This is a genomic window from Nocardia rhizosphaerihabitans (assembly GCF_014646295.1).
Lineage (GTDB): Bacteria > Actinomycetota > Actinomycetes > Mycobacteriales > Mycobacteriaceae > Nocardia > Nocardia rhizosphaerihabitans.
The window spans coordinates 1365037-1414920 of sequence record NZ_BMNE01000001.1 but is presented as its reverse complement, the minus strand read 5'-3'; the positions used below and the strand labels follow the sequence as shown (position 1 = coordinate 1414920).

The 49884-nt window shown below is 66.9% G+C and carries 47 protein-coding genes and 3 pseudogenes; 38 read left to right on the top strand and 12 right to left on the bottom strand.

Annotated elements, in window-relative coordinates; all coding sequences use genetic code 11:
* Window positions 1–204: 204 nt before the first annotated feature.
* Window positions 205–2079, bottom strand: coding sequence for a TetR/AcrR family transcriptional regulator (locus IEY60_RS06390; RefSeq protein WP_189024698.1), 1875 nt, complete (start codon window positions 2077–2079; stop codon window positions 205–207).
* Window positions 2080–2312: 233 nt separating this feature from the next.
* Here IEY60_RS06390 and purN point away from each other — a divergent pair, with 233 nt between their 5' ends.
* Entirely contained in the window at window positions 2313–2927 is a 615-nt protein-coding gene (purN, locus tag IEY60_RS06385) for a phosphoribosylglycinamide formyltransferase (protein WP_229739585.1), read from the top strand.
* Between the two features lie 67 nt (window positions 2928–2994).
* Here the strand turns inward: purN and IEY60_RS06380 are convergent, their stop codons facing one another.
* A complete protein-coding gene (locus IEY60_RS06380; protein WP_229739584.1) occupies window positions 2995–3198 on the bottom strand; it encodes a hypothetical protein in 204 nt (67 codons plus the stop codon).
* A 155-nt stretch (window positions 3199–3353) separates the two neighbouring features.
* Here IEY60_RS06380 and ligD point away from each other — a divergent pair, with 155 nt between their 5' ends.
* Window positions 3354–4304 carry a non-homologous end-joining DNA ligase gene (gene ligD / locus IEY60_RS06375; RefSeq protein WP_189025036.1) on the top strand — a complete coding sequence of 317 codons (951 nt, stop codon included), beginning with the start codon at window positions 3354–3356 and terminating at the stop codon, window positions 4302–4304.
* A gap of 153 nt (window positions 4305–4457) precedes the next feature.
* On the opposite strand, the gene IEY60_RS06370 is transcribed toward ligD, so the two are convergent.
* Window positions 4458–4886: a DUF6223 family protein gene (locus IEY60_RS06370; RefSeq protein ID WP_189024696.1), complete on the bottom strand. Its 429-nt coding sequence runs from the start codon at window positions 4884–4886 to the stop codon at window positions 4458–4460.
* Between the two features lie 215 nt (window positions 4887–5101).
* Here IEY60_RS06370 and IEY60_RS06365 point away from each other — a divergent pair, with 215 nt between their 5' ends.
* From IEY60_RS06365 to IEY60_RS06305, 13 genes are all read left to right on the top strand, one after another.
* The gene (locus tag IEY60_RS06365; RefSeq protein ID WP_189024695.1) at window positions 5102–6202 is read left to right on the top strand and encodes a sensor histidine kinase; all 1101 of its coding nucleotides are present in this window, start codon (window positions 5102–5104) and stop codon (window positions 6200–6202) included.
* On the top strand, window positions 6199–6861 hold the full coding sequence (locus IEY60_RS06360) for a response regulator (protein WP_189024694.1): 663 nt from the start codon (window positions 6199–6201) through the stop codon (window positions 6859–6861). Before IEY60_RS06365 ends, IEY60_RS06360 begins: the two co-directional genes overlap by 4 nt.
* 121 nt (window positions 6862–6982) lie before the next feature.
* A complete protein-coding gene (locus IEY60_RS06355) occupies window positions 6983–7747 on the top strand; it encodes a helix-turn-helix domain-containing protein (RefSeq protein WP_189024693.1) in 765 nt (254 codons plus the stop codon).
* Window positions 7748–8122: 375 nt separating this feature from the next.
* On the top strand, window positions 8123–9118 hold the full coding sequence (locus tag IEY60_RS06350) for a Rieske 2Fe-2S domain-containing protein (protein WP_268241457.1): 996 nt from the start codon (window positions 8123–8125) through the stop codon (window positions 9116–9118).
* A 29-nt stretch (window positions 9119–9147) separates the two neighbouring features.
* A complete protein-coding gene (locus tag IEY60_RS06345) occupies window positions 9148–10020 on the top strand; it encodes an acyl-CoA thioesterase domain-containing protein (RefSeq protein WP_189024689.1) in 873 nt (290 codons plus the stop codon).
* Window positions 9944–10678, top strand: a complete 735-nt coding sequence (locus tag IEY60_RS06340; protein WP_189024687.1) for a maleylpyruvate isomerase family mycothiol-dependent enzyme — start codon at window positions 9944–9946, stop codon at window positions 10676–10678. The genes IEY60_RS06345 and IEY60_RS06340 overlap by 77 nt, the downstream gene beginning before the upstream one ends.
* Window positions 10679–10688: 10 nt before the next feature.
* Entirely contained in the window at window positions 10689–11843 is a 1155-nt protein-coding gene (locus tag IEY60_RS06335) for a cytochrome P450 (protein ID WP_189024685.1), read from the top strand.
* 67 nt (window positions 11844–11910) lie between these two features.
* Entirely contained in the window at window positions 11911–13056 is a 1146-nt protein-coding gene (locus IEY60_RS06330) for a cytochrome P450 (protein WP_189024683.1), read from the top strand.
* Entirely contained in the window at window positions 13053–13823 is a 771-nt protein-coding gene (locus IEY60_RS06325; RefSeq protein ID WP_229739582.1) for an SDR family NAD(P)-dependent oxidoreductase, read from the top strand. The genes IEY60_RS06330 and IEY60_RS06325 overlap by 4 nt, the downstream gene beginning before the upstream one ends.
* Before the next feature lie 45 nt (window positions 13824–13868).
* Window positions 13869–15470 carry a DHA2 family efflux MFS transporter permease subunit gene (locus tag IEY60_RS06320; RefSeq protein ID WP_189024679.1) on the top strand — a complete coding sequence of 534 codons (1602 nt, stop codon included), beginning with the start codon at window positions 13869–13871 and terminating at the stop codon, window positions 15468–15470.
* 2 nt (window positions 15471–15472) lie between these two features.
* A complete protein-coding gene (locus IEY60_RS06315; protein ID WP_189024677.1) occupies window positions 15473–16393 on the top strand; it encodes a hypothetical protein in 921 nt (306 codons plus the stop codon).
* A gap of 299 nt (window positions 16394–16692) precedes the next feature.
* Entirely contained in the window at window positions 16693–18315 is a 1623-nt protein-coding gene (locus tag IEY60_RS06310) for an acyl-CoA synthetase (protein WP_189024675.1), read from the top strand.
* Window positions 18316–18370: 55 nt separating this feature from the next.
* Window positions 18371–19342, top strand: coding sequence for an LLM class flavin-dependent oxidoreductase (locus IEY60_RS06305; protein ID WP_189024673.1), 972 nt, complete (start codon window positions 18371–18373; stop codon window positions 19340–19342).
* Window positions 19343–19377: 35 nt separating this feature from the next.
* Here the strand turns inward: IEY60_RS06305 and IEY60_RS06300 are convergent, their stop codons facing one another.
* From IEY60_RS06300 to IEY60_RS06285, 4 genes are all read right to left on the bottom strand, one after another.
* Entirely contained in the window at window positions 19378–20703 is a 1326-nt protein-coding gene (locus tag IEY60_RS06300) for an ATP-binding protein (protein WP_229739581.1), read from the bottom strand.
* Between the two features lie 293 nt (window positions 20704–20996).
* A complete protein-coding gene (locus tag IEY60_RS06295) occupies window positions 20997–21500 on the bottom strand; it encodes a RodZ family helix-turn-helix domain-containing protein (protein ID WP_189024671.1) in 504 nt (167 codons plus the stop codon).
* Window positions 21501–21975: 475 nt separating this feature from the next.
* Window positions 21976–23481, bottom strand: a complete 1506-nt coding sequence (locus IEY60_RS06290; protein WP_229739580.1) for an alpha/beta fold hydrolase — start codon at window positions 23479–23481, stop codon at window positions 21976–21978.
* Window positions 23482–23548: 67 nt separating this feature from the next.
* Window positions 23549–24736 carry a serine hydrolase domain-containing protein gene (locus IEY60_RS06285; protein WP_229739579.1) on the bottom strand — a complete coding sequence of 396 codons (1188 nt, stop codon included), beginning with the start codon at window positions 24734–24736 and terminating at the stop codon, window positions 23549–23551.
* 425 nt (window positions 24737–25161) lie between these two features.
* On the opposite strand from IEY60_RS06285, the pseudogene IEY60_RS06280 reads away from it, so the two are divergent.
* From IEY60_RS06280 to IEY60_RS36360, 12 genes and pseudogenes are all read left to right on the top strand, one after another.
* Window positions 25162–26684: pseudogene (locus tag IEY60_RS06280) on the top strand (PucR family transcriptional regulator).
* Between the two features lie 134 nt (window positions 26685–26818).
* The gene (locus IEY60_RS06275; protein WP_189024669.1) at window positions 26819–27577 is read left to right on the top strand and encodes a CBS domain-containing protein; all 759 of its coding nucleotides are present in this window, start codon (window positions 26819–26821) and stop codon (window positions 27575–27577) included.
* Window positions 27471–27971: a TraR/DksA family transcriptional regulator gene (locus IEY60_RS36455; protein WP_373291671.1), complete on the top strand. Its 501-nt coding sequence runs from the start codon at window positions 27471–27473 to the stop codon at window positions 27969–27971. The genes IEY60_RS06275 and IEY60_RS36455 overlap by 107 nt, the downstream gene beginning before the upstream one ends.
* Complete coding sequence (locus IEY60_RS06270) at window positions 27916–28062, top strand: hypothetical protein (RefSeq protein ID WP_189024660.1); 147 nt, start codon at window positions 27916–27918, stop codon at window positions 28060–28062. The genes IEY60_RS36455 and IEY60_RS06270 overlap by 56 nt, the downstream gene beginning before the upstream one ends.
* Window positions 28063–28275: 213 nt before the next feature.
* Window positions 28276–28494, top strand: a complete 219-nt coding sequence (locus IEY60_RS06265) for a hemerythrin domain-containing protein (RefSeq protein WP_229739578.1) — start codon at window positions 28276–28278, stop codon at window positions 28492–28494.
* A gap of 148 nt (window positions 28495–28642) precedes the next feature.
* On the top strand, window positions 28643–29077 hold the full coding sequence (locus IEY60_RS06260; protein WP_189024649.1) for an Hsp20/alpha crystallin family protein: 435 nt from the start codon (window positions 28643–28645) through the stop codon (window positions 29075–29077).
* A 250-nt stretch (window positions 29078–29327) separates the two neighbouring features.
* Window positions 29328–29927: a GNAT family N-acetyltransferase gene (locus IEY60_RS06255; RefSeq protein WP_189024647.1), complete on the top strand. Its 600-nt coding sequence runs from the start codon at window positions 29328–29330 to the stop codon at window positions 29925–29927.
* A gap of 9 nt (window positions 29928–29936) precedes the next feature.
* Window positions 29937–31775 (top strand): AMP-dependent synthetase/ligase, encoded by a 1839-nt coding sequence (locus IEY60_RS06250; RefSeq protein ID WP_189024645.1) that lies wholly within the window; start codon window positions 29937–29939, stop codon window positions 31773–31775.
* A 106-nt stretch (window positions 31776–31881) separates the two neighbouring features.
* Window positions 31882–32736, top strand: coding sequence for an AMP-binding protein (locus IEY60_RS36185; protein ID WP_268241453.1), 855 nt, complete (start codon window positions 31882–31884; stop codon window positions 32734–32736).
* Complete coding sequence (locus tag IEY60_RS06245) at window positions 32733–34241, top strand: AMP-binding protein (protein ID WP_268241452.1); 1509 nt, start codon at window positions 32733–32735, stop codon at window positions 34239–34241. The genes IEY60_RS36185 and IEY60_RS06245 overlap by 4 nt, the downstream gene beginning before the upstream one ends.
* A complete protein-coding gene (locus tag IEY60_RS35560) occupies window positions 34162–34671 on the top strand; it encodes a lysophospholipid acyltransferase family protein (protein WP_229739576.1) in 510 nt (169 codons plus the stop codon). The genes IEY60_RS06245 and IEY60_RS35560 overlap by 80 nt, the downstream gene beginning before the upstream one ends.
* 30 nt (window positions 34672–34701) lie before the next feature.
* On the top strand, window positions 34702–35037 hold the full coding sequence (locus IEY60_RS36360) for a recombinase family protein (RefSeq protein WP_189024643.1): 336 nt from the start codon (window positions 34702–34704) through the stop codon (window positions 35035–35037).
* Between the two features lie 346 nt (window positions 35038–35383).
* On the opposite strand, the pseudogene IEY60_RS36705 reads toward IEY60_RS36360, so the two are convergent.
* Both IEY60_RS36705 and IEY60_RS06235 read right to left on the bottom strand, forming a co-directional pair.
* Window positions 35384–35497: pseudogene (locus IEY60_RS36705) on the bottom strand (hypothetical protein); the annotation flags it as partial.
* Window positions 35484–35786: pseudogene (locus tag IEY60_RS06235) on the bottom strand (DUF8817 family protein); the annotation flags it as partial. The pseudogenes IEY60_RS06235 and IEY60_RS36705, both read right to left, overlap by 14 nt.
* A gap of 171 nt (window positions 35787–35957) precedes the next feature.
* Here IEY60_RS06235 and IEY60_RS06230 point away from each other — a divergent pair.
* From IEY60_RS06230 to ligA, 4 genes are all read left to right on the top strand, one after another.
* Window positions 35958–37184 carry a cysteine desulfurase family protein gene (locus IEY60_RS06230; protein ID WP_189024639.1) on the top strand — a complete coding sequence of 409 codons (1227 nt, stop codon included), beginning with the start codon at window positions 35958–35960 and terminating at the stop codon, window positions 37182–37184.
* Window positions 37184–38287 carry a tRNA 2-thiouridine(34) synthase MnmA gene (mnmA, locus tag IEY60_RS06225; protein ID WP_189024637.1) on the top strand — a complete coding sequence of 368 codons (1104 nt, stop codon included), beginning with the start codon at window positions 37184–37186 and terminating at the stop codon, window positions 38285–38287. Before IEY60_RS06230 ends, mnmA begins: the two co-directional genes overlap by 1 nt.
* 221 nt (window positions 38288–38508) lie before the next feature.
* Window positions 38509–39585: a methionine synthase gene (locus IEY60_RS06220; protein ID WP_189024635.1), complete on the top strand. Its 1077-nt coding sequence runs from the start codon at window positions 38509–38511 to the stop codon at window positions 39583–39585.
* 71 nt (window positions 39586–39656) lie between these two features.
* Window positions 39657–41771, top strand: coding sequence for an NAD-dependent DNA ligase LigA (gene ligA / locus IEY60_RS06215; RefSeq protein ID WP_229739575.1), 2115 nt, complete (start codon window positions 39657–39659; stop codon window positions 41769–41771).
* Window positions 41772–41815: 44 nt separating this feature from the next.
* On the opposite strand, the gene IEY60_RS06210 is transcribed toward ligA, so the two are convergent.
* Window positions 41816–42166: a hypothetical protein gene (locus tag IEY60_RS06210; RefSeq protein ID WP_189024633.1), complete on the bottom strand. Its 351-nt coding sequence runs from the start codon at window positions 42164–42166 to the stop codon at window positions 41816–41818.
* 124 nt (window positions 42167–42290) lie between these two features.
* A complete protein-coding gene (locus tag IEY60_RS06205) occupies window positions 42291–42929 on the bottom strand; it encodes a PadR family transcriptional regulator (RefSeq protein WP_189024631.1) in 639 nt (212 codons plus the stop codon).
* Window positions 42930–43049: 120 nt separating this feature from the next.
* Between IEY60_RS06205 and IEY60_RS06200 the strand changes: the two genes are divergently transcribed.
* From IEY60_RS06200 to IEY60_RS06180, 5 genes are all read left to right on the top strand, one after another.
* The gene (locus IEY60_RS06200; RefSeq protein WP_189024629.1) at window positions 43050–43988 is read left to right on the top strand and encodes an ATP-binding cassette domain-containing protein; all 939 of its coding nucleotides are present in this window, start codon (window positions 43050–43052) and stop codon (window positions 43986–43988) included.
* Between the two features lie 73 nt (window positions 43989–44061).
* Window positions 44062–44868: an ABC transporter permease gene (locus IEY60_RS06195; RefSeq protein WP_189024620.1), complete on the top strand. Its 807-nt coding sequence runs from the start codon at window positions 44062–44064 to the stop codon at window positions 44866–44868.
* Between the two features lie 161 nt (window positions 44869–45029).
* Complete coding sequence (locus IEY60_RS06190; RefSeq protein WP_229739574.1) at window positions 45030–46214, top strand: AAA family ATPase; 1185 nt, start codon at window positions 45030–45032, stop codon at window positions 46212–46214.
* Between the two features lie 41 nt (window positions 46215–46255).
* On the top strand, window positions 46256–46603 hold the full coding sequence (locus tag IEY60_RS06185; RefSeq protein ID WP_189024616.1) for a hypothetical protein: 348 nt from the start codon (window positions 46256–46258) through the stop codon (window positions 46601–46603).
* A gap of 73 nt (window positions 46604–46676) precedes the next feature.
* Complete coding sequence (locus IEY60_RS06180) at window positions 46677–47198, top strand: GNAT family N-acetyltransferase (protein WP_189024614.1); 522 nt, start codon at window positions 46677–46679, stop codon at window positions 47196–47198.
* A gap of 11 nt (window positions 47199–47209) precedes the next feature.
* Here IEY60_RS06180 and IEY60_RS06175 read toward each other — a convergent pair whose 3' ends face one another.
* Window positions 47210–47860 carry an ACT domain-containing protein gene (locus IEY60_RS06175; protein ID WP_189024612.1) on the bottom strand — a complete coding sequence of 217 codons (651 nt, stop codon included), beginning with the start codon at window positions 47858–47860 and terminating at the stop codon, window positions 47210–47212.
* 222 nt (window positions 47861–48082) lie between these two features.
* On the opposite strand from IEY60_RS06175, the gene gatC reads away from it, so the two are divergent.
* Both gatC and gatA read left to right on the top strand, forming a co-directional pair.
* Window positions 48083–48379, top strand: a complete 297-nt coding sequence (gatC, locus tag IEY60_RS06170; protein WP_067493225.1) for an Asp-tRNA(Asn)/Glu-tRNA(Gln) amidotransferase subunit GatC — start codon at window positions 48083–48085, stop codon at window positions 48377–48379.
* Window positions 48376–49863 (top strand): Asp-tRNA(Asn)/Glu-tRNA(Gln) amidotransferase subunit GatA, encoded by a 1488-nt coding sequence (gene gatA, locus IEY60_RS06165; RefSeq protein ID WP_189024610.1) that lies wholly within the window; start codon window positions 48376–48378, stop codon window positions 49861–49863. The genes gatC and gatA overlap by 4 nt, the downstream gene beginning before the upstream one ends.
* Window positions 49864–49884: the final 21 nt, after the last annotated feature.

The window sequence follows — 49884 nt, the reverse complement described above, 5'->3', positions numbered from 1 at the left end:
CAGGTCGCGAACGTTGCTCTTGTAGTGGCCCACCGGACCGTCACCTCTCGACTGGACCCGCCCCGTCCGGGGCGGGCGCTGAACCGGGCGCGCTACACGCCGCGGGAGCCATGATGTCGCACAGACTCACGCCGCGCAACCCCTAAGTAACTCGCCGATAAGTCCAGTTTTGGGCGTAATACGGGTGCAACCGGTTCTAAGTCATCAGTGGCTAAGGTCGGTCTCCGGGAGTTCGGCGAGGGCGATCCGCTCGCCGAGCGCGCACAGCTCACCGAGGAGATCGGGGCGCCGGGTCAGCCGCGGATTGCGGACCGCGTCGTTGACCACCGTGGTGACGGCGTGGATCAGCACCCGGGCGGTCGGCAGGCTCAGCTCGGGCCGCACCGATTGCAGCAGCCGGGCCCAGCCGATGATGCCCTCGCGGTGGATCCGCCGGTATCTGGCCGCGGCATCGGCGGGCAGATTGCGGCCCTCGCTGACCGCGGTGCCGACGAGATCCGTTCTGTCCATGGCGAACCGGACGTAGTACCGCAGCAGCAGTCGCAGCGAGTCCCGTGGGTCGCCGCCCTCGGCGAGCGCGCGCTCGGTGTACTGCTGGATCCACCGGTTGTTGCGATCGATGATCTCGTCGAGCAGATCGGACTTGCTCTCGAAATGGTGGTAGAGCGCCGGACCGCGGACGCCGACCGAGGTGCCGATGTCCTCGATGCTGACCGCGGCGAACCCGCGTTCGCTGAACAGCTGGGCGGCGGCGGCGACGAGCTGTTCGGTCCGCAGTGCGGAATCCGGGTCGGCGGGCGCGCGGTCGGACCCGGCCCCGCCGGTGCTGCCCGGGTGCGGGCCGACACCGGCGTCGATGACGGCGTTCACGGCGGCATCGAGCACCCGTGCGAAGGCGTCGTCGGGCAGCTGGGTGCGGTGGTTGGACGGGCTGGTCACCACCGACAGGACGATCCAGCCGAGCGTGTCGCGGTCCGCGGCGGCGATGTCGGGCCTGCGGGCCTGGATGGCCGCGCCGATCCGGTGGGTCAGCCGCACCGATCGCGCCAGGACACCCATCCGGTCGACCGGGGTCAGGCTGCGGAATTCGAGCTGCCACAGCCGGGCGAGCCCGCGAGTCTCGAGCGAGACCCGCACCAGCGCGGGTAGCGCGGCCTCGGCGGGCGCGCCGTCGGCGCACGCGGTGTCGACGCGGTCGAGGATCAGCTCGAGCCCCCCGCGCAGGCAGGATCCGAGCAGCTCCTGTTTGGTGCGGAAATGCCGGTACAGCGCGCCGCTGGTGATGCCGACCGCGGTGGCGATGTCGGCCATGGACGTGCGGTGGTAGCCGTGTTCGGCGAAGGCGGCGTTGGCGGCCGCCAGAATCGTGGCCCGCCGGTCGCGGGGCCTGCGGCGCACCGGCGGTTCGGCGGCGGCCGCCGGTTCCGCCGCGTTCCGGCCGCCGGTGGTGCCGAGCGCGCCGAGGAGCATGCGCAGCAGCTCGTCGGTGAGCTGGTCGACGGTGGCGTCGACCCAGCCCGCGGTCCAGTCCCGCATCAGTCCGTCGACCGCGCCGACGAAGGTGGCCGCGGTCAGCCGGAAATCCCTGGGCGCGAGTTCGCCCCGGGCGGCGAAACTGTCGAACAGCGCGCACATCAGGTCGACCCAGCGGGCCCTGCTCTGCCTGCGCTGGGCGTTCATTCGCGCACTGACCCCGGCGATCTCGACGAACGCGATCCTGGCGCAGCGTGGATCACGCGTGACGTAGGACAGGTAGGCGCGCACCATGGCGCCGGCGCGACCGGCCAGCGGCAGGTCGTCGACCCGCGCGACCTCGTCGAGGACGTGCTGTGCGACGATGCCGTCGAGGTGCAGGTGCAGCTCGCCGAGCAGGTCCTCCAGGGTGTCGTACTCCTGGTAGAACTGCCGGGTGGACAGCCCGGCGGCCTGGCACAGGTCGGCCAGGCGGGTGTGACGGTATCCGGCGCCCGCCCCGAAGGCTTCCAGCCCGGCTTCCCGGAATCGGGCCCGCCGTTCGGCCTGCCGCTCGCTCGCCGACCGGCCGCCGTACCGCCCTGTCGCCGACGCGACTCTGGCCATCGTCCTCGTCCTCCCGACCGCGACGACAGCCACTGTGGATATCGCCGTGTTCAGAGTACGGGACCGGGTCCCGCGGCAGTGCACCGACTGGTCACCGCAGGCGAGCTGCTCGCGTGGGCCGCGGCGACCGCATCGGCCGCCCGTTGGGGCGGGCGTTCGGCAAACGGTCCTTCTCCGAACACCAGTGAAATAGAGGTATGCGCGCGGGGCCTGAGCTGGAAAGCTTGCCGTTCGTGTCCAAACTCCGTGTCGGTGTCCTCGTCTCGCACAACGGCTCCAACCTGCGGGCGCTGCATCGTGCCGCCTCCCAACCCGAGGCGCCGTTCGAGGTAGTAGCCGTGATCAGCAACAACAGTGGATCGCCCGGATTGGCTTACGCGCGCGAGAACCGGATCGCCACCCGTCACCTATCGGGAAGGACCCACCCCGACCCCGAGCAACTCGACAGCGCCATCTGCGCGACGTTCGTCGGGCACTCGGTCGAGTTGATCGTCACGGCCGGCTATATGAAGAAGCTCGGCCCGCGAACCCGCGAGCAGTTCGCGCCCAGAATTCTCAACATTCACCCCGCGCTCCTGCCGCGCTTCGGCGGACCCGGCATGCATGGAAACCATGTCCACCAGGCAGTTCTGGACTCCGGCGACAGTGTCAGCGGCCCGTCGGTCCACATCGTCGAAGACGAGTACGACACCGGCGAAGTCATCGCCCAGCTCGAGGTCCCGGTCCTCGCCGACGACACCGTCGACACCCTGGCTGCACGCGTACTCACCGCAGAGCACACTCTCCTGCCCCTGGTCGTCCAGCAGATCGCCACCAGGCAGATGTCGGTGGGCCAGCGCAGGCTGTGAGCTCACACGGAAACGACGAGGACTGCGCCGACCCACCGATGTCATCCCGAAATTCATCCTGTTCGCGCTACGAGGAGGTTCGGCGTGCCGATCGGGCGTGCCTGGTGAGGAATTCCAGCTCTACGCGGAGCACGTCGGAGTGGTCCATCCCGCCCTCGTAGACGTCGTAATGCCCGCCGCGGCTGCGGTAGAGCTCGCCGCGGGGCGCTCGCGCGGCGGCCTGGGTGGCGGGTCTGGTGGGGGCCATGGTGTCGGATTCGGCGACGACCATCAGCAGGGGGCATCGGATTCGGTGGGCCGCTCGGACGGGGCGAATGAGCCCGCACCCGGCTGACCGACGGTGCCGCGCCGAGGATCCCGCGCCCGACCGGGACAACGTCGCAGCGGGCTTAGGCTGATCTTGTGGGTCTCGCGGTGCCGGCACCGATGCTGGCCAAACCCGGACGGCCACCACGGCCGCCAGGTGAATGGACCGCGGAAATGAAATGGGACGGCGTCCGAGCGCTCACCCGGTGTGGGTCCGACGGTGTCAGCTTGTGGAGCCGCAATCTACGCGAGATCACCGGCTCCTATCCCGAGGTCGTTGCCGCCCTGGCCGAGGTCACCGAGGGCCGGTCGATCCTGCTCGACGGCGAGCTCGTCGCCCCCGACGACCGTGGCGCCCCCTCGTTCTCCCGGCTGCAGCGGCGCATGCACGTCGGACGCCCCTCGCCCACGCTGATCGCCGAGATCCGCGTCGACTACATCATTTTCGACCTGCTCGGCCTCGACGACGAGATGCTCGTGGCCGACCCGTACTGGTCGCGGCGCGTGGCGCTGACCGAGCTGGGCCTCGATGACGGTGCGCGGGTGCGGGTTCCACCGAACTGGTCACTGGCCGAGGTCGACGCCGACCGACTGCTGCACCTGGCCGCCGACTCCGGGCTCGAGGGCATCGTCTGCAAGCGCGGCGACTCGATCTACGAGCCCGGCAAACGGTCCTCGGCCTGGATCAAGACAGTCCTGCGGGCCACGACCGAGGCGATCATCGTCGGCGCGGTCCCCGGCACCGGCCCCAACGCCGCCACCTTCGGCGGGCTGGTCCTGGCCGGCCACACCCCCGAGGGCCACCTGCACTGCATCGGCGGGGTCGGGACAGGGTTCACCACCGAGGCCCGGCGCAGCATCCGCGCCGCCCTCGAGGAAGTCCGCCGCGACACCAGCCCACTCGACGACCCGCCGCCGCCCGCGGTGACGCGGGCGGCGTGGTGGGTCGAGCCGGTGTTCGTCGCCGACATCGAATACCGCGAGGTCAGTGGCGACGGTCTGCTGCGGCACCCCAGCTTCCGCGGGATCCGCACCGACAAGACGCCCGACGAGGTCGGACTACCTTCCTGAACCACGGGCGAGACGCGATGCTCCACACTGTGCTCCGGGGGTCAGCGACCGGAGCGGGCGCCGAGATGTGGGGTCGCTGTCGCTGTCGGTTTGGAAGCGCCTCGTCGGATACCCGCGTACTCGGCCAGGCTATGGACCGACGTATGCCCCGTACTAATGCCCAGCGACGCGAACCCGCCGGGAGCGGGCCATAGCGAGCCCGCCCAGGATCATGGCAGTCAGCCCGAGCCCCATGGCTGCCCAGGATCCGACGATCCCGTTGCCGGTGCCGGGGCCGCCGTCGGCAGTGGCCGCGAACAGTCCACCCGCTACCGAGCTGATCAGGCCCAAGACGAGCGCCGCCCCGGCGCCCCGGCCTCCGCTGCGGGTGTCGTTTCGGTAGGAGCGGGCCAGAACCCGTCCGCCGATCACCACGGCGATCAACCCGACCAACGCCGTCAGGGTGGGCCCGAGCCGACCAGAAGTCATGCCGGTGGCGGCCGCGAGGGGGTGGACGGAGACCGTCGCGGCCGCCGGTGCGGCGAGCGTGAGACCTCCGAGCAGGGTGGCTGCCACGGCGGCGGGCAGATGACGGATGGGCATCGGTGCTCCTTTGCAGAACGACTGGACTCTGTTCATCATCTCCGTCGGGCACTGCGCGAATCATCGTGCGGGCGTTGTAATTTCGTACTGCCACTGAGGCCGTAGCCGACTACTGCGAATGTCGTAGGCAGCGGCGAACCTACTGCGGGCGCGGTAGCGGGTCGTCATCCGTGAGCAGGATTTGCCTGCAGGAAGATCGGGCTAGGGTTACGTGCATGCGCAGCGGGCGGATCGGAGACTGGGCGATCGCCGCCGGTGTCGCGGCCGTCGTGCTCGTCGCGGGGCGGTCCGCGCAGCAGCCCACCGATCTCGCTGTGATCGCCTATCCCTTGTTGATCGGCAGCGGCCTGGCGTTGGCCGCGCGGCGCAGGACGCCGATCGCGGTGCTGCTCGTGACCGGGCTGTGCGCGCTGGGTTATCAAGCTATCGGCATCGATGTCCCCGCGGTCGCGTTCGTGTTCGCGGTCTACGCCGCGGTCCGGACCGGGCACCGAACAAGCACAATCGCCGCGTCGGTGGCCATGCTCGCCGCGCTCCCGCTCGCGGCCCTGGCTTCCCTGCACGATACGGTCGCGGCGTTGACGCGGGCCCGAGGCGCACTCGAGATCGCCTGGTTGATCGCGGCCGGTGCGGCCGGTGAAGCGCTGCGACAAGCTGAGCGACGGGCCGATGAAGCCGAGCGCACCCGCGAGCAAACCGCCCGCCGCCGGGCCGACGAGGAGCGCCTGCACATCGCACGCGAGCTCCATGATTCACTCACCCACCAGATTTCGGTCATCAAGATCCAATCCGAAGCCGCTGTCCACGTGGCTCGCAAACGAGGCGAGGAGGTCCCCGACGCCCTGCTGGTGATCCGGGACGCCGGACGCGAAGCTGCCCGCGAACTTCGCGCCACCCTCGAGGCGCTCCGTGAGGACGGCACCGGCCCCAAGCACGGACTCGACCACGTTCCGGATCTCGTGGACCGCGCCCGCACAACCGGATTGGACGCCACCTTGACGATCGAGGGACGACGCCAGGATTTACCGGCGGCTGTGGACCGAACCGTCTACCGGATCGTTCAGGAGTCATTGACCAACATCTCCCGCCACGCTGGAGCCGCGACAGCATCGGTTCGAATCGACTACCGCTCCGATGTGTTGATCGTCCGGGTCGATGACGACGGCAACGCCACAGCGGCGACGGCAGCCCCGCCCGGGGTTGGGCTACTCGGTATGCACGAGCGCGTGAATGCCCTCGGCGGTCGACTGCGGGCGGCACCGCGCAGTCAGGGCGGGTTCCGCGTGCTGGCCGAACTTCCCGTGGACGGGTCGTGATTCGTGTCTTGCTGGTCGATGACCAGCCGCTCATCCGCAGCGGATTCCGCGCGCTACTTGACCTGGAGGAAGATATCGAGGTGGTCGCCGAGGCCGCCGACGGGAACGAGGGCCTCGCGCTGGCCCGGCAACACCTGCCCGATGTCGCGCTCATCGATGTTCAGATGCCTGTGGTCGATGGTATCGAGGCGACCCGCCGCATCGCCGCCGACCCCGCCCTGGCGGGGGTACACGTGGTCATCCTGACCAACTACGGCTTGGACGAGTACGTGTTCGAGGCCCTCCGTGCCGGCGCGGCCGGATTCCTCATCAAAGACATACGCCCGGAAGACTTCCTGCACTCGGTCCGCGTCGCCGCGCGCGGTGACGCCCTGCTCGCGCCGTCGATCACCCGCCGCCTGATCAATCGCTATGTCTCCCAGCCACGTAACCCCGGCATCGCCACGGGACTGAAGGAACTGACAGCCCGTGAACGCGAGGCCGTGATCCTGGTCGCGCAGGGCCTGTCCAACGATGGTGTTGCCGAGCATATGGTGATCAGCCCGCTGACCGCGAAGACCCACGTCAATCGAGCCATGGCCAAGCTCCGAGCCCGCGACCGAGCCCAACTCGTCGTCCTCGCCTACGAATCCGGCCTGATAGCTCCACAGAACCCGTAACGGTCAGTTACTACGAGGGCTAGTCGGTTGACCAACTGCTGGAACGTGTTCTAGGTTTGAGTGGTTCGAAAGGCGGCCGACCGTACAGACTGTGGGCAGCAGAATCCTCGGGGGATGTTTGATGATAGATCCGAATGGCGTGCTCGAAAACAGTTCGGATGTCGTCCAACTTCTGATGAAGTCTCGCAAACTGCTGGACTCCGCTATAGCCACGCAGATCGGGGAATTTTCCGAGCGGCACGGTGTCGTTCGTCTGTTTCCCGATGAGAAGTGGGCGGGCATCCTGCAACAGATGCTGCAGGATGTGAGGGAGGAAGCAGTGGTGGCGGTCTGTGCCCCGCTGCAGACGAAGCGGTACTACCAGCATGAAGCACTGGTGCTGCGCGATCTGCTCGAAGCCGGCAGACGGGTCCGAGTCCTCTACTCGCAGAAATACGCGAACTCGCGCGTTCCTGTTCCGGGATCGTTGTGCACGATGATCACCCCTCACACGAAGGTCACTCGAATCGAGTTTCCGAACACGATCATCGTCGACCGCCGGGTGGCGGTGCTGTGGAGCGGAGCGGATTCTTCGCGACCGGATGCGCTCATGGTCCGTGAGCCGTCTCTACTCCACGCTCTCCATCAATTCGCCACGACGACATGGGATTCGGCCACACGTCTGGACATCGGCGAGGAGCATTCCAGCCCAGAGTTCGACGCTGTGGAGGTCGCAGTTCTCGAGGCTCTCGGTATCGGCTTGAAAGATGAGGTGGCGGCACGGCGACTGTCCGTTTCGCTTCGCACGTATCGGCGCTATGTCGCGGCGATCATGGTGCAACTCGGGGTGGGCACTCGGTACCAGCTCGGGGTGCGTGCGGCCGAGCTGGGGTTTCGGTCGAATTGACCTACAGCGTCTGCGCGTTCACGCTGTGTTCGGAGGGTACCTCCCGGTATCGGGGTAGTTGGTCTTCCTGCTGGGCTGGCGACCGATGATGGGGCGCCTCCTGTGCGCCTTTCACCTCCTCGAGCAGTGCCTGCTCCCGTCGTTAATGGTTTCCGAGCTCCGGTAAATCAGAGTGACACTGTTGCTGTCCTTGTGGCGGGCCTAGTCGCCTGGAAATACCTTTGCCTTTTGCTATCTGTCGGCAACGCTGATGGCAGCAAGTTGCCATGGCGGCTTCCATGTTGGCAGGTTTTGTCCATGCCGCACTGGTGAAACGTGTTCTAGTGTTGCTGCAGCGGCTTGAAGGAGGAACCCGTGCCCGTTGTTAGATTTCCAATGCAGCCGTACCCCACGAGTTGGTATCGAGTCGCTGACTCGACTGATCTAGTGCATGGGCAGATCAGGCGCATGCACTATTTCGGGCGTGATCTCATCGCTTATCGAACCCTGGCGGGCGAGGTCCGCGTCGCGGACGCGCATTGTCCGCACCTCGGCGCCGATCTCGGTCCCGGCCGAATCGAAGGCGATGAAGTCGTCTGTCCGTTCCACGGCTGGCGATTCGACGCTACCGGCAGTTGCGTCGAGATCCCCTACGCTAAAAAGATTCCAGGGGAGGCGAAGCTTCGCAGCTATCAGGTGGCGGAGTTCGACGGCGTTGTCGCGGTGTACTACGACGAGCTGGAAAGGAACCCGGACTGGAGTGTTCCCCCGATGACCGGCGGCGAGGACGAACGGCAGTGGACCCCGTTCGCCCGCAAGGTCTGGCAGATTCGGACCCATGTTCAGGACATTGTAGAAAACGGACCGGACGTAGCTCATCAGGTTGTCGTGCACAACGCCGTGGACATTCCGGAGATGGAATATGAAATCGACGGTGTGACAATCGCGGGGACAATGATCGGTAAGTATGACTTTCCCGGGGGTCCTGCAGGTGGTGTGCGGGTAGTCGGGCATTTCAGCAACATCGGGCTCGGGATCACCAATATCCGGCTTACCGACCATCTGGATGGAGTCGAGATTTCTCGGCAGTTGCAGCTGTGCCGCACGCCGATCGACGGAATCCTGGTCGAAGCATCCATCGCCCAGCGCACCAAGAGTCTCGGTGATATCGGAATGGCTGACGCCATGAACGAAAAGATTGTCCAGGCAACCTGGGAGGACTTCGAAAAAGATATCCCGATTTGGGAGAACAAGATCTATCGCTCTTTGCCGAGTCGAACGGAATTCAACCGCGGTGAAAAACCGGCCGTGCTCTGCCAAGGCGAGGGAGCGATCGTCAAGTTCCGGAACTGGTCGCGGCAATTCTACACCGACGCCGAGTGCGGCGTCTGAGTCGGAATGATTTCGAGAGGGGAGTCGTCTTGCCATTCTTCACGCGCAATGCCGAGAGCTACGAACCGCTTTCGCACGCCGCCAGCCAGTGGTCTTCCGAAGCGATCAACGGTGCCGCTGTTGCAGGTCTCGGGGCATACGCGGCCGAAACCGCACACGGCGACGCCGGGTTCGTACCGGCCAGATTCACAATCGATCTCTTTCGGCAACCGAAGTTCCAGCCGCTGACTGTTCGGGCCGAGCGAGTCCGAGATGGGCGCACCATTCGAGTCACCGATGTCCGCATCGAGCAGGCCGAAAAGCTGGTGGCGAGAGCATCTGTGGTGCTGGTACGCCGAACTGCCGATCCGCCGGGCACGCGGTGGCAAGCGAACGAAAGTCCACAGTATCCGCCGCCGCATCTGCTGGCGTCGATCGCTCGACCCGGAATCTATTGGGGCAGTGATGGATACGCCGACAGCTGGAGCTCTTCGATGTCCGGGCATCAAAACGCGGGCCGCAAACGGTTGTGGATCGATCAGACCGATCTGCTGGCAGGGGAGCAGACATCACCGTTTGTTCGCGCGGCGACCGTCGGCGAGCTGACCAACACCCTGACCAGCTGGGGAGATAGCGGAATCGGATTCATCAATCACGACTTCACGATGGTCATGGCACGAGTGCCCAACGGTTCCGCAATCGGAATCGAAGCCGAGCTCCACATGTCCGACAGCGGCATTGCGGTGGGCGCCGCATCGATGTTCGACCGGCAAGGCCGCTTCGCGGTGTGCTCGGTCAGCTCGGTCGCCCATGCGGTGAGCAGCTTGGACGTGTCGACCACCTCGGATGACTGGGGCAACCACCGCAGCAGCGGCGCAGAAAGGATGGAGGTCATCAATGACCGAAATACAGTGGGATCGTGACGAAGTCACCTCGATCGTCGTCGGGGAGTTTCAGCGCTTCGGTGCCTTCGTCGAAGGTCTGTCGGGCGAGGACCTGGATGTCACGACGCGATGCGACGGCTGGACTGTTCGCGGCGTAATCGGCCACCTGACCGGAACAGTCGTCGATATTCTCGCCGGCACGATCGGGCACCGCCCGCCGGACGTGCAGGCCGAGGCGTACGGCTCGTGGACAGTCCCGCAGTTCACCGCGGCGCTCGAAGCAGCCACCGAAAGCCTTGAAGTGCACCTGCGATCTTTGCCGGATGCCGTATGGAACGGACCGGTGCAGGGCGTCACCGGTCAGGTTTTCGCGACAGGCGTCCTGACACTGGCGCACGAATTGTGTGTGCACACAGATGATATCGATGCGGCGCTGGGACGAAGCAGTATCGAAGATCGTCTGTGGGAGATCTCCGTTCGGTGGCTGGCCACAGAGTTCACACGTCTCGAATACGAGCCCTTCACCGTGGAGTTGCGCGGGCTGCCCCGATTCGACATCAACGGCGGCGGGCCGGTAGTGGCTACCGACCCTGCGAATTTCGTCCGAGTCGCGACCGGGCGCATGGAGTCGTCCGCGGCAGGAATCGACCTCGACCTCAACATCTACGGGCGCGACCGTAGACATATCGGAGTCTGAGGTCGTACTCGTGGAGTTGAAATTCGAAGCTGTGCACACCGTCGTTCGACGAGGTACCTCTCCGGCAGGCGATCCGGCGTGGATCGTCAGCGACTACCGCACCGTCAAGAAGCTGCTGACCGATGAACGGATCAACCGCTTCCCACACCCTGACACCGCCGATCCGGCGAGGTTCACGACCGCCGAGATCCTGCAATTCCGGCAACTCGACCCCGATACGCCACCGCCACCGGACGATCTGATCCGTCGGATGGTGGCGACGTCGTTCTCGGCACGCCGCATGCGTGCCCTGCAGCCCGAGGTGCAGGCCATCACGGGCGAGCTCATCGGCACCATGCGCACAGCCGGGCCGCCCGCCGACATCCGCACGGATCTGGCCGAGCCCCTGTCCTCTCACGTGATCAGCGAGCTACTGGGGATTCCGGCGGAGGATCGCGAGAAGGTACGCGAATGGTCCGATGCCTCAGTGGATCTGGCCGATCCGGCGGTGTCCGGCCGAGCTGATCAGGCGCTCAAGGAATACATGAACCGGCTGATCGAGGACAAGCTCGAACATCCGGCCGAGGACATCCTCACCGACCTCCTGCGATTCCAGGAGCTGGAGCCGCAGCTGTGCAGCCGTGACCTGGTGATCGGCATGGCGGCCGGACTGCGATTCGCCGGCCAGATCAACACGGTGACCTTGATCGATCGCGGCATGTACCTGTTGCTGACGAATCCGATCGATCGGGCAGCGTTGGCCGATCCGAAAGTCCTCGACCACGTGGTCGAGGAGATCCTTCGCCACCCGCATCCCGTGCAACGGCGCATCGCCGGAGTGCCGCGATATGCCCATGCCGATATCGAGGTCGGAGACGCCTACATCCGCAAGGGCGACCTGGTGATCCTGGACCTGGACGACGCGAACGAGGATCGCGAGATCTTCGACGACGCTGAATCGTTCTGCCCGGCCCGCCGGGAAAACCCGCACCTTTCCTTCGGGTATGGCCCCCACTACTGCGTGGGGGCGGCATTGGCGCGGTTGGAGCTGAAAGCAGTGTTCGGCAGCATCTTCGGCGCGCTTCCTGACCTGCGCATCGACGGTGATCTCGAATCGCTACGTCCCCGGCAGCACCAGTTGTCGGGTGGGTTGATGGAACTTCCGGTCACCTGGGGGAGGAACTGAAGTAGTGAGTAAGTGCCCGATTCATCAATTTCCGTCGCCGACGCCGCGGAGCTTGAACCTCGACCCGGTGCTCGAGGAAGTCCGCCGATCCGGCCGCATCGCCAAGCTCCAACTACCGCACGGTGTGCCCTGCTGGGTTGTTACCGGGTACGAGGACGCGCGCACGGTGTATTCCAGCAAGGCATTCACCAGGACCGGGATGGCGAACGACACGGCCCCGAGACTCACCGCAGGGCTATTGCTGCAGGGCGCGATCGGTAGCCAGGACGACGATGTGCACCTGAAGCTGCGCCGAGCGATCATGCGCGAGCTCAATGCGGAGCGAGTTTCCCGGCTGCGGATCAGCGCGGAGTCGATCATGACCGAGCTCCTCGACGCTCAGGTCGCGGGCGGGGGTGGAGACTTCGTCTCCGAAATCGCCAGGCCCTTCGCGGTCCGAGTGCTCTGCGAACTCCTCGGTGTACCTCCGTCGGACCAGGGTCAGCTGATCAACTGGGTGGGACTGCTACTCGCAGCCGACGGTGTCGATCCAGCTGCTGTCGGAGCGGCGGCGACCGAGGCGGGGCAGTACATCGTGGGGCTGATCCGACGCCGACGCGTCGAACCCGGCGACGATCTGGTGTCGGCGTTCGCCGACCGGTCCAGTGGGCTCGATACGCGCGAGGCCGCGACCATCGTGTTCGCCTTGGTCATGGGCGGTTTCGAGACCACGGCCCACATGCTGAGCAAGATGGTGCTGCGACTGCTGGTGCAGCAGGAGCTGTGGCGAACACTGCGCGCTCGCCCGGACCTTGTGCCGTCGGCGGTCGAAGAACTGCTGCGCACCATCTCGGTTGCGGGTGGTGAGGGGATTCCGTGGATGGTGCGGGAGCCGGTGACCCTGGCTGGGGTCGACATGTTGCCCGGCGACTACGTCTTGCCGGCAGTTGGTGCGGCCAACCTGGATTCGCGTGTGTTCGACGCTCCTGAAGAGGTGCAGTTGGATCGAAATGGCAAGACTCACCTGACCTTCGGCTACGCCTCTCACTTCTGCGTCGGCGCGCCGATCGCCCGCATGGAACTGGAAGTCGCCTTGTCCGCCCTCATCGCGAGCCATCCAGACATCGGGTTGGCGGTGGAACCGGCCGAGGTCCGATGGCGAAGCGGTTCGGCGGTGTGGGAATTGGAGTCGCTGCCATTGAGATTCAATGCGGTCGCGGAGTTCGCCCGGTGACGGCGGACGCGAAGGGCCGGCTCGTAGTGGTGACGGGCGCCGGTTCCGGGATAGGTCGCGCATCGACTCTGCGGCTACTCGCGGACGGTGCTTCGGTCGTGGCCACCAGCCGTTCCTCCGAGGGGCTGAAGCAAACCGCGGAGCTGGCCGCGCTGGCGGGGTTCGGGTCCGCATTGACTACCGCGGTGCTGGATGTCTCCGACGAGGCCGAGGTCGAACATGTGGTGGGCGAGGCGATTTCGTACCTCGGTGGCCTGGACGTCGTGGTCAATGCCGCAGGCATACTCCGTGGCTCACACACCCATGAGGTCACTGTGGCGGCGTGGAACGAAACGATCGCGATCAACCTGACCGGGACGTTCCTGGTCACCCGGACCGCTCTGCCCGCGCTGCTGAGTTCCGGCAACGCCGTGGTGATCAACATCGGTTCCACCGCCGCGTCCTCCGCGCATCCCTATATGGCGGCCTATGCGGCGAGTAAGGGCGGAATGCAGGCGTTCACCCGGACCCTCGCGCTCGAGTACAGCAAGCAGGGTCTGCGTGCGGTGTGCCTGCTCCCCGGCGGGATCGAGACCAAGCTCACGCTCACTCCCGACTTTCCCGCCGACGTCGATCGGGCGCTGCTGACGAAGCTGCGGCCCGCGATCGGTGGCGGCGAACTCGGCGCCCCGGAGCGTGTCGCCGAGGTCGTCGCCCTGCTCGCCTCGCCGGCCAGCACTTTCATCACCGGCACGGAGATCAGCATCGACGGTGGTGCCCACATGTGAGCGCTGACGCCAGGCACCGCCGCACACAACGAAGGAGAACGACCCGTGTCCGCGACCAACGGATCATCGGATGCTGCGCCGATCGTGCTCACACAGCCGATCGTGCTCACACAACGGCACATTCTGCTGATCTTCCTCGCTCTCGTAGCCGGGATGTTCTTGGCCAGTCTCGACCAGATGATCGTCGCCACGGCCATGCCGACGATGGTCGGAGACCTCGGCGGTGTCGCCCACATGGCGTGGACGACAACGGCCTACCTGCTGGCCACCACCGCGGCGATGCCGGTCTACGGGAAGCTCGGTGACATGTACGGGCGGCGCAATCTGTTCTTGTTCGCGCTCGCCGTCTTCACTGTCGCATCGGTGGGCGCAGCGATGTCGACACACTTTTGGGAGTTCGTGGGATTCCGCGGCCTGCAGGGCATCGGCGGTGGTGGATTGATGATTCTCGCGCAGGCGACGGTCGCGGACATCGTCCCGGCGAAGGACCGTGCGAAGTACATGGCGCCCATGGGAGCGGTCATCGCGGTCACCTCGGTCGGCGGTCCAGTACTCGGCGGCGTACTTGCCGAACATCTGAGTTGGCGATGGTGCTTCTGGATTAACGTGCCGATCGGGCTGGTCGCGTTGCTCATCGCGGTCCGCTTCCTGAAGCTTCCGACCCGACGACCACAGAGCGGGCCCGACTATCTGGGCGCGGGATTGCTGACCGTATTGACCACGCTGCTGATCCTGCTCAGCGACTGGGCCGGGAAGAAGTACGCCTGGGACTCGGCGATCATCGGGGCGATGGTGGTGGGTGTACTGGTTGTCCTCGGGCTGCTGGTGGCAACTGAACGGCGGGCAAGAGAACCGCTGTTGTCTCCCAGCCTGTTTCGGAACCGGACCTTCGTGACCACCTCCGCGCTCGCGTTGTGCATCGGGTTGGTCATGTTCGCGTCGTTGGCCTTCATGCCGACCTTCCTGCAGATGTCCACGGGGGTGTCGGCGTCGATGTCGGGACTCCTGCTCATTCCGATGACACTCGGGATGATCGTCTCGGCAGTGGGGACGATGGCGGCTGTCGCCAAGTCTGGGCGCTATCGGATCTACCCGCCGGTGGCGTTGGTGATCGTCGGCATCGACCTGCTGTGGATGACGCAGTTGACCGCGCGGACATCCATGTGGGAGGTGTCGCTCATGCTGTGCCTGATGGGCGTCGGACTCGGCCTGGTGATGCAACTCGGGGTGCTGATCGTCCAGAACGGGGTGGCGCCCACCCAGACCGGAATCGCCACCAGCGCAAACAACTACTTTCGTGAGATGGGCGGCGCGCTCGGCGTCGCGATATTCGGATCGGTCTTCACCAGCCGCCTGGCGGCAAACCTCGCCGAGGATTTTCGGCAGCACAACACGACCGGTACGGCGGAACAAGGGTCGCTGGACCCGACCGTCGTCGCCGACCTTCCTGCTGCCTTTCATGACGCCGTCATCTCGTCCTACGCGGATGCGCTCGCCCCTGTCTTCGGCTACCTGCTGCCCGCGGTCCTCGTGGCGTTCGGGTTCGCGTGGCTGATCCCGCGTCTCGAGCTCTCCGACACTGCAGGGCTGGTGGCCCGCAATGAGGCAGTGCTGCAGCCGGATACCGCTGTGAGCGGAAAGGATTGACAGTGAAGCTGGCATATCTGGTGGGCGGACAGGTCGTCCTCGACCCCGCCGTCGTCGACGCATTCTGCGCTCGATATCCGGCCGTCTACCGTGCCTTCGAGCACGCCGCGCAACGAACGGGACTGCCGCTGGCGCAACTCCTGGCCGGCAGGAGTTCCGATGACGACGAACCTCAGGAAGGCGATTCCCTCGGCGCGGTCGGTCAAGCCGCGCTGGTCATCGGCCTATCTGACAGCCTGACAGCACTTGGCGTCGGCCCGCATGCTGTCGGTGGGGTCAGCTTGGGTGCGCTGACCAGTTCCTGCCTGGCCGGGGCGATAGATCGCGGGGACTTGTTCGACATGCTGCACCATCAGCGCCTTGTCCCGCCGTTGCCGGCCACCGCTCGTAAGCAAGGGATGGCCGTCGCTGTCGTCCCCGCGCACATGGACCCGAGCCAGTTCTATGGGGAGGATCGTGATGGCGTGTACCTGGCAGTCGACCACGGGCCGGTATTCGGAGGCGAGCGGCATGTGCTGGTGGTGGGTGGCTACGTCGATGCCCTGCAGGAGTTGATCGCCACGGCGCCATCGGAGGTCGTTCGACTGATACCGGCGTACAGCGGAGCGTTCCATACTCCGTTGCAGCAGCACACGAACGAGTTCATGAAGCAGTTCGTGGCAGGAATTCCGTTCCTGGATCCGGAAGTGCCCATCTGCTCACCGGTGCGCGCCGGCGCGCTGCGAACCGCAGACGAGGTGAGGAAGCTGTTCGCGGAGAACTACGTCACGCCGATCGGCATCAAGCCGCTCGCCGACGAACTCGCTGTCCGGGGTACGGAGGTCGCTGTCGAGCTCGGACCGGGGTTTCCGCAGGGTGTGTCGATGGGTTCCATGCGCCAGATCCGCATCACCCATCCCGATGACCTGGAGAAGGCGGTATGACACGAAAAGCAGCGGGCCCGTGTTCCTCGGAGGACTCGGTGGATCGACTGCGGATCGTCGTCGACCCTGCCCATTATCACGGCTCCGAGGTGTCCTCTGCTGGCTCTACACGGGAAGCAGGCGTGCCGGCCAGGGGTTCTGGCTGGTGGCCATGGATTGTCGTCGGCCTCGAAGCGTTGGTCGACAAGTGGTAACGGTCGCGGCCACGGCTGGTCGGCAAGATGGCAGGAAGGTGACAACATCGGTCTCGTCGACCGATTCCCCTGCTCCAGAATTGAAACGTGTTCTAAGTTTTCGCCATGGCTTTCAACGTCGCTGATCTCTTCGAACACGCTGTCGACGCGGTACCCGATCGCATCGCAATCATTTGCGGGGACCGGCAGGTCACTTACCGCGAGCTCGACGCTCGCGCGAACCGCTTGGCGCACCACCTCGCCGCGCAGGGGGTCGGCGCGGGCGACCATGTCGGGGTGTACTCGCGCAACTCGATCGAAGCGCTCGAGACCATGATCGCGACCTACAAGCTGCGCGCGATCTCGGTCAGCGTCAACTTTCGCTACACCGCCGACGAAGTCCGCTACATCGTCGACAACGCCGACATGGTTGCGCTGATCCACGAGCGCCGATACTCGGACATCGTCGCCGAGGTCCTGCCGCACACGCCGAAGCTGACCGACGTGATCGTGGTCGAGGACGGCTCCGACGCCGACTACAGCCGATACAACGGTGTCGGCTACAACGAGGCGCTCGACGCGCACTCGCCGGAGCGTGATTTCGGCGAACGCAGCTCCGACGACATCTACATCCTCTACACCGGCGGTACGACGGGGTTCCCCAAGGGCGTGATGTGGCGGCACGAAGATGTCTGGCGCGCACTCGGCGGCGGCATCAACCATGTCACCGGCGAATACGTCAAGGACGAATGGGAGCTGGCCAACCAGGCAAAGCAGTCCCCGGTTGGCATCGTGATGGCACCGTTGTCGCCGCTTATCCACGGTGCGGCCCAGTGGGCTGCCTTCATCGGCCTGAATTCCGGCGGCACGATCGTCTTCATTCCGCAATTCGATGCTGACGAGGTCTGGCGACTGGTGGAGAAGCACAGGGTCAACGCCTTCACCGTCGTCGGTGATGCGATGGCCAAGCCGCTGCTGGACGCCTACCAGGCCGGCAGCTACGACACCTCATCGGTGTGGTCTATCAGCAGTCACGCCGCGCTGTTCTCGCACTCGCTCAAGCAGCAGTACGTCGAGACGTTCCCGAACGTCTTCATCACCGATGTGATCGGTTCGTCGGAGAGCGGTGGCACCGGGCTCGGCGTGGTCTCCAAAGACAGCGACCATTCACAGGGTCCGCGAGTGAAGTTCAGCGCGCACGCGGCGTTGATCGATGACGACGGCAAGCTGGTGGAACCGAAACCTGGTGCGGTCGGTCGGATGGCTCGGACCGGGCATGTGCCGATCGGCTATTACAAGGACCCGGAGAAGACCAAGACGATCTTCGTCGAGGTCGAAGGCAAGCGATATGTGGTGCCGGGCGACTACGCCCGCTATGAGGATGACGGCACCGTCACGCTGCTCGGCCGGGGATCGGAATGCATCAACACCGGCGGGGAGAAGGTGTTCCCCGAGGAGGTCGAGGGTGCGCTTCGGTCGCATCCAGACGTCTTCGACGCGTTGGTGATCGGTGTCAAGGACGAACGGTTCGGCCAAGCCGTGGCAGCGCTGGTCCAGCCTCGCTCGGGTTCGACCCTCGACCTGGCCGGATTGGATGCTCACGTTCGTACAAAGGTCGCCGGGTACAAAGCGCCGCGCACCTACTGGATCGTCGACGAGATGATGCGCCAGCCCAGCGGCAAAGCCAATTACCCGGCGGCGAAGAAATATGCCGCCGATCACGCCGATCTGGCTCGACAGGCTCGCTGACAACCTGGATGTCACTCGACCGCCCGGCCACGGGCGACACACAGAGGAGTATCGGATGACGGGTTGGGTGGTCCATCACGATATGCGGGCGCCGGAGTTCGGTACTCCTGCTCAGCAGCTGTACAGCGCGGCCCTGGAGATGAGTCAGTGGGCTGACGAGCACGGAGCGTCAGGCATTACGCTCTCCGAACACCACGGATCGCGAGATGGCTATCTGCCCGCTCCGCTGACCATGGCTGCTGCGGTCGCCGCGAGGACTACTCGGGTGAACATCACCGTGTCCGCCCTCATACTCACATTGAGGGACCCGATCGCTACGGCTGAGGAAGCTATGGTGGTGGACCTGATTTCCGGCGGCCGACTGCTTCTGATCCTCGCCGGCGGCTATGTCGCGGACGAGTGCGCCATGTTCGGAATCGATTTCGAGCGGCGGGGGGAGGTGTTCGAGGAGAAGCTGGCAGCCTTCGTCCAGGCATTGACCGGAGAAGAATTCGAGTACCAGGGGCGAAGAATCACCGTCACGCCGAGGGCTGCCAGACACCCCCGGCCGCCCGTGCTACTCGGCGGCTTCGCTCCCAAGAGGGCCGCTCGACTGGCAGATGGCTACGCGCCACCAACTGCCGACCTTTCGCTGGCTGATACCTACCGAGCTGAGTCTCGTCGCCTGGGTAAAGGCGACGGACTGCTCATCTGGCCCGGTGGCCCGAAATGGGTGTTCGTGACGGAAGATCCGGACAAGGCATGGGCTCAGATCGGGCCGAATGTCCTGCATGAGGCCAACTCCTACGGAGAGTGGGCCGCCGCTGCCGCAGGTGGCGCGCCGTACGCCGAAATAGTCGATGTCGAAGCGGTCCGCAAGATGGGTCACTACGCCGTGGTTACTCCAGAAGAATGCATCGACTTGGTGCGCAGACAAGATCCTGGGTCCAGGTTGGTGTTCAAACCGTTGGTCGCGGGTCTCGATCCCGATCTGGGTTGGGCTTCGCTGAGGCTGTTTGTCGATCGTGTCCTGCCCGCGCTGAAATAGCTCGGAGCACGGCAACGGTGGTGCTGTCGCCGCCGCTATTGGCACCGGACCATTCTTTTCAGCGTGCTGGCGCGGACCGGGTCACTGTCTCCCGCCATCCACGCGAGTGCTTCGAAGTAGTTGGCGCACCCGACCGGATCGTTGGCGAGGCGGGCAAGCCGCAGCCCCTGTCCGAGCAGGTCGCGCGCATGATCAGCTGCGCCAAGCCGCCATTGGGCAACCGCCATCGCCCATAATGCGTAGGACCGATAGACGGATTCGCCGTGCACCTGCGTGACCGCGAGAACGTCCTCGTAGCATTGGATCGCTCGGTGAGGTTCCTTGTCGAGCAACTGATACACCAATCCCAGCAATGCCAGCGACTCGATCCGCAGTGCGAGTTCGTTCTCTGCGGCACCGAACACCGGTCGGGTACGTTCCAAAGCTGCCGCCGCGGGCACGAGATCGCCGGTGAACAACCCGACGATGCCATCCATGGAGTCGACGATCGCATGCGCTATCGGGTCGGTGAGTTCGCCGGCGAGGACGCGCACCTGCTCCGCAAGAGCAGCACCTCTCTGGTGGTCCCGCTGCTGTTCCGCCATCAGGCAGTCGGCATGCAGCGCCCTGATCGTGGTGACGGTCGGCCGATTTCGGTCGCGCGACAAGAACTGGTCGAGCCAGTCCCTCGACTCGCTGAGCAGGCCTCGTGACCCCCAGAGTTGCGCCAAGGCTGTGGCGATCTGCACACAGGTTTCGGTGTCGTTCTCAGCGAGACAGAAGTCCATGGCCTCCCGAAGATTCGGCTGCTCGCAGCTGAGTCGTTCGATCCACTCGAGCTGCAGGGGGCCGATGAACTCGTTCTCGGCGGTGCGGGCGAGTTGCCGATACCAATCCCGATGTCGCCGACGCAGATTGTGGTGCTCGCCGCGGTGTCGGGCCTTCTCCCGCCCATAGTCGCGGAGAGTCTCGAGCATTCGGAAGCGAACCCCGGCGTTGTTCTCTTCGCGGATCAGAATCGACTTGTCGACGAGGGTGGTCACCATGTCCAGGAGGTCGGCGGGCTGGTCGGCGTCCCCACACCCGTACTCGGCTGCCTCCAGTTCGAAACTGCCGGTGAACACCGAAAGTCGCGCCCACGTGAGTTGTTCACCTGGGTCGCACAAGTCGTAGCTCCAGTCCACACACAACTGAAGTGTCTGCTGGCGCGACGGCGCACTGCGGCTACCGCGAGTCAACAGCGCGTAGCGGTCGGAGAGTCGTTGAAGGAGCTGCTCAGGCGACATCGCGCTCAGGCGCGCCGCCGCCAGTTCTATCGGCAGCGGTAACCCGTCCAGCTGCCGGCAGATTCGCGTCACAGCTGATCTGTTCTTCTCGGTCAATGCGAAAGTCGATACCGCCGGGATCGTCGAATCCCTCAGCCGTCAGCTCCGAGATGACGGGCGGGGTCACATCGCGCTGTGTTTCCAACGGATCGGCATCGGCCATATTCGGCTCGATTCATCCGGTCCGCACTGCGTTCGATGGATCCAGCACCATGTCCCTCTCGATGATGTGTAACCAGGATATCGCTGACCTGGTCAGCCATCGAGGTCTCGAACACGCAACATCCACCCTCCCGCTCGGACCGACGGCGAGTCGAGCGATCAAGTGCTCTCCGTCGTCGAACGCGGTGTCACTGCGGCCTGGATTCGGGCGGCTGGTCTTCGGCTCTGCGTACGCCGCTGTGATGGCCCTCCTCTACGCCCTCGTCCGTGGCTTCGGTTTCCGAGGCCTGCGATGCGGGTTGCTCGTCAGCGGGGGAGGTGGTGGCGCCCCCGGGGGTGCTGTCGGGGGCAGGTGCTTTGAACTTCGAGTCGGTCACCGGGTGGACAGCGCCCGCGGTATCGGCGCCGGTCCCTTCGCCCGCGCTGGTGCTCGTAATGCTTCCTTCGGCGCTTGTTCGGCGGCCTTCATAGGGAGGTACGGCCGGTTCTGCGTCTTCCGGAGGGCGCGTCCCGGTCGTGCCGATGTTCTCTTCCGCCGGGTTGTGGTCGCGAGTCGAGGTGACTTCTTCTTGGTCGAATGTGCCGGCCGGGCGATCGGTCGTTCCTCCGCCGGGCGTATCCGACCCGGTGTCTCGTGAACCTTTGGCTCCTCGTTCCGATTGAGGCTCTTCAGACAAATCTTTGCTGGACATAGCTCTATCGTCTCCTCTAATAGAGCGCTGGATTATCCACTCGCATTTCAAGCGTGATGCCCGATTCAACCGCAGTCAAGCCATCGCGATGACGACTAGAAGGTCCTGGCATGACAAGACTGCAGCGTGCCGACGCGCCTCGTGCGAGATCATGGCGCCGAGGGGGATGTCCACCTGCCCCCGACCGAGATCTCGGCGCCCGAGCGACTCGGCCGTCGGGACCCTCTCACCGGCCACTTCGTCGCCGATCCGGGAATACCGACGGCGGCTGCCGGGCGCTGTCTCGTACCTGACGGTCGGCGGTGTCACCGCGCTGCTCGCGCTGTGCGCGGTGTTCGCCATCGCGCTGCCGATCAGCACCTTCGTTCAGCCGGCGATCCCGGGATTCTGGCAGTTGATGCCGCCGGGGGAGGAGTTCGCCAGTTTCGGTTTCGTGGTCGACTCGTGGCCGAAGGCGTGCTTCACCCGGCTCCGGTCAGTCGACTCGACAGGTCATATCGCCGGCCGGCAGCGTGCCGTCGCGGAAGTAGGTGTTCACCGCCGAATACACGCAGGAGTTCTGATAGCGCCCGAAGATCCAGTGGATCGGCACATCCTGGAGGGTGACCATGCGGGACGCGCTCAAATCGTTGTGCAGGGCGACCGCTCCGTCGTACGCGGTCCTGGTGTCACCGGTGGATTGCACGATCATGGCGGGCACCCCGTTGCGCACCACCGTGGTCGGTTCGGTGGGCGGGGCCCAGAACGCGCACGGTGTGATGTTGTTGGTGAATCCGGCGAAGATCGGTTCGGTGGCGCGGGCGGCCTCGATGTTGCGCCGATAGAATTCCGGATCCCGCGGTGCGGCAACGTCACCGCACATGATGGCCATCTGTGCCGAATTGTCGTTCGGCCGTGCTTTCATCGCGAATCCGAGTGTGGCGTCCAAAGTTTCGTCGGGCTGGGCGGGGTTGCCCGCGGCGGCATCGGCGATGGTACGGATCTGACCGGCGAGCATCTCGTACTGGTCCGGGCTGTCCAGCCCGACGAACAGCACCACCGGCAGCCAATGTTCGTCGATCTCATACTCGCCCAACCGGATCGGCTGGTCCGCGGCCTGTTCGATCAGGTTCTGGACAGCGCCGCGAACCTGGGCCCGGCTGGTACCGAAGTGGTATTCACCGTCGCGTGTCGCGACCCAATCCGCCCACAGGTCGAGCGCGGCCTCGTTGGCCGGACCCATTGCCTGCATCATGCCGACCGTCCCGTAGGCGTCCGGGTCGGCCGCGCTGTCCAACACCATCCGGTCGCTGCGATCGGGGAACATCTGCATGTACACCGCACCGAGGTAGGTGCCGTACGAGGTGCCGAAGTAGCTGATCTTCTCCGCGCCGAGAATGCCGCGGATGACATCCATGTCCCGCGCGGTGTTGCGGGTGGTGATGTGGGGCAGTCGAGCTCCTTCGGTGGCGACGCAGCGGGCGGCCAGATCGCCGTGTATCGCAACGGATTCCGCGAAGCCTGCCGCGTCGAGGCCCGCCGAATGCAGCCCGAAGCCGATCGGCCACCGGCAATCGACGGCGGACGAGCGCCCCACGCCACGCGGATCCATGCCGATCAGGTCGTAGCGGGCCCGCACCTCGGGCGTCATCGCCTTGCCGACATCGACCATGAAGTCCAGGCCTTCGCCGCCGGGACCGCCGGAGTTGGACAGCATGACGCCGCGCTGTGGGTCGGTGCCGGTGATCCGGGAGATCGCCACTGTAAGAGTGGGCCCCTGTGGGTCGGCGTAATTCACCGGCACGGTGACGTCGGCGCACTGTGCCCCGGCCTCGTCCAATTTCGGCACCTCGCAGGCTTTCCAATCCAATTGCTGACTGGTGAACCGGTCCGGCACCGCGGTGCGCGGCTTCGCCTCGGCCTCGGGACCGGCACAGCCGATCAGTCCGGCACAGGCCATCAGGCCGGTCAAGGCGACCGTCAGCCCTTTCGCGCGTTTCACTGCTTCTCCTCGGAAGTTGTTCGGCCGCAAGCAATATGAGGGCCATGGTTACTGGTGGGCGGGGCGATCACGAGGCGCACAGGGCGGCGTCCAGCACGTCGTTGACCGCGTCGGCCTGCTCCTCGGTGGTCGGCAACTGGTTGACCGTGACGGTCACCGCGGTGCCGTCGGCCGTCACGCCGTTGCGGGTCTCGAAGCCGGGAATGCTGCCGCCGTGCCCCCACACCTGCGCGCCGCACGGCGCGGTCCGGTGGATCAGGGCGAGTCCGTAATCGGCGCCCGGCATCCGGTCGAACGGCACGGTGCGCTTCATCTCGGCCAATTGCGCAGGTGCCAACAGCTTTCCGGACAGCAGTGCGGTGAAGAACCGGTTCATGTCGGTCGCGGTGGCGACCATGTCACCCGCGGTGGCGGCCCAGGACGGGTCGAAGTCGGTGAAATCGATCGGCTCACCGTCGACCCGGTGATACCCACGGGCGTGCGGGCCGCGGATGCCGGTTTCGCGGGCAGCGGGCACATAGGTGTCGCGCAGGCCGAGCGGCGCGAGGATCCGGCGCCCGATCTCGTCGGCGGCCGGATTGCCGGTCACCCGCTCGATCAGCAGGCCGGCCAGCAGGTAATTGGTGTTCGTGTAGACCGATTTCGCCCCCGTCTCGAACTGCGGCGGCATCGTCATCGCCCGGCGGACCAGCTCGGTCATCTCGAAGTGCTGCCACCGCAGCGTTTCCTCGTCCGGGTCGAGCTGTTCGGAATGCTGGGTGGTGATGCCGTCGCCGGAGCCACGGCCGAGATAGTCCGGCACTCCGCTGGTGTGCTGCAACACTTGCCGCACCGTGATCCGGTTGCCGTCGTTGCCGTTGCCCCGCACCACACCGGGCAGGTAGCGCTCGATCGGCGCGTCCAGGTCGACCTTGCCCTCGGCGACCAGCTGCATGATCACCGTCGCCACAAAGGTCTTCGTATTGCTGCCGATCCGGACGCGGGCGTCGTCCGGGAACGGCGCGCGAGTGTTCAGGTCGCCGACCCCCACGGTGAACGTCCGATGTCCGGCGGGCCCGTCGATCACCACCTGCACACCGGGAAACCCTTGGCGCACCAGCTTTTCCATTGCGGTGGCCACCGCGGGCGATGGCGTCTTCGCGGCCTCGTCCGGTGCGCCCACCGACGCCTCACCGCACGCAGCCGCGGCGAGCACCGCGCCCACCACTACGACCGAAAGGGCCGCTTTACCGGAGTTGCGCCGAAATGGGTTCATGAGCAGTGTCTTCCTCCTGTTCGAGCCGGAAGGCATGGGTGCGTCCCCGACGATTCGAGCCTAGGAATCGGGCGTCCTCGCGCCCATGCCGCGCGCACCCGAATGCTGGGTACCGTCTGCTGGCGTGAGGTGGTAGTGCTAGCACCACCACGTCAGTTGGTCGTCACGAAATCTCGAGGATTCATCGGGTTGGACGTCTGCGACGATGACGTCAGAAGTCCAAGATCGTGGGCAGGCGTACCGTTGGATCTGTGGCAGGGCCCGGCCCGGCCCGGCCCCGCGTACTGGTGGGGTGGACCGGCTCTGGCCACCCGCGGCGTCAGCACAACTGAAGCCCACCTCCCCAGACACAGGCTGACCGCGCGAGCGGAGCCTCGCCGCCGAACACATCGCCCGTGCCTACGGTCCGAGTCAGAGGAGCGGCCATGGTGACACTGGATCGGTTGGCGAACGTCCTGGGTGGCTATGGGGTCCGTGTGCGGTTGGGTTCGGTTCCGCGATCCACCCCTTGCGCAGCGTGGTGATCCACGGCGCCGATGAGGACCCCACGGAAGTGGGTGATGTGCTGCTGGGGATCGGGGCACGCACGGTATCGGAGGCGGTGGACTGGGCCGTGTCGGCGCGGGCAGTCGTCGCGCTCGTCCGCGGGAGTGTGGAGACCGAGGACGAGCCGCAGAGCGAGGGTGTGGCGGTGATGGTGATCGGCCAGGGGGTGGCCTGGAGTGAGGTGGCAGCGGTGGTCTACGGGTTGGTGCTGGAAGGGCGCGAGACCGAGGCCGGTCGTGGCCCGACCGATCTGTTCGCCTTGGCCGACAGTCTGGCCGACGCTGTCGAGGGCGCAGTGACGATCGAGGACCGCCGGTCTCGGGTGCTGGCGTATTCCAGGCCCCAGCAGCACCTCGACCCCGCACGGGTCGAGACGATCCTGGGCCGGGAGATGCCACCGTGGTTGCGGGCTCTGTTCGATGCGCACGGTGTCTTCACGCATGTGGCGACCTCTGCGGAACCGTTGTTCGTTCCCGCGCAGGCAGAACGCGGTATGACGGGGCGGATGGTCGTGGCCGTGCGCGTGGGCAGGCAACTGCTGGGCTCGGTGTGGGTGTCGTGCCCTGCACCGTTACAGGGGGCTCGGCGCGTGGCCTTGGTCAACGGGGCGCGCACGGTGGCGCTGCACCTGTTGCGGTCGCGGGCGAGCGCGGACTTGGAGCGTCAGGTGGAATCAGACCGCGTGATCGGTTTGCTGGAGGGCGCCGCGGATGCGGCGACGGTGGCCAGCAGGCTGGGATTGGTGTCGCAGAGTTTACGGGTGATCGCGCTGCGCGCGCGGATCGCCGAGGAGCAGCACGCCGCGCTGCTGCTGGTCTTCGAGCGAGCCACAACGGGATTCGGTTGGTCACGTTCGAGCCGCAGCGCTCTGGTCGGCGACACCGTCTACACCGTGCTGCCCGCCGACCAGGCGGACACGGCACGCCGCTGGACAAGCCAGCTACAAGCCGCACTGCCAGAGCAGATTACGGTGTCGGCCGGTATCAGCGCGGTAGCCCGGGCCACGGAATTGGCGTTGGCGCGCCAAGAGGCCGAGGAATGCCTGGCGCTGCACGAGGCCCGCCCAGCGGATGCCGCGCCCCCCGCCTATGACGAGTCGTGGGACGAAATCTTGCTGCGACGCCTTCGTACCGCAAGGCATTCCGGGCGCACCCCGGCACGGGGGCCGGTGTCGGAGTTGCGGCGCCACGATCGCGCGAACTCCACCCAATACGTGGCAACGCTACGCGCCTGGTTGCAGTCCCAAGGCGACCCCGCCGAAGCGGGTGCCCTCCTGGGGGTGCACGAGAACACCATCCGTAACCGGCTGCGCAAGATGGCCGAGGTGACCATCCTCGACTTGGACGACCCCCGCAAACGCCTGGCCATGATGATCGAACTCGCCGCCACCGACAACGCCTGACACATCTGCGCTGTGCCATCGCCACAATCTCGACGCCTCGATTGTCCGATCAGCGCAACCCATCGACTCGACAACCACGCCATCCTAGAGGTGAGCAGAAATCGCAGGTAGGAGCGGGAACGGAGTTGAACGGAATGGCAGACATGCAGGTAAGCGAGGTGATGCATCGACCGATCCGCGCCGTGCGACACGACGACACAGCACGCGAGGCGGCGTTGATACTGGCCGAACTGGGCTACGCGGCGTTGCCCGTTCTGGACCAGAACGATCGCCCCATCGGGGTACTCACCAGCGGTGACCTCTTGCGGGCAGGCGGGCTCGACGACACGGTCAGCGCGGTGATGACCGCACCGGCGGTGTCGGTGCCGGGTAGCGCGGCACTGACCGAGGTTTCGAGCAGGCTGGCAACGCACGGGCTGCGCAGTCTGCCCGTCGTCGATGCCGACGGCCGCGTGGTCGGCATGTTCAGCCGCGGCGACGCGTTGCGCATCATGCTCACCCCCGACGACGCACTCGCGGCCGGTGCGCAGAATCGCCTCGATCAATACAGCGGCGCACGGCGCTGGCGTGTCACCGTCGACGAAGGCGATGCCACCATCTCCGGCCGGTTCACCGACGAATCCGAACGGCGCATCGCCATAGCGCTGACGCGCACAGTGCCCGGCATCCGCACCGCAACCATCGCGACCACACCGGCCGCTGCGGGCGGACCTGTGCGGGCCACAGGCGGAGTGGCCCATCCGCCGATCCCCTCCGCATTCCGAATTACCAGTCCTGGAGACCCGGATGAGCCTCGCACCAACAGTCTCACCAGCACACCTGAGCGACCATCTCCCCGCGCTGCGCGCCACACTGAATCAGCAACGCCGCTTCCGCCTGCAGCAGCTGGCTGAACTCGAAGCCGAAATCGGCCGCGCGCCCGTATCCACCGACGCGGCTGATATGGCCAGGCATGAGGTCACCATCAAATTGGCCGCCGCCGCGCGGCATGCCCTAGCCGACATCGATGCAGCCCGCACGCTCATCATCACAGGCCGTTATGGCCGCTGCCGCGGCTGTCACACCGAGATCCCGATCCACCTACTGCAGATCATTCCCACCACGCAATGGTGCCTGAGTTGCCGGCGGCATCATCCTCGTGCTGGGGAAGCGCGGCGCCCGGGGCCGAGATCCCCGTCGTCGGCACCCGGTAAGAGCGCCGCACTCGACAAACGCAGGGAAGGAGATGCTCATGTCCGCCCCATTGACCGCATTGACCGAAACGGGAGTGTCGATCTGGCTCGATGATCTGAGCCGAGGGCGGCTGATCGAGGGCAGTGTGGCCCGCCCGGTCGCGCCCGCTGTGGCAGGGCTTCTCGCGCGGATTCTCGGCCGCTGAACCGCTCCTCCAGGAATACAGAGAGGCGATCCACGTGTTGCCGGACACTTCCCGAAAATGCCCGTGCAAACCCGCGCGCAAGTCGTAGAAGAATCGTAGAAACCACCTGCGATGGGAACGGGTGCGGCGGGTCGAGCTGATGCCCGCGGCGGCGGGTGGTTGGTTGGATCGGTGGGCCAGCGGCTGCTGTCTGTCGAGGTCCGGGCCACGGGTATGAGCAGTGAGCACACCGAGATCGAACGTCTCGTCGACCGGATCCACCGCCACCTCGACGACTCCCCAGACGGAATCCGCGCCGACCAGATCGACGATCTGCGCGCCGTCCTCTACGGGCTCGACGCAGTCCTCACCCTGCACTTTGCCCAAGAGGACGAAGCGCTGTTCACGATGGCGCTCAACCGGGTCGACATATCGGCGATGAGCTCGCCATGAGGGCTGGTGGCGGATCGGTTCCCTCGAAGAGAGGTCCCTTCCTGGGACCGGAGTCCTCGGAGCAAGGACCGTAGGCCCTACTGCTCGGTGCGGGCGCCGCGTGGAATCAAAGAGTCCATCAACCGCTCTCTTTCGCTGGAGTCACGCTATGAGCATTCTTTCCCCTCGCCAGGCACTGCTACCGACCTGGCCTGCCCTGCCTGATTGGTCCGATCTGATGGCCCGGTTGGAGTCGCGGCCCCTCTGGACGTCGCTCGAGGGCCACATGATCCGAGTCGAGGAGCATCTCGAGAAGGGCCGGTATACGTTGCGGGCCGAGTTACCCGGGGTGGACCCGGCCAAGGACGTCGACATCAGTGTCCGGGAAGGGCAATTGACGATCAAGGCCGAACGCACTGAACGGAAGGAAGAAGGCACCCGCTCGGAATTTCACTACGGCAGTTTCTACCGGTCGGTTCCCCTGCCGGTCGGCGCGAAGGAAGGCGACATCGACGCCAGCTACACCGACGGGATCTTGACCGTGACCGTGCCGGTGACCGAATCGGAGACCCCGGAGAAGCACATCGAAATCAAGACACCCTGAATACCTCCGCCTTTGCCCTCGCCGCCTTGGCCGCCGTCGGGCTGGGCAATACCTGCCGACCCACGCGGTCGCAAGGGCGGGTGATGCAATGCCGACGGACGGCACGCAGTCACGATGAGCGCTGGTGGAACTCGCTCAGGGCCGCTCTTGTCACGTCGATGCGAGTTGCGCCCTGAAGGCTTTGCCGGCCACTGACCCATCGGCGGACGGTCGGCGGAGTACCGGCCAATTCTCACGACGAGAGGACCGCATGACCGCACACGGGCATTCCCCGACCGGGATGGCCGTCCGCGCGCTGACGTCCGACGACCGGGACGCGGTCGCGTCTCTGCACAAGCAGATGTCGGCGCACGATGCCTATCTCCGGTTCTTCAGCGCCCGCCCGAAGCATATCGACGAGTTCGCGGAACAACTGTGCCGGCACGACTCCACCCATCTCGCGCTCGGCGCGTTCGATGGTAACGATCTGGTCGGGGTCGCCAATTACGTCGTCACCGACACCACCCCGGGACACATCACTGCGGAGATAGCGTTGGCGGTCAACGAGCATGACCAGCGACACGGCATCGGCACATTGCTCGTCCAGCGACTCGGCACTGCTGCCTACCTCTATAGGGTGGCACATCTGACCGCGGAAATCCTTGCCGAGAACGCTCTCATGCTCGCGATCATCATTGAACAGGGGTGGCGTGACGCGCTCCGATACGAGGGTGCCACGGTGCACTTCGATCTCGCACTCGACGGCCACGAACATCAGCACCCGGACACACCCGCACCCCCGCAGGAGGGAAATGCCGGCCGAGCAATCCGAAAGTCCGAGCGCCGCATCGATGGGCCTGGACTCCCTTAGAATGAAGCAATGACGTTCCTCCGGAATTCCGAGGGACTTCCCGATCTCAGCAAGATCGAGACACGGGCATCCTCGGTTGCTCAGATGCTGGTCGACCGCATCACCGCGACTCCGGACGGGGAGGCATTCCGATTCCCTGACGGCGAGGGCTGGACCAGCGTGTCCTGGAAGCAGTTCGGTGACCGCGCCGATATCCTCGCCGCAGGACTGATCGCGCTGGGAATCCAGGCCGAGGACCGGGTCGCGCTCGTGTCGTCCACGCGGTACGAATGGGTGCTCGCCGACTTCGCCGTGATGTGCGCCGGCGCGGCCACCACCACCGTCTATCCCACCACCAACGCCCCCGGCGTCGCGTTCATCGTCGCCAACTCGGGCAGCGTGGTCGTCGTCGCCGAGGATCAGGCCCAGGTCGACAAGCTGATCGAGCACCGCGGCGAGTTGCCCGACGTGCGACAGGTGGTGGTCTTCGACGGCGAGGGCGACGGAAACTGGGTGATCACTCTCGACGACCTGGAAGAGCGCGGCCGCGGACTGCTTGCGGAATTCCCCGATGTGGTCGCCGACCGCATCCGAGGAATCCGGCCCGAGCACTTGGGCAGCATCATGTACACCTCCGGGACGACCGGCACCCCGAAGGGGGTTCGGCTGCCGCATTCCGCATGGACCTACAGCGCCGCGGCGATCGACGCCCTGAACGTTCTCGGCCCCGAGGACCTGAACTTCTTGTGGCTGCCGCTGTCCCACGCGTTCGGCAAGGTGATGTTGGCACTGTCACCGCTGATCGGCTATCCCACGGCCATCGACGGCCGGGTGGACAAGATCGTGGACAACCTGACGATACTGCACCCCACCATCGTGGCGGCCGCCCCGCGCATCTTCGAGAAGGCGCATGCCCGTATCGAGGGCATGGTGGCCGAAGAAGGTGGGATCAAGAAGCAGCTCTTCGACTGGGCGGTCGGGGTCGGCCTGAAAGTCTCGCGGGCCGGACAGGCCGGCAAGGATCCGTCGCTGCTCGTTTCATTGCAGCACGCAGTCGCCGACAGGCTGGTGCTTTCGAAAATCCGTGAGCGCTTCGGTGGCCGGCTGCGGTTCTTTGTTTCGGCAGCGGCCCCCTTGGACCGGGACGTCGCGCAGTGGTTCGACGCGATCGGCATCATCGTGCTCGAAGGTTACGGCTTGACCGAGACCGCCGCCGCTTCATTCATCAACCGTCCGGATAATTACCGGCTCGGAACTGTAGGCAAGCCGTTCCCCGGCACCGAGGTCAAGATCGCCGAGGACGGCGAGATCCTGCTCAGAAGCCCCGGTGTGATGAGCGGCTATCACGACCGCCCCGAGGCCACCGCCGAGTCTTTGGACGCGGACGGCTGGTTCCGCACCGGCGACATCGGCGAGATCGACGCGGACGGCTTCCTGCACATCACCGACCGCAAGAAGGACTTGTTCAAGACCTCGCAGGGCAAATACGTCGCGCCCTCCGCGATTGCCGCCACGTTCAAGGGGATATGTCCGTACGCGGCAGAATTCATCGTCTACGGAGAGACACGACCCTATTGCGTGGCATTGGTAGGCCTCGATGCCCAGACCATCACCGAATGGGCCGGCAAGCAGGGCATGGCAGACAGATCGCTCGCCGAAATCGCGCGGGACGACAAGACCCACGACGTGATCGCCGCCTACGTCGACCACCTGAACACCCAACTCAATCGCTGGGAACAGATCAAGAAATTCGACATCATCGACCACGAGCTGTCCGTCGAGGCCGGTGATCTCACACCGAGCATGAAACTGCGCCGAAAGATAGTCGTCGAAAACCTCGCCGACAGCATCGACGCCCTCTATCACTGAAAGTCGACCGATGACTGTCGCTTCTCATCCATTCGGCTGGGGGTACGCCAACACCTTCAGCGTGAACGGATGTTCGTGGAACGGCAGTCCAATCGGTGGATGACCTGTGACGACCTCAGGGCAGGACGAAGAGCTACTGCTGGCTGTTGTCCGGGATCTCGTGGCCGAGCGGGACACCGTGGACCGCGCCGCGCGCGCGATGCTCGACAGCGAGTTGGAGCGCGATCTCGGGCTGGACAGCCTCGGCATCACCGAGTTGCTCGCCCGCACTGAGAATGCCTTCGGGAGGAGCCTGGATCGGGGCGTTCTCGGCACCGTGACGACGCCGCGTGATCTTCTGACCGCCGTGCGCGGCGCGCCTGTGCGGAGCCGTCGGCAGTCTATGCCCATACAGCACGCCGTGCCACGGCAGACCGACCGGGCCCCGGCCGCGACCGCCACTCTCTCCGAGGCGTTGTCCTGGCATGCCCGTACCCACCCGCATCACACGCATCTGCGGATACTCTCTGGCAACGGGGGTCAGGAGGAGGTCAGCTACGGCGAGGTGCGGTCGGCCGCCGCAACGGTGTCCGCCGCCTTGCTCGCTCACGAACTGCGCCGCGGCGACAGGGTTGCGATCATGCTGCCCACGGGCCGGGCCTACTTCACCACCTTCCTCGGTGTGCTCCTGGCCGGCGGTGTGCCGGTACCGGTCTACCCGCCATCCCGCCCGTCGCAGCTCGCCGAGCACCTGCGGCGTCAGGTGCACATCCTCGGCAACGCGCAGGCCAGCGTGTTGGTCACCGATCCGCAGGTCGTGCGCCTGGCGCGGCTGGTATGCGGCCAGGTGGAGTCGGTGCGCCACGTCTTGACGCCGGAAGAATTGGCCGGTTATGAGGAGCGGAAGGCTCGATCCGTGGGGCGGGCGACATCGCTCTGGTTCAGTACACCTCCGGTAGCACCGGCGACCCCAAGGGCGTGACTTTGACCCACGCGAACCTGCTGTCCAATATCCGGGCGATGGGCGAGGCATCCGAGGTCGCCGCTTCGGACGTGTTCGTCAGCTGGCTTCCCCTTTACCACGACATGGGTCTGATCGGCGCGTGGTTGTCTTGCCTGTACTTCGGGGTACCGCTGGCCGTGATGTCGCCGCTGGACTTCCTCGCGCGGCCGGCTCAGTGGCTTTGGGCCATCCACGCCAACCAGGGCACGCTGTCCGCGGCCCCGAACTTCGCCTACGAACTGTGCCTGCGGAAGATCGCCGACGCGGAACTCGATGGGCTCGACCTCGGGTCGCTGCGGATCCTCTTCAACGGCGCAGAACCGGTGAGCGCGGACACCGTGACCAGGTTCGGCGAGCGATTCGCCGCCTATGGGCTGCGCCGCGAGGCCCAGGCCCCGGTCTACGGGCTGGCCGAGGCCTGCGTCGGCCTCACTCTCCCGCCTGTCGGCCGGGGGCCGATCGTGGACCGAATCGACCGCAACCGTTTCCTGCGTACCGGCAAGGCGACCCGGGCCGCTGCGGACGACCCGGATCCGCTCCGTTTCGTCGGTTGTGGCCGGACGATCCCCGGTCACCAGATCCGCTTGGTCGACTCGGCGGGAAACGTGCTCGGCGACCGACGGGAGGGCCGGATCGAGTTCTGCGGCCCTTCGGCCACCGCAGGATACTTCCGCAATCCGCGGGCGACCACAGCGCTGTTGCGGCACGGCTGGCTAGACACCGGTGATCTCGGCTATTTCGTCGACGGAGAGCTCTATGTGACCGGCCGGATCAAGGATTTCATTATCCGGGCAGGCCGCAATCTGCACCCGGAAGAACTCGAACGGGCCGTGGGCGATATCCCGGAAATCCGCAAGGGGTGCGTCGCCGCCTTCGCGACAGCGGAGCCCGCTGGCGGCACCGAGCGGCTGGTGGTATTCGCCGAGACGCGCCAGACCGCGGCTGCCGCGGTGGCCCAGCTGCGGGAAACAGATCATCGGGGTCAGCGTCGACCTGCTCGGCACACCGCCGGACGATGTCGTGCTCGCGCCACCGGGGACGGTGCCGAAAACCTCCAGCGGCAAGCTCAGGCGCGCAGCCACCCGGGAGCGCTACGAGCGGGGCGATGTGCGGGCTCGTCCCCGGCCTGTGTGGTGGCAGCTGGCCCGGTTCGCAGCCAGAAGTGCGATCCCGCGCCTGCGACGCGCGGGGAAACTTACCGCAACCGGGCTGTTCGCCTTGTGGTGCTGGTCGATTCTGGTCGCGGTGGGTCTGCCGACATTGATCGCCGTGGCGGTGCTACCCGGTCTCGGCGCACGGCGCGCTGTCGTGCGCGCCGCCGCCCGCAGCCTCGCCCGGGTCACCGGCACCCCCGTCACCGCGGACCGAGCCGAGCGGCTCACGCGGCTGAGCAGGTGCGTTGTGGTGGTCAACCACTCCAGCCTCCTCGACGGCATCGCCTTGGCCACGATCCTTCCCGGCCGCTTCACCTTCGTGGCCGGTGAAGTATTCGAACGCAAGCCGCTGGTCGGCTTCTTCCTGCGGCGGGTCGGTACTCGATTCGTCGAGCGGACCGAACGGGAACACAGCGTGGCCGACACCTATCACCTGATGGAAGCGGCACGGCACGGCGAATGCCTGGTGGTGTTCCCGGAGGGCAGTCTCTCACCGGTGCCGGGCCTGCGGCCGTTCCATATGGGCGCGTTCGTGATCGCGGCGAATGGGGGCCTTCCCGTCGTGCCGGTCGCGATCTCGGGCACCCGCGCGATGATGTGGCCCGACCACGGCACGATCATCCGCCGTGGCGCCATCCACTTCGTCGTCGGCGAAGCGATCCTCCCTGCCGGAGACGGCTGGGATGCCGCCGTCGAGCTCGAACGCGCGGCACGCGCGGCGATTGCCGAACACTGTCGGGAACCCGACAACGCCCGGTGATGCTTTTTCTGTAGCACCGTCTCGGGTCCAATGTCACTGGTGCCGGTTACCTTGGCATCTCTCCCACGCGGTGTGGACCTGGTGGTCATGGACCAGGGCATCGACACCTCCACCGCCGTGGGTCGTATGTTCTTCCAAATCCTCGGCTCCATCGCCGAATTCGAGCAGGCTCTGATGTCTGAGCGCACCCGCGACGGTCTGGCCGCGGCGCGTGCCCGTGACCGCACCGGCGCGGAACGAGCGCCGGTGGAACACCCGGCTCATCGCCCCAGCGGGTGTCTTGGCGGCGGGCTAGGATGTCGCCCACAGCGCTTAAGCCGGAGGGAGCAGTGGGGCAATCACCTTCGAGGGCGAATTGGGAAGTGATCGGCGGAGTTTGCGCCATCCTGGGGGTCGTCATCGGTTGAGGCGCGTGGTGGTTCCCGGCGCAATCCGAGGACCCTTCGCCTCGGTCGCCGATCGAGGCGGCAGTCCCGACAACGGGCCGCGATGCAGACCATCGGGCAAGCACTTCCGTATGGACTATGTGACTACCGGAAAACAGCCGCCGGACTGCGGGTCTTCGGCGACTAAGGCGCGAGTCCGACGACGGCCTCCAGGTCTGCGAGGTCGGCCAACTGCGTGGTGAGTTGGCTACGTTCGGTTTCGGTGAGGGCACGGCGTGGGCGCGGGTGAGAGCATCGACCGCGGTGGTGGTGTCGTTGGGTGCGGAGGGCGAGTTCGCGCGGTAGGCCAACGCCTCGACCAGTTCGCGGGCCGCTGCGCGATCCTGCTCCCGGGCAAGCGTGGCGTCGAGGATCTTTGCCGCCTGTTTATTTTTTGTCACCTTTGGAGTCGCCGAGCACGACGGCGTTCTCCAGCGCCCTGGAAAGCATGCCGACCGCGGGCGCGCTGGTGCCCCCGGTGCCCGGAAGCGGGAAGATCCGGATCCAGTTCCCGCCGGGGTCGATGACCGTGAACCCGGAGTGGTTGTCGGCGTTCTTGCGTTTTCGCGGGCGGGTGATCCGCGGGATCCCGGAGACCAGGAGCTTGCCGTGGACCGCGCGCATGCATGCGGCGAACGCCTCGAAGAGCTGCTGGGTGTCGGGCACGAGGACCAAGCAACTGCCGTAGGAGTGTCTCGGCCGGTTGTCACCACGGTCTCACTGTGCCCTCGGCCGCCGATTCGGGAATGCAGATAGGTGATACACGTGTTGTGACCAGTGTCAAAATCGTAGAAAAATCGTAGAAACAAGGGGTGGACCCGAAAGATGACCAGGTCAGCGGTGGTATAGGCTTTGTCGGTCATGAAGTCGGCTTATACGGGTCCGGTCAACGGTGCGCCCAAGACGGTCTACCTCGACCACGCGGCGACCACTCCGATGTTGCCCGCCGCCGTCGAGGCGATGACGGCTGCGCTGGGCACGGTGGGTAACGCCTCGTCGCTGCACGGATCCGGGCGGGCCGCACGGCGCTCGCTGGAGGAGGCGCGCGAGTCGATCGCGGCCGATCTGGGGGCGCGGCCGTCCGAGGTGATCTTCACCTCCGGTGGCACCGAGAGCGACAATCTGGCCGTCAAGGGGATCTTCTGGGGGCGCAGGGCTGCCGATCCGCGGCGCACCAGGATCGTCACCAGCGCGGTCGAGCATCACGCGGTGCTCGACGCGGTCGAGTGGCTCGAGCAGCACGAGGGCGCGCGGGTCACCTGGCTGCCCGTCGACGCCGAGGGTGTCGTCTCGCCGCACGCGCTGCGCGAGGTACTGGCCGAGCAGGCCGACGAGGTCGCGCTGGTCAGCGTCATGTGGGCCAACAACGAGGTCGGCACCGTCCAGCCGATCGCCGAATTGGCCGCCGTCGCACAGGAATTCGACGTTCCGATGCACAGCGACGCGATCCAGGCGGTGACCCAGCTCCCCATCGATTTCGGCGCGAGCGGGCTGGCCGCGCTCAGCGTCGCCGGGCACAAGGCGGGCGGTCCGCACGGCATCGGCGTGCTGCTGCTCGGCAGGCAGGTGCCGTGTGTGCCGCTGGTGCACGGCGGCGGACACGAGCGCGACCTGCGCTCGGGCACCTCCGATGTGGCCGCGGCCGTCGGCATGGCCGCCGCGCTGCGCGAAGCGATCGCCGACCTGCCCGCGCGCGCCGAGCAGCTGCGCGTACTGCGTGCGCAGCTGATCGACGGTGTGCGGGCCGCGGTGCCCGACGCGGTGCTCAACGGGCCCGTCGACGAGCGTCGCCTGCCCGGCAACGCCCACTTCACCTTCCCCGGCTGCGAGGGCGACTCGCTGCTGATGCTGCTCGACGCCGCCGGTGTCGAATGCTCCACCGGGTCGGCCTGCAATGCGGGCGTGGCCTCCCCGAGTCACGTGCTGATCGCGATGGGTGTCGAGCCCTGGCAGGCCCGCAGTTCACTGCGGTTCTCGCTGGGTCACACCTCGACCGGGGCCGATATCGAGACATTGCTGACCGTTCTTCCACAGGTCATCGAACGGGCCAGAGCCGCGGGCATGGCCGGCGCTAGAGGAGGTGCCTGATGCGAGTACTCGCCGCGATGAGTGGTGGCGTCGATTCGGCGGTGGCCGCGGCGCGGGCCGTCGACGCCGGCCACGAGGTGGTCGGAGTGCACCTGGCGCTGTCGGCGACGCCGGGCACGCTGCGCACCGGTTCACGCGGGTGCTGCTCGAAGGAGGACGCCGGTGACGCGCGCCGCGCCGCCGACGTGCTCGGCATCCCGTTCTACGTCTGGGACTTCGCCGACCGCTTCAAGGAAGACGTCATCGACGATTTCGTCGCTGCCTACGCCGCGGGCGAGACACCCAACCCGTGCCTGCGCTGCAACGAGAAGATCAAGTTCTCCGCCCTCGCCGACCGCGCGCAGGCCCTGGGCTTCGACGCCGTCGTCACCGGCCACTACGCCCGGCTCGAGGACGGCGTGCTGCGCCGCGCGGTCGACGCCGACAAGGATCAGTCCTATGTGCTCGCGGTGCTCACCGCCGAGCAGCTCGCGCGCGCGATGTTCCCGGTCGGTGACACCCCGAAGCCGCGGATCCGCGAGGAAGCGGCCGAGCGTGGCCTGGCCGTGGCGAACAAGCCGGACAGCCACGACATCTGCTTCATTCCCTCCGGGGATACCCGCGCCTTCCTCGGCGCCAAGATCGGCGTCCGTCCCGGTGCGCTGGTCGACTCCGACGGCACCGTCCTCGGCAAGCACGAGGGTGTGCACGGATTCACCGTCGGCCAGCGCAAGGGTCTCGGCCTGACGCACACGGCCGCCGACGGCAAGCCGCGCTATGTGACCGGTATCGATCCCGATTCGGGGACGGTCAGCGTCGGTTCGGTGGAGGACCTCCAGGTCGATGTCGTCACCGCCGATCGCGCCATCTGGACCTCCGGCGTGCGCCCGAGCGAGCCGGTGGAGTGCGTCGTGCAGGTGCGTGCGCACGGTGGCACCGCGCCCGCTGTCGTCGAGCCCGAGGGTGACGGGTTCGTCGCCCGGTTGCGCGAACCGCTCACCGGTGTCGCCAAGGGCCAGGCGATCGTGCTCTACCTGCCCGACGCCGAGGGCGGGGACACCGTGGTCGGCAGTGGCACGATCAACGGCACCGACCGCGCCGGCGTCTCGGCGGATGCGGTCTAGTACTCACCCGCGCATCGCGCCGATCGGTCGACTTCAGGACCCTCGGAGCGTTCGGTGAGTGCTCAGCGCATGCCCGACGTCGGCGCCCGCGGTGGTGCGGGGCAGGATGGTGACCGGCGGTCCGTGCGTCGCACGAGTCGGCGAGGTGCGGTCCGTGGAGCGTGACGTCCGCACCGTCCGGGTGCCGGCTCCGTTTCGACGACACGAAAGGTGTTGAGCGCGTGACACTCTGGCGAAGCGAGACCTCGCACGAAGCCGCCGCACCGGAACCCGCCGACCCGCTCGTCGCCGGCATCGCCACCGGGATCGGCTCCTGGCCGGGCACCGATCCCCGCGAGGCCGCCGCGACGATCATCGGCGAACTGCCCGACCTGCCGCATCTGGTCGAGCTGCCCGATCGCGGTGTCGGCGCCGACATGATCGGCCGGGTCTCGGCCCTGCTCGTCGACCTGCGTTTCGATTCGACGACCCGCGGCTACCGCTTGGCCGCCCGCCCCGGTGCGGTGTCTCGGCGCGCCAGGGATCTCCTGCACGCCGACCTCGACGCCATCGAAGAAGCCTGGGAGACAGCGGGTCTGGCCGGTGCGGGTCGGGTGGTGAAACTCCAGTCGGCGGGCCCGCTCACCCTCGCCGCCGAGGTCGAACTTCCCGGCGGACACCGCATCCTCACCGATTCCGGTGCGGTGCGCGATCTTTCGGAGTCGCTCGCCGAAGGGCTGGCCCGGCACGTCGCGGAGGTCCGCCGCCGCCTCGGTGCCGAGGTCGTCCTCCAGCTCGACGAACCCCGGCTCACCACGGTGCTCGACGGTTCCCTGCAGGGGCCGAGCATCCTGAACACCATTCGCGCGCTGCCCGAACCCGAGGCGCTGCACATCCTCGACACGGTGATCAACGCCCAGTCCGCGCCGGTCCTGCTGCACACCTGCGCGTCCCGCCCCGCCCTCACCACGCTGGGCCGCACGGCCGCCACCGGGATCTCCTTCGACGCCTCGACGATCACCACCGCCGACCTCGACGCGCTCGGCGAGATCCTCGACTCCGGCAAGAAGGTCGCCCTCGGCCTGACCCCGACCGCGGCCCCGGCCACCCCGATCACCTGGCGCGAGATCGCCGAACCCGGTGTCCGCCTGATCGACCGCCTCGGCTTCCCGCGCAGCGTCCTCGCCGACCGCATTCTGGTCACCCCGTCCTGCGGGCTGGGCGGCGCGCCGCTGGCGTGGTCGCGTAAGGCGCTCGCGCTCACCGGTGATGTCGCCCGCGCGTTCGCCGAGGAACCGGAGTCGATCACCTTCGAGTGAGCCGCCGACAGGCCCGCGACGTGCGGGAACGGTCGCCGGAAGTGTCGGTGGGCTCGACTACTGTTCGACAGGTGAGTGACAGCGTGGTTTCCGTGAGTGCCGAGCCGGGCGCGACCCCCGAGCAGCGGGTGCAGTGGCAGCAGCTGGCGGACGAGGTGCGCGAGCACCAGTTCCGCTACTACGTGCGCGACGCGCCGATCATCTCCGACGGTGAGTTCGACACCTTGCTGCGGCGGTTGGAGTCCCTCGAGGAGGCGCACCCCGACCTGCGGACGCCGGATTCGCCGACCCAGCTCGTCGGTGGCGGTTTCGCCACCGAGTTCACCGCCGTCGACCATCTCGAACGGATGTTGTCGCTGGACAACGTGTTCGACTACGACGAGCTGCGCGCCTGGGCGAGCCGGGTCGAAGCCGAGGCCGGCCCGGACCTGCACTATCTGTGCGAGGTCAAGATCGACGGCGTCGCGCTGAACCTGGTCTACGAGAATGGCAAGCTGGTGCGCGGCGCCACCCGTGGCGACGGCCGCACCGGCGAGGACGTCACCCTCAACGCACGCACCATCGAAGACATCCCGACCGAACTCACCGCGACGGAGGATTTCCCGATCCCGGAACTCCTGGAAGTGCGCGGCGAGGTGTACTTCCGGCTCGAGGACTTCCAGACTCTCAACGCCCAGATCGTCGCCGAAGGCAAACCGCCGTACGCGAATCCGCGCAATACCGCGGCCGGTTCGCTGCGCCAGAAGAACCCGGCGATCACCGCGCAGCGCAGGCTGCGGATGATCTGTCACGGCTTCGGCCGCATCGAGGGTTACCGCCCGCAGTCCCAGCACGAGGCCTACCAGGCCCTGGCCGCCTGGGGTCTGCCGGTTTCCGAGCACACCCGCCTGGTCAAGGGCATCGACGCGGTCATCGAGCGCGTCGACTACTGGGGCGAGCACCGCCACGATATCGAGCACGAGATCGACGGCCAGGTGATCAAGATCGACGAGATGGCGTTGCAGCGCCGTCTCGGCTCCACCTCCCGCGCGCCGCGCTGGGCCATCGCCTACAAGTACCCACCCGAAGAGGCCACCACCACGCTGCTCAATATCGAGGTGAATGTCGGCCGCACCGGCCGGGTCACCCCGTTCGCGGTGATGTCGCCGGTCTCCATCGCGGGCTCGACCGTCGCCATGGCCACGCTGCACAACGGCTCCGAGGTCAAGCGCAAGGGCGTGCTGATCGGCGACACCGTCACCATCCGCAAGGCGGGTGACGTGATCCCCGAGGTCCTCGGCCCCGTCGTCGACGCCCGCACCGGCGACGAACGCGAATTCGTGATGCCGACGCACTGCCCCGAATGCGGGACCGAACTGGCCCCGGCCAAGGAGGGCGACGCCGACATCCGCTGCCCCAACCAGCAGCATTGCCCCGCCCAGCTGCGCGAACGCGTCTTCCACCTGGCAGGCCGCGGTGCCTTCGATATCGAAGCCCTCGGCTACGAAGCCGCCAACGCCCTGCTCACTTCGGGCGCCATCATCGACGAGGGCGACCTCTTCTCGCTCGACGAGCAGGCCCTGCTCGGCGTCCCGCTGTTCACCAAACAGGACGGCACGCTCTCCGCCAACGGTGCCCGCCTGCTCGAAAACCTCAACGCCGCCAAGGACACTCCGCTGTGGCGGGTGCTCGTCGCCCTGTCGATCCGCCACGTCGGCCCGACCGCGGCCCGCGCCCTCGCCGCCGAATTCGCCAGCCTCGACCGCATCGAAGCGGCCACCGGCGAAGAACTCGCCGCCACCGACGGCGTCGGCCCCACCATCGCCACCGCGGTCGTGGAATGGTTCACCGTCGATTGGCACCGCGCCATCGTCGACAAGTGGCGTGCGGCAGGCGTCCGCATGGAAGACGAACGCGACGACTCCATCGAACGCACCCTCGACGGCCTGTCCATCGTGGTCACCGGCTCCCTGCAAACCTTCACCCGCGACGGCGCCAAGGAAGCGATCCTGATCCGCGGCGGCAAGGCGGCGGGCTCGGTCTCGAAGAAGACCGCGTTCGTGGTGATCGGCGAAGCGCCCGGCTCGAAGGCGGCCAAGGCCGAGGAACTCGGCGTGCCGATCCTCGACGAGGACGGGTTCCGTTTGCTGCTCGACGGGGGACCCGCCGCGGTGTCACCCGCGCCGGAGTCCACCGAGGACGAGTAGCTGTCGGCGGGATCCGCAGCAGCGCAGCGGATCCCGCACCGACCTCAGTTGGGCGTGACGGTAACGGTCGCCCCGGTCTGCCCCCGCAGCTGGAACGACGCGCACTGCCCGTTCCGAATCTCCACATGCCGCCGCAACTTCTTGCTCTCACTCTCGATATCGACCGTCACATCGGTACTGGTCATCGAGCACACCTTCGACACCCCCGCCAGCACATAGGTCCGCGACCCGGCCCCCTGACAAGAGTTCGTCTCATCCCCGAGAAACACCCGAGCGGTCCCGTTCGGACACGGATCCGCCACCGCATTCGGCGCCCCCAGCAGCACCACCGGCACCGCGGCCCCAACCGTCACCGCCGCGACGACAACCCCGCGAACCATCATCCGAACAGCCATCCTGCGCACCCATCCTCGTCGTCGACGCCGGCCCGTCGACCGGCCGGTCGCTGTGTGCCCCGCATGCTAGTGCGTCGCAGACGGACACGCCCGGCTACTGCCACCGGCCGATTCACCGGGATCGTTACCGGGAGTCCGCGGGATGGGGTCCCGTCGCGAATGGGTTCGGCTCGTCGTCGGCGAGTACACCGACGAAGGGTTCGCCCTCTCCGGCGAAGACGTACGCGCCGCCTTGGATGCGGTCGATCAGGCCGTGGGTCCATGCCGCTTCGCTGTCGGCGGAGTGGATCCACATGTTCATGATCTCGCCGATGTGGCCGAGCTGTTCGGGCCCCTGCTCCGGCGTGTAGTACTCGGTGACCGAGGCGCGCCACTGCTCGAGCGCGGCGATCCGCTGTCGGAGGAGGGCGACGGCCTCGGCGCGGGGCAGGTCGACGATGAAGCCGATGCCTGCCGAGAGCATGTCCATCTTCTGGTCGTAGGAGGTCAGGGCCTGGCGCAGCAGGGTGAAGTACTCCTCGGTGCCCTTGTCGTTGATCTCGTACTCGACGCGCGGGGGGCCGCCGACGGTGCTCGGGGCGACCTCGTGTTCGACGAGGAGTCCTTGCTTGGCCATCTGCTTGAGCGCGTGGTAGATCGAGCCGGGCTTGGCGTTGGACCACTCGTGGGCGCCCCAGAACTCCAGGTCGTTGCGGACCTGATAGCCGTGTGCTCGTCCGTGTTGACGGACCGCGCCGAGGACCAGCAGGCGGATCGCTGACATGGCCGTCTCCCTTCTGATCAACTTTGACCAACCTAGCAGTATTCAAGTTTGACTAATCGCTGCTGGCGCCGTACCTTGACCGTCTAGTCAAATTTGATCACTGAGTGATGGAGGGCTGAATTGACTGACCACGATCCGGCGATCGTCGTCGAAGGCCTGCGGAAGAACTACGGGGCCAAACGGGCGCTCGACGGCCTCGACCTCACTGTCCGGGCCGGCACCGTGCATGCGGTGCTCGGCCCGAACGGCGCGGGCAAGACCACGGCCGTGCGCATCATGTCCACCCTGCTGCGGCCCGAGGCGGGGCGGGTCGAGGTGGCGGGCCTCGACGTGCGCGAGGACGCCGACCAGGTGCGCTCCCGGATCGGGTTGCTCGGCCAGAGCGCGGCCGTCGACGAGGAGCTCAGTGGGCGGCAGAACCTGGAGATGTTCGGGCGCCTCTATCACCTGGGCGCGCGCCGCGCCGGCGTCAGGGCCGACGAGCTCCTGGCGCGGTTCGGCCTCGCGGACACCGGAAAGAAGGCCGTCAAGCAGTACAGCGGCGGCATGCGCAGGCGGCTCGACCTCGCGGCCTCGCTCATCTCCCGACCGCAGGTGCTCTTTCTGGACGAGCCGACGACCGGGCTCGATCCCCGCGGCCGCACGGAGGTGTGGAACTCGGTGCGGTCGCTGGTCGACGGCGGCACCACCGTCCTGCTGACCACGCAGTACCTGGAGGAGGCCGATCAGCTGGCCGACCGGATCTCGGTGATCGACCACGGTCAGGTCATCGCGGCGGGCACCGCCGACGAGCTGAAGACGAAAACGGGCGGCGACCGCATCGACGTGGTCCTGCACGACGCGTCCCAGCTGGCGCTCGCGGCCTCGCTCCTGCCCGGCGACGCGGTGGTGGATGAGGACCGGCGGATGGTCAGCGCCTCGGTCAGCGACCGGATGGCGGCCCTGACCGAGACCGTGCGGGCGCTGGCGGCGTCCGGGATCGAGCCGGAGGACATCGCGGTCCGGCGCCCGACGCTGGACGAAGTCTTCCTGCACCTGACGAAGGAGAACGCGGCATGAGCGAGCGGAGCGAGCTGGTAGGTACAGCCACACTCGTGGTCATGCCGGAACCGAGCGTCAGCGAGGTGGAGGCATGAGCACGACCCGACAGCTGGATTCGACGCTGAGCTGGGCGGTGGCCGACTCGTGGACGATGACCAGGCGCGAGCTGGCGCACTGGGCGCGCCAGCCCGTGCAGTTGGTCGTCGGGCTGGTCTTCCCGGTGATGCTGCTGCTGATGTTCAGCTACCTGATCGGTGGTGGCCGTGGCATCGACGGCGACTTCAAGGACTACCTGGTCCCCGGCATGCTGACGATGACCATGGCCTTCGGCCTCGAGGCGACGATGCTCGCGGTCACCCAGGACCTGAACAAGGGCGTCATCGACCGGTTCCGCTCGATGCCGATGAACTCGGCCGCGGTCCTGGTCGGGCGCAGCATCGCCGACATGCTGCAGTCGGCGGTCGGGCTGACGGTGATGATCGGGGTCGGGTACGCGATCGGCTGGCGCTGGCACGGCGGCGTCGCCGCGTTCCTGGGCGCGGTGGGGCTCCTGCTGCTGCTCCGGTTCGCGATGCTGTGGATCGGCATCTACCTGGCCATGGTCGCGGGCAAACCGGAGCTGGTGCAGGCGGTCCAGATCCTGGTCTGGCCGGTCGGCTTCCTCTCCAACGCCATCGCCTCGCCCGAATCGATGCCGTCGTGGCTGGGCACGGTCGTCGAGTGGAATCCCATGTCCGCGACGGCGACCGCGGTGCGCGGCCTGTTCGGCAACCCGGTCGCGGCGGGTGAATCGTGGGCCGCGGCCAACGCGGAACTGCTCGCGGTGGTCTGGCCGGTGGCCCTGGTCGCGGTGTTCTTCCCGCTGGCGGTGCAGCGGTTCCGGGACCTGAGCCGCTAGCCGACCCACTCCGTTCCGGCCGAGTCCGGCTCGCGGACTCGGCCGGGCGGGCTGACCCGGCCAGGTACTCCATCGCCCGCCGCGTCAACGAGTCTTGATGTCCCCTAGTCTGGCCAAAAGATTCGGAGAGGCGGACGAGCTCAGTGCTGCGTAGTTTTCAGGTGACCAACCACCGATCGCTGGCCGAGGCGCAGCAGCTGCGGCTGAGCAAGGGGGTCGGCAGCCCACTGGCGGTGCCGGTGACCGCCGTGTACGGGGTGGCCGCGTCGGGGAAGACGAGTTTGGTCGACGCGCTCGCGCAGATGCGCGACGCGGTCCTGCATTCGGTGAGCGGATGGGATCCGTACGCGGGGCCGGTGCGTCGACCACATCTCGGATTCGCCGACCGGCCCACCGAATTCGTGGCCGGGTTCGTGGCCGAGGGCGTGCCGTACACCTACGGCTTCCGGCTCGACAATGCCGATGTGATCGCGGAGTGGTTGTACACGCATCCGCGCTCGCGCAAGCGGATCGTGTTCGAGCGCACCGGTGACCAGATCAAGATCGGGCCGATGTTCGAGGCGGCTCGCTACGGCGTGGCGGCGCTGGTGCCGTTGGTGCGGCCGAACGCCCTGCTGCTGAGTCTGGCCGGACAGATGTACGCCGAGGCGCTGGTGCCCGCCTATCGCTGGTTCGCGGCGAACCTGCAGGTGCAGCACGGCGAGGCGGCCGGCGACGAACTCGCCCACGATCTCGGCAGTCACATCTCGCGCTCGCCCGACAATGCCGCACGGCTGCTGATGCTGTTGCGGACAGCGGATCTGGGCATCGAGGATCTGCTTGTCGCCGAACACGATCCGATGTACGCCGACTACCTGCGCGACCTGGATGCCGAAATCGGTGCGCTGGCAGCACAACTCGACCACGGTGGCGCCGACCCGATTCTGCTGGAACGCGAACTCAGTACGCTGCGCGCCGCGCGCGACGCGCTGTATCGGCGGATGGTGGATCGCCGCGGCGCCGGGCTGAGCCTGGTGCACGAGGGGATCGATGTGCCGTTCGAGCTCGCCGACGAGTCCACCGCCACCCGCTCGCTGCTGCGGGTGCTGCCCGCCATGCTCGAAGCGCTCGACACCGGTCAGGTGCTGGCCGTCGACGACCTGGGCGCGGGCCTGCCGGTGGAGGAGACCGACCGGCTCGTCCAGCTGTTCCAGAACCCGGAGACGAATGCCCGTGGCGCGCAACTGATCTACACCACCGCCAACCGCGTGCTGATCGATCGCGGCAACGGCCGCTCGCAGCGCACCCGCAGCGCGGTCTGGCAGCTGCGCCGCGAGCAGGGCGTCAGCGAGCTCACGCCACTGTGACGCGGGCGCGCGGCCGCGCAGGCCGGGCATAGCATGGAGGCATGCTCGAAGTGGTGATGGCGGCGGCCATGGTGACGATGCTGGTCGTGACGATCGGCGCGGTGTTGGCCGCCCGCACCGGGAAGGGCGGGGGAGCGAACCTCGAACACGGGTCGCTCTCCGTCACGGGTGTCAGCGCGCTGCCCGCCATGACCGGCGAGCACTACGTCACCATCACCGGCACGCTGACCGGCCCGTCGGTCGCCGGCGTCGTGGTCTACCGCCGTTTCGCCTGGGACGCGGCCCACTGGCCCGCGATCGGTGACCAGCTCCTCGTCGCCTACCCGCCGCGCCACCCCGACAAGTGGGTCGCCGATCACCCCGGCCTGCGGCCCTACCTCGGGTCGTGAGCCGCGAGCTCACCGGCGGCCCGATGGACGGGTGAGGTCGAGCTCACAGCGGTGCGGGTGGGATCATTCCGAGATGCACGGCACATCAGCCCTCACCCCCGGCACCGGCCTCCAGATCCGTACCGCACACCCCAGCGAATACGCCGCGATCTCCGCCCTGACCGTCGACGTGTACGTCGGCGACGGCTACGTCTCACCCGAGGACGACTACGTCACCGAACTGGGCGACGTCGCTCATCGCGCTACCGAAGCCGAAGTCCTCGTCGCTGTCCACGACGACGAGATCGCGGGCTCGCTGACCGTCGCGAAGCCGGGCACCCGCTATGCCGAGATCGCTCGTCCCGGCGAACTCGAGTTCCGCATGCTCGCCGTCGCGAAGCGGGCCCGCGGTCTCGGCGCCGGTACCGCGCTGGTTCGCGCGGTGATCGACGAGGCGAGGGCGGGCGGGTACGAGGCGGTCGCGCTCACGACCATGGCGACCATGGTCGACGCGCACCGCATCTACGAACGTCTCGGCTTCGTCGCTGTGCCGGAACGCAATTGGTCACCGCACGAGGGTTTGCAGCTCTACGTCATGCGCCTGGCACTCGCCTAGGCGATGACCTGTCACTGCAAGACGGTGGCGACGATCCCGGCGAGATAGCCGAGGCGGGCGACCTCCGACGGGCGGAAGTCCGGCCCACCAGGGCGGCCGAGCAGCAATGCCCTGCCGGAGTTGCCGAGCGGCGCTGCCGCCAGTTTGGTGTCCATGTCGCGCCAGATCTGCGGCACCCACTCGGCTTCGCCGTCGAGCCACGACGGCTTCTCCAGCGGCATCCACGGCGCCGAACCCGCCTGTGTCTCAGGGGCACTCGGGCTGCCGACGACGCGGTAGGCGCCGGCCGGACCCATCCCGATGATCGTCGACCAGCCCACACGCAGCACGCGCGGGACCCCGTCGACGAGGACCTGCAGCCGGTCGTCGCGGGCGCTGGCGACCTGGTCGATCAGCTCGAGCTCGCGATGGGTGTCCAGCACGCCGGAGTACGGGCGGATGGAGTCGACGCTCACATCGTGCACGGACTCCGCGGCGGTGATCAGGGTGTCGGGCAGCGCGCCGGTGGGAACCTCGACCACCAGATCGTCGATCGCGAAGCCGGCGCCGCGTTCGACGACATCGAGCGAGAGGATGTCCGCGCCGACCCCGCCGAGGGCGAGTGCGAGAGAGCCGAGGCTTCCCGGTCGATCCGGAAGTTGCACGCGGAGCAGGAATGACACGTGCGTTCCTTTCCTAGGGCCGGGGTGGTTCGAAACGAATACCCGGTGACGCCATACTTACACCCCTGAAAGCGGGTTGCACGACTCGAAGTATGACCCCAACGGCCCGACATGCGCGAACTTTCGCGCGAGGCGAGTGCGTCCTACCCCGTCGGACCCCCTCCGGCCCGCTGACTAGGCTGTAGCCACTACTTCCCAACCGAAGCCGAAAGGGGTCCCGCGGTGCCCGCAATCTCCCGCGACGAGGTCGCTCACCTCGCCCGGCTGTCCCGGCTGGCGTTGACCGACGCCGAACTCGACCAGTTCGCCGGTCAGCTGGATTCGATCCTCAGCCATGTGCGGACCATCTCCGAGGTCGCCGCCGACGTCCCCGCCACCGCGTCGCCGAACCCGACGACCAATGTGACCAGGCCCGATGTGGTCGTGCCCGGTCTGACTCCCGAGCAGGCGCTGGACCAGGCGCCCGCCGTGGAAGAACAGCGTTTCCTGGTCCCGCAGATCCTGGGAGAGGGCGAATGAGCGAGTTGACCCAGCTGTCGGCTTCCGAGCTGGCGGCCAAGATCCACGGCGGCGAGGTGTCCTCCACCGAGGTCACCCAGGCGCACCTGGATCGCATCGCCGCGGTCGACGGTGAGCTCAACGCCTTCCTGCACGTCGCCGGGAACGAGGCGCTGGCCGCGGCCGCCGTCGTCGACTCCGCGCTCGCCGCGGGCGAGACCCCGGCCTCGCCGCTGGCGGGAGTCCCGTTGGCGCTCAAGGACGTTTTCACCACCACCGACATGCCGACCACCTGCGCCTCGAAGGTGCTGGAAGGCTGGATGTCGCCGTACGACGCGACGGTCACCTCCCGGCTGCGCGCCGCGGGCATCCCGATCCTCGGCAAGACCAACATGGACGAGTTCGCGATGGGCTCCTCCACCGAGAACTCCGCCTACGGCCCGACCCGCAACCCGTGGGACACCACCCGCATCCCCGGTGGTTCCGGCGGCGGTTCGGCGGCGGCGCTGGCCTCGTTCCAGGCCCCGCTGGCCATCGGCACCGACACCGGTGGCTCCATCCGTCAGCCCGCCGCGGTCACCGCGACGGTCGGCGTGAAGCCCACCTACGGCACCGTGTCCCGGTACGGCCTGGTCGCGTGCGCGTCGTCGCTGGATCAGGGTGGCCCGTGTGGTCGCACGGTGCTCGACACCGCGCTGCTGCACGAGGTGATTGCCGGCTACGACCCGCGCGACTCCACCTCCCGCGACGTGCCGGTGGCGCCCGTGGTCGAGGCCGCGCGTCAGGGCGCCAACGGCGACCTGACCGGTGTGCGCGTCGGTGTGGTGCGCGAATTGCATTCCGACAGTTACCAGCCCGGCGTGCTGGGTTCCTTCGACGCGGCGGTCGCGGTGCTCGAGGAACTGGGCGCCGAGGTGATCGAGGTGTCGTGCCCGAACTTCGAGTACGCGCTGTCCTCGTACTACCTGGTGATGCCCTCGGAGGTGTCGTCGAACCTGGCGCGCTTCGACGCCATGCGCTACGGCCTGCGCGTCGGTGACGACGGCAGCCACAGCGCCGACCAGGTGATGTCGCTGACCCGCGAGGCCGGTTTCGGCCCCGAGGTGAAGCGTCGCATCATCATCGGCACCTACGCGCTGTCGGCCGGTTACTACGACGCCTACTACGGTCAGGCGCTCAAGGTCCGCACGATGATCGCGCGCGACTTCGACGCCGCCTACGAGCAGGTCGACGTGCTCGTCTCGCCGACCAGCCCGTTCACCCCGTGGAAGCTGGGCGAGAAGGTCGACGATCCGCTGGCCATGTACCTGTCGGACCTGTGCACGCTGCCGACCAACCTGGCCGGGCACTGCGGCATGTCGGTGCCCTCGGGTCTGTCGGCCGACGACAACCTGCCGGTGGGCCTGCAGATCATGGCGCCCGCCCTGGCCGACGACCGTCTGTACCGGGTGGGCGCGGCCTACGAGGTGGCGCGCGGCGCGCTGCCGGTGCCCGCGGGCGTCTGAGCGAGAACACCGAACGGGGTG

Bases quoted from the DNA above. Each gene is read 5' to 3' on its own strand.
- IEY60_RS06250 (WP_189024645.1), top strand. From the start codon at position 29,937: ATGACGTTCCTCCGGAATTCCGAGGGACTTCCCGATCTCAGCAAGATC.
- IEY60_RS06210 (WP_189024633.1), bottom strand. From the start codon at position 42,166: ATGGCTGTTCGGATGATGGTTCGCGGGGTTGTCGTCGCGGCGGTGACG.
- IEY60_RS06295 (WP_189024671.1), bottom strand. From the start codon at position 21,500: ATGTCCAGCAAAGATTTGTCTGAAGAGCCTCAATCGGAACGAGGAGCC.
- IEY60_RS06185 (WP_189024616.1), top strand. From the start codon at position 46,256: ATGCTCGAAGTGGTGATGGCGGCGGCCATGGTGACGATGCTGGTCGTG.
- gatA (WP_189024610.1), top strand. From the start codon at position 48,376: ATGAGCGAGTTGACCCAGCTGTCGGCTTCCGAGCTGGCGGCCAAGATC.
- IEY60_RS06355 (WP_189024693.1), top strand. From the start codon at position 6,983: ATGATAGATCCGAATGGCGTGCTCGAAAACAGTTCGGATGTCGTCCAA.
- IEY60_RS06180 (WP_189024614.1), top strand. From the start codon at position 46,677: ATGCACGGCACATCAGCCCTCACCCCCGGCACCGGCCTCCAGATCCGT.
- IEY60_RS36360 (WP_189024643.1), top strand. From the start codon at position 34,702: ATGTCACTGGTGCCGGTTACCTTGGCATCTCTCCCACGCGGTGTGGAC.
- IEY60_RS06265 (WP_229739578.1), top strand. From the start codon at position 28,276: ATGAGCAGTGAGCACACCGAGATCGAACGTCTCGTCGACCGGATCCAC.
- IEY60_RS06195 (WP_189024620.1), top strand. From the start codon at position 44,062: ATGAGCACGACCCGACAGCTGGATTCGACGCTGAGCTGGGCGGTGGCC.
- mnmA (WP_189024637.1), top strand. From the start codon at position 37,184: ATGCGAGTACTCGCCGCGATGAGTGGTGGCGTCGATTCGGCGGTGGCC.
- IEY60_RS06380 (WP_229739584.1), bottom strand. From the start codon at position 3,198: ATGGTCGTCGCCGAATCCGACACCATGGCCCCCACCAGACCCGCCACC.
- IEY60_RS06285 (WP_229739579.1), bottom strand. From the start codon at position 24,736: ATGAACCCATTTCGGCGCAACTCCGGTAAAGCGGCCCTTTCGGTCGTA.
- IEY60_RS06275 (WP_189024669.1), top strand. From the start codon at position 26,819: ATGGCAGACATGCAGGTAAGCGAGGTGATGCATCGACCGATCCGCGCC.
- IEY60_RS06230 (WP_189024639.1), top strand. From the start codon at position 35,958: ATGAAGTCGGCTTATACGGGTCCGGTCAACGGTGCGCCCAAGACGGTC.
- IEY60_RS06305 (WP_189024673.1), top strand. From the start codon at position 18,371: ATGACGGGTTGGGTGGTCCATCACGATATGCGGGCGCCGGAGTTCGGT.
- IEY60_RS06350 (WP_268241457.1), top strand. From the start codon at position 8,123: ATGCAGCCGTACCCCACGAGTTGGTATCGAGTCGCTGACTCGACTGAT.
- IEY60_RS06390 (WP_189024698.1), bottom strand. From the start codon at position 2,079: ATGGCCAGAGTCGCGTCGGCGACAGGGCGGTACGGCGGCCGGTCGGCG.
- IEY60_RS36455 (WP_373291671.1), top strand. From the start codon at position 27,471: ATGAGCCTCGCACCAACAGTCTCACCAGCACACCTGAGCGACCATCTC.
- ligD (WP_189025036.1), top strand. From the start codon at position 3,354: ATGCTGGCCAAACCCGGACGGCCACCACGGCCGCCAGGTGAATGGACC.
- IEY60_RS06255 (WP_189024647.1), top strand. From the start codon at position 29,328: ATGACCGCACACGGGCATTCCCCGACCGGGATGGCCGTCCGCGCGCTG.
- IEY60_RS06270 (WP_189024660.1), top strand. From the start codon at position 27,916: ATGTCCGCCCCATTGACCGCATTGACCGAAACGGGAGTGTCGATCTGG.
- IEY60_RS06370 (WP_189024696.1), bottom strand. From the start codon at position 4,886: ATGCCCATCCGTCATCTGCCCGCCGCCGTGGCAGCCACCCTGCTCGGA.
- IEY60_RS06205 (WP_189024631.1), bottom strand. From the start codon at position 42,929: ATGTCAGCGATCCGCCTGCTGGTCCTCGGCGCGGTCCGTCAACACGGA.
- IEY60_RS06260 (WP_189024649.1), top strand. From the start codon at position 28,643: ATGAGCATTCTTTCCCCTCGCCAGGCACTGCTACCGACCTGGCCTGCC.
- IEY60_RS06310 (WP_189024675.1), top strand. From the start codon at position 16,693: ATGGCTTTCAACGTCGCTGATCTCTTCGAACACGCTGTCGACGCGGTA.
- IEY60_RS06365 (WP_189024695.1), top strand. From the start codon at position 5,102: ATGCGCAGCGGGCGGATCGGAGACTGGGCGATCGCCGCCGGTGTCGCG.
- IEY60_RS06340 (WP_189024687.1), top strand. From the start codon at position 9,944: ATGACTGGGGCAACCACCGCAGCAGCGGCGCAGAAAGGATGGAGGTCA.